Source organism: Bacillus sp. S/N-304-OC-R1, assembly GCF_019749375.1.
Lineage (GTDB): Bacteria > Bacillota > Bacilli > Bacillales > Cytobacillaceae > Cytobacillus.
In genome coordinates this window covers 1-57,671 of the sequence record NZ_JACWFE010000003.1, presented here as the reverse complement: position 1 = coordinate 57,671, position 57,671 = coordinate 1, and the positions used below count along the sequence as shown (strand labels likewise).

General features: G+C 37.8%; 57 protein-coding genes, 11 tRNA genes, 1 pseudogene and 1 riboswitch (1 of these 70 running past the window's edge). Of the genes and pseudogenes, 54 read left to right on the top strand and 15 right to left on the bottom strand.

The window, feature by feature from the left end; all coding sequences use genetic code 11:
• From H0173_RS04570 to H0173_RS04555, 4 genes are all read left to right on the top strand, one after another.
• Positions 1 to 803, top strand: the 3' portion of a protein-coding gene (locus tag H0173_RS04570) for a C40 family peptidase (protein WP_260631026.1). It extends 127 nt beyond the left edge of the window; only the last 803 of its 930 coding nucleotides appear in the window; its start codon lies beyond the left edge, outside the window; the stop codon is at positions 801 to 803.
• Between the two features lie 2 nt (positions 804 to 805).
• A complete protein-coding gene (locus tag H0173_RS04565) occupies positions 806 to 1,828 on the top strand; it encodes an ABC transporter ATP-binding protein (RefSeq protein WP_221845076.1) in 1,023 nt (340 codons plus the stop codon).
• 1 nt (position 1,829) lies between these two features.
• The gene (locus H0173_RS04560; RefSeq protein ID WP_221845074.1) at positions 1,830 to 2,612 is read left to right on the top strand and encodes a serine hydrolase; all 783 of its coding nucleotides are present in this window, start codon (positions 1,830 to 1,832) and stop codon (positions 2,610 to 2,612) included.
• 92 nt (positions 2,613 to 2,704) lie between these two features.
• Positions 2,705 to 3,121, top strand: a complete 417-nt coding sequence (locus tag H0173_RS04555) for a hypothetical protein (protein ID WP_221845072.1) — start codon at positions 2,705 to 2,707, stop codon at positions 3,119 to 3,121.
• A 108-nt stretch (positions 3,122 to 3,229) separates the two neighbouring features.
• Here H0173_RS04555 and H0173_RS04550 read toward each other — a convergent pair whose 3' ends face one another.
• The gene (locus H0173_RS04550; RefSeq protein WP_221845070.1) at positions 3,230 to 4,552 is read right to left on the bottom strand and encodes a TrkH family potassium uptake protein; all 1,323 of its coding nucleotides are present in this window, start codon (positions 4,550 to 4,552) and stop codon (positions 3,230 to 3,232) included.
• Between the two features lie 349 nt (positions 4,553 to 4,901).
• On the opposite strand from H0173_RS04550, the gene H0173_RS04545 reads away from it, so the two are divergent.
• The 4 genes and pseudogenes from H0173_RS04545 (at position 4,902) to H0173_RS04535 (ending at position 12,607) form a co-directional block, all read left to right on the top strand.
• The gene (locus tag H0173_RS04545; protein ID WP_221845068.1) at positions 4,902 to 7,274 is read left to right on the top strand and encodes a helix-turn-helix transcriptional regulator; all 2,373 of its coding nucleotides are present in this window, start codon (positions 4,902 to 4,904) and stop codon (positions 7,272 to 7,274) included.
• A 262-nt stretch (positions 7,275 to 7,536) separates the two neighbouring features.
• Positions 7,537 to 8,541 (top strand): annotated as a pseudogene (locus H0173_RS22635) (HAMP domain-containing protein); the annotation flags it as partial.
• 21 nt (positions 8,542 to 8,562) lie between these two features.
• Positions 8,563 to 9,504 (top strand): methyl-accepting chemotaxis protein, encoded by a 942-nt coding sequence (locus tag H0173_RS22630; protein WP_396021181.1) that lies wholly within the window; start codon positions 8,563 to 8,565, stop codon positions 9,502 to 9,504.
• A 796-nt stretch (positions 9,505 to 10,300) separates the two neighbouring features.
• The gene (locus tag H0173_RS04535) at positions 10,301 to 12,607 is read left to right on the top strand and encodes an EAL domain-containing protein (RefSeq protein WP_221845064.1); all 2,307 of its coding nucleotides are present in this window, start codon (positions 10,301 to 10,303) and stop codon (positions 12,605 to 12,607) included.
• Between the two features lie 27 nt (positions 12,608 to 12,634).
• On the opposite strand, the gene H0173_RS04530 is transcribed toward H0173_RS04535, so the two are convergent.
• From H0173_RS04530 to H0173_RS04510, 5 genes are all read right to left on the bottom strand, one after another.
• Complete coding sequence (locus tag H0173_RS04530; RefSeq protein ID WP_221845062.1) at positions 12,635 to 12,778, bottom strand: hypothetical protein; 144 nt, start codon at positions 12,776 to 12,778, stop codon at positions 12,635 to 12,637.
• Between the two features lie 169 nt (positions 12,779 to 12,947).
• Positions 12,948 to 13,574 carry a pyridoxamine 5'-phosphate oxidase family protein gene (locus H0173_RS04525; protein WP_221845060.1) on the bottom strand — a complete coding sequence of 209 codons (627 nt, stop codon included), beginning with the start codon at positions 13,572 to 13,574 and terminating at the stop codon, positions 12,948 to 12,950.
• 61 nt (positions 13,575 to 13,635) lie between these two features.
• Positions 13,636 to 14,529, bottom strand: a complete 894-nt coding sequence (locus tag H0173_RS04520) for an EamA family transporter (RefSeq protein ID WP_221845058.1) — start codon at positions 14,527 to 14,529, stop codon at positions 13,636 to 13,638.
• A gap of 71 nt (positions 14,530 to 14,600) precedes the next feature.
• The gene (locus H0173_RS04515; protein WP_221845050.1) at positions 14,601 to 15,251 is read right to left on the bottom strand and encodes a VC0807 family protein; all 651 of its coding nucleotides are present in this window, start codon (positions 15,249 to 15,251) and stop codon (positions 14,601 to 14,603) included.
• Positions 15,252 to 15,458: 207 nt separating this feature from the next.
• The gene (locus tag H0173_RS04510; protein ID WP_221845048.1) at positions 15,459 to 16,037 is read right to left on the bottom strand and encodes a YqaA family protein; all 579 of its coding nucleotides are present in this window, start codon (positions 16,035 to 16,037) and stop codon (positions 15,459 to 15,461) included.
• A 147-nt stretch (positions 16,038 to 16,184) separates the two neighbouring features.
• On the opposite strand from H0173_RS04510, the gene H0173_RS04505 reads away from it, so the two are divergent.
• On the top strand, positions 16,185 to 17,057 hold the full coding sequence (locus tag H0173_RS04505; RefSeq protein ID WP_221845046.1) for a sulfite exporter TauE/SafE family protein: 873 nt from the start codon (positions 16,185 to 16,187) through the stop codon (positions 17,055 to 17,057).
• Between the two features lie 34 nt (positions 17,058 to 17,091).
• On the opposite strand, the gene H0173_RS04500 is transcribed toward H0173_RS04505, so the two are convergent.
• Positions 17,092 to 18,285: an FtsW/RodA/SpoVE family cell cycle protein gene (locus H0173_RS04500; protein ID WP_221845044.1), complete on the bottom strand. Its 1,194-nt coding sequence runs from the start codon at positions 18,283 to 18,285 to the stop codon at positions 17,092 to 17,094.
• Positions 18,286 to 18,430: 145 nt separating this feature from the next.
• Positions 18,431 to 19,789: a magnesium transporter gene (gene mgtE / locus H0173_RS04495; RefSeq protein ID WP_221845042.1), complete on the bottom strand. Its 1,359-nt coding sequence runs from the start codon at positions 19,787 to 19,789 to the stop codon at positions 18,431 to 18,433.
• Between the two features lie 265 nt (positions 19,790 to 20,054).
• On the opposite strand from mgtE, the gene H0173_RS04490 reads away from it, so the two are divergent.
• The 19 genes from H0173_RS04490 to H0173_RS04400 all read left to right on the top strand — a co-directional run bounded on the left by H0173_RS04490 (position 20,055) and on the right by H0173_RS04400 (position 36,483).
• Positions 20,055 to 20,831, top strand: a complete 777-nt coding sequence (locus H0173_RS04490) for a hypothetical protein (RefSeq protein ID WP_221845040.1) — start codon at positions 20,055 to 20,057, stop codon at positions 20,829 to 20,831.
• 127 nt (positions 20,832 to 20,958) lie between these two features.
• A riboswitch (cobalamin riboswitch) is annotated at positions 20,959 to 21,143 on the top strand.
• A 131-nt stretch (positions 21,144 to 21,274) separates the two neighbouring features.
• Positions 21,275 to 22,249 carry an ABC transporter substrate-binding protein gene (locus H0173_RS04485; protein WP_221845039.1) on the top strand — a complete coding sequence of 325 codons (975 nt, stop codon included), beginning with the start codon at positions 21,275 to 21,277 and terminating at the stop codon, positions 22,247 to 22,249.
• Positions 22,215 to 23,273: a FecCD family ABC transporter permease gene (locus H0173_RS04480; RefSeq protein WP_221845037.1), complete on the top strand. Its 1,059-nt coding sequence runs from the start codon at positions 22,215 to 22,217 to the stop codon at positions 23,271 to 23,273. Before H0173_RS04485 ends, H0173_RS04480 begins: the two co-directional genes overlap by 35 nt.
• 2 nt (positions 23,274 to 23,275) lie before the next feature.
• Complete coding sequence (locus tag H0173_RS04475) at positions 23,276 to 24,745, top strand: adenosylcobinamide amidohydrolase (protein WP_221845035.1); 1,470 nt, start codon at positions 23,276 to 23,278, stop codon at positions 24,743 to 24,745.
• Complete coding sequence (gene cbiB, locus H0173_RS04470; RefSeq protein WP_221845028.1) at positions 24,742 to 25,707, top strand: adenosylcobinamide-phosphate synthase CbiB; 966 nt, start codon at positions 24,742 to 24,744, stop codon at positions 25,705 to 25,707. Before H0173_RS04475 ends, cbiB begins: the two co-directional genes overlap by 4 nt.
• Positions 25,682 to 26,758, top strand: a complete 1,077-nt coding sequence (gene cobD / locus H0173_RS04465) for a threonine-phosphate decarboxylase CobD (RefSeq protein WP_221845012.1) — start codon at positions 25,682 to 25,684, stop codon at positions 26,756 to 26,758. Before cbiB ends, cobD begins: the two co-directional genes overlap by 26 nt.
• On the top strand, positions 26,740 to 27,318 hold the full coding sequence (locus H0173_RS04460) for a bifunctional adenosylcobinamide kinase/adenosylcobinamide-phosphate guanylyltransferase (protein WP_221845004.1): 579 nt from the start codon (positions 26,740 to 26,742) through the stop codon (positions 27,316 to 27,318). Before cobD ends, H0173_RS04460 begins: the two co-directional genes overlap by 19 nt.
• Before the next feature lie 8 nt (positions 27,319 to 27,326).
• Positions 27,327 to 28,181, top strand: coding sequence for a cobyric acid synthase (locus tag H0173_RS04455; RefSeq protein WP_313770604.1), 855 nt, complete (start codon positions 27,327 to 27,329; stop codon positions 28,179 to 28,181).
• Positions 28,168 to 28,959, top strand: coding sequence for an adenosylcobinamide-GDP ribazoletransferase (gene cobS / locus H0173_RS04450; protein WP_221845000.1), 792 nt, complete (start codon positions 28,168 to 28,170; stop codon positions 28,957 to 28,959). The genes H0173_RS04455 and cobS overlap by 14 nt, the downstream gene beginning before the upstream one ends.
• Positions 28,917 to 29,522 carry a histidine phosphatase family protein gene (locus tag H0173_RS04445; protein WP_221844998.1) on the top strand — a complete coding sequence of 202 codons (606 nt, stop codon included), beginning with the start codon at positions 28,917 to 28,919 and terminating at the stop codon, positions 29,520 to 29,522. Before cobS ends, H0173_RS04445 begins: the two co-directional genes overlap by 43 nt.
• On the top strand, positions 29,474 to 29,905 hold the full coding sequence (locus H0173_RS04440) for a bifunctional adenosylcobinamide kinase/adenosylcobinamide-phosphate guanylyltransferase (protein WP_221844995.1): 432 nt from the start codon (positions 29,474 to 29,476) through the stop codon (positions 29,903 to 29,905). The genes H0173_RS04445 and H0173_RS04440 overlap by 49 nt, the downstream gene beginning before the upstream one ends.
• Before the next feature lie 33 nt (positions 29,906 to 29,938).
• Positions 29,939 to 30,523, top strand: a complete 585-nt coding sequence (locus H0173_RS04435) for a cob(I)yrinic acid a,c-diamide adenosyltransferase (protein ID WP_221844993.1) — start codon at positions 29,939 to 29,941, stop codon at positions 30,521 to 30,523.
• Positions 30,524 to 31,018 (top strand): ECF transporter S component, encoded by a 495-nt coding sequence (locus tag H0173_RS04430; protein WP_221844983.1) that lies wholly within the window; start codon positions 30,524 to 30,526, stop codon positions 31,016 to 31,018.
• Complete coding sequence (locus H0173_RS04425; protein ID WP_221844982.1) at positions 31,015 to 31,737, top strand: ATP-binding protein; 723 nt, start codon at positions 31,015 to 31,017, stop codon at positions 31,735 to 31,737. Before H0173_RS04430 ends, H0173_RS04425 begins: the two co-directional genes overlap by 4 nt.
• Positions 31,731 to 32,339: a histidine phosphatase family protein gene (locus H0173_RS04420; protein ID WP_221844979.1), complete on the top strand. Its 609-nt coding sequence runs from the start codon at positions 31,731 to 31,733 to the stop codon at positions 32,337 to 32,339. The genes H0173_RS04425 and H0173_RS04420 overlap by 7 nt, the downstream gene beginning before the upstream one ends.
• Positions 32,340 to 32,437: 98 nt before the next feature.
• Positions 32,438 to 32,821 (top strand): VOC family protein, encoded by a 384-nt coding sequence (locus tag H0173_RS04415; RefSeq protein ID WP_221844978.1) that lies wholly within the window; start codon positions 32,438 to 32,440, stop codon positions 32,819 to 32,821.
• Positions 32,822 to 32,960: 139 nt separating this feature from the next.
• Positions 32,961 to 33,419: an SAM-dependent methyltransferase gene (locus H0173_RS04410; protein WP_221844976.1), complete on the top strand. Its 459-nt coding sequence runs from the start codon at positions 32,961 to 32,963 to the stop codon at positions 33,417 to 33,419.
• A 478-nt stretch (positions 33,420 to 33,897) separates the two neighbouring features.
• Positions 33,898 to 34,980 carry a D-alanine--D-alanine ligase gene (locus H0173_RS04405; RefSeq protein WP_221844974.1) on the top strand — a complete coding sequence of 361 codons (1,083 nt, stop codon included), beginning with the start codon at positions 33,898 to 33,900 and terminating at the stop codon, positions 34,978 to 34,980.
• 129 nt (positions 34,981 to 35,109) lie between these two features.
• Positions 35,110 to 36,483, top strand: a complete 1,374-nt coding sequence (locus tag H0173_RS04400) for a UDP-N-acetylmuramoyl-tripeptide--D-alanyl-D-alanine ligase (protein ID WP_221844973.1) — start codon at positions 35,110 to 35,112, stop codon at positions 36,481 to 36,483.
• Between the two features lie 219 nt (positions 36,484 to 36,702).
• Here H0173_RS04400 and H0173_RS04395 read toward each other — a convergent pair whose 3' ends face one another.
• Genes H0173_RS04395 through H0173_RS04385 form a run of 3 tightly spaced genes read right to left on the bottom strand, consistent with a single transcriptional unit; the run spans position 36,703 to position 37,862 of the window.
• Positions 36,703 to 36,966: a hypothetical protein gene (locus H0173_RS04395; protein ID WP_221844971.1), complete on the bottom strand. Its 264-nt coding sequence runs from the start codon at positions 36,964 to 36,966 to the stop codon at positions 36,703 to 36,705.
• Positions 36,944 to 37,504: an RNA polymerase sigma factor gene (locus H0173_RS04390; protein WP_396021179.1), complete on the bottom strand. Its 561-nt coding sequence runs from the start codon at positions 37,502 to 37,504 to the stop codon at positions 36,944 to 36,946. The genes H0173_RS04395 and H0173_RS04390 overlap by 23 nt, the downstream gene beginning before the upstream one ends.
• Positions 37,494 to 37,862 carry a group-specific protein gene (locus tag H0173_RS04385; protein WP_221844969.1) on the bottom strand — a complete coding sequence of 123 codons (369 nt, stop codon included), beginning with the start codon at positions 37,860 to 37,862 and terminating at the stop codon, positions 37,494 to 37,496. The genes H0173_RS04390 and H0173_RS04385 overlap by 11 nt, the downstream gene beginning before the upstream one ends.
• Positions 37,863 to 38,059: 197 nt before the next feature.
• On the opposite strand from H0173_RS04385, the gene H0173_RS04380 reads away from it, so the two are divergent.
• Complete coding sequence (locus H0173_RS04380) at positions 38,060 to 39,424, top strand: globin-coupled sensor protein (protein ID WP_221844967.1); 1,365 nt, start codon at positions 38,060 to 38,062, stop codon at positions 39,422 to 39,424.
• A gap of 234 nt (positions 39,425 to 39,658) precedes the next feature.
• On the opposite strand, the gene H0173_RS04375 is transcribed toward H0173_RS04380, so the two are convergent.
• Entirely contained in the window at positions 39,659 to 41,350 is a 1,692-nt protein-coding gene (locus H0173_RS04375; RefSeq protein WP_221844965.1) for a methyl-accepting chemotaxis protein, read from the bottom strand.
• A gap of 216 nt (positions 41,351 to 41,566) precedes the next feature.
• Between H0173_RS04375 and H0173_RS04370 the strand changes: the two genes are divergently transcribed.
• Together H0173_RS04370 and cshA are read left to right on the top strand one after the other, a co-directional pair.
• The gene (locus H0173_RS04370) at positions 41,567 to 42,271 is read left to right on the top strand and encodes an alpha/beta hydrolase (RefSeq protein ID WP_221844963.1); all 705 of its coding nucleotides are present in this window, start codon (positions 41,567 to 41,569) and stop codon (positions 42,269 to 42,271) included.
• 398 nt (positions 42,272 to 42,669) lie between these two features.
• Positions 42,670 to 44,148 (top strand): degradosome RNA helicase CshA, encoded by a 1,479-nt coding sequence (gene cshA, locus H0173_RS04365; RefSeq protein WP_221844956.1) that lies wholly within the window; start codon positions 42,670 to 42,672, stop codon positions 44,146 to 44,148.
• Between the two features lie 28 nt (positions 44,149 to 44,176).
• On the opposite strand, the gene H0173_RS04360 is transcribed toward cshA, so the two are convergent.
• Positions 44,177 to 44,584, bottom strand: a complete 408-nt coding sequence (locus tag H0173_RS04360) for a VOC family protein (protein WP_221844954.1) — start codon at positions 44,582 to 44,584, stop codon at positions 44,177 to 44,179.
• Between the two features lie 244 nt (positions 44,585 to 44,828).
• On the opposite strand from H0173_RS04360, the gene H0173_RS04355 reads away from it, so the two are divergent.
• Positions 44,829 to 45,308: a PH domain-containing protein gene (locus H0173_RS04355; RefSeq protein WP_221844952.1), complete on the top strand. Its 480-nt coding sequence runs from the start codon at positions 44,829 to 44,831 to the stop codon at positions 45,306 to 45,308.
• On the top strand, positions 45,301 to 46,731 hold the full coding sequence (locus H0173_RS04350; protein WP_221844950.1) for a PH domain-containing protein: 1,431 nt from the start codon (positions 45,301 to 45,303) through the stop codon (positions 46,729 to 46,731). Before H0173_RS04355 ends, H0173_RS04350 begins: the two co-directional genes overlap by 8 nt.
• Positions 46,732 to 46,762: 31 nt before the next feature.
• On the opposite strand, the gene H0173_RS04345 is transcribed toward H0173_RS04350, so the two are convergent.
• Complete coding sequence (locus H0173_RS04345; protein ID WP_221844948.1) at positions 46,763 to 47,350, bottom strand: rhomboid family intramembrane serine protease; 588 nt, start codon at positions 47,348 to 47,350, stop codon at positions 46,763 to 46,765.
• Between the two features lie 146 nt (positions 47,351 to 47,496).
• Here H0173_RS04345 and acpS point away from each other — a divergent pair, with 146 nt between their 5' ends.
• The 9 genes from acpS to H0173_RS04300 all read left to right on the top strand — a co-directional run bounded on the left by acpS (position 47,497) and on the right by H0173_RS04300 (position 55,480).
• Positions 47,497 to 47,850 (top strand): holo-ACP synthase, encoded by a 354-nt coding sequence (acpS, locus tag H0173_RS04340; protein ID WP_221845261.1) that lies wholly within the window; start codon positions 47,497 to 47,499, stop codon positions 47,848 to 47,850.
• A 243-nt stretch (positions 47,851 to 48,093) separates the two neighbouring features.
• Positions 48,094 to 49,101 (top strand): LolA family protein, encoded by a 1,008-nt coding sequence (locus H0173_RS04335; protein ID WP_221844946.1) that lies wholly within the window; start codon positions 48,094 to 48,096, stop codon positions 49,099 to 49,101.
• A 164-nt stretch (positions 49,102 to 49,265) separates the two neighbouring features.
• On the top strand, positions 49,266 to 50,435 hold the full coding sequence (gene alr / locus H0173_RS04330) for an alanine racemase (RefSeq protein WP_221844944.1): 1,170 nt from the start codon (positions 49,266 to 49,268) through the stop codon (positions 50,433 to 50,435).
• A 215-nt stretch (positions 50,436 to 50,650) separates the two neighbouring features.
• Positions 50,651 to 50,932: a CopG family ribbon-helix-helix protein gene (locus tag H0173_RS04325; RefSeq protein WP_151537474.1), complete on the top strand. Its 282-nt coding sequence runs from the start codon at positions 50,651 to 50,653 to the stop codon at positions 50,930 to 50,932.
• Between the two features lie 4 nt (positions 50,933 to 50,936).
• Positions 50,937 to 51,287 carry a type II toxin-antitoxin system endoribonuclease NdoA gene (ndoA, locus tag H0173_RS04320; protein WP_066301680.1) on the top strand — a complete coding sequence of 117 codons (351 nt, stop codon included), beginning with the start codon at positions 50,937 to 50,939 and terminating at the stop codon, positions 51,285 to 51,287.
• A 297-nt stretch (positions 51,288 to 51,584) separates the two neighbouring features.
• On the top strand, positions 51,585 to 51,929 hold the full coding sequence (locus H0173_RS04315; RefSeq protein WP_221844942.1) for an STAS domain-containing protein: 345 nt from the start codon (positions 51,585 to 51,587) through the stop codon (positions 51,927 to 51,929).
• On the top strand, positions 51,913 to 52,386 hold the full coding sequence (gene rsbW, locus H0173_RS04310; protein WP_221844941.1) for an anti-sigma B factor RsbW: 474 nt from the start codon (positions 51,913 to 51,915) through the stop codon (positions 52,384 to 52,386). The genes H0173_RS04315 and rsbW overlap by 17 nt, the downstream gene beginning before the upstream one ends.
• Positions 52,364 to 53,161 (top strand): RNA polymerase sigma factor SigB, encoded by a 798-nt coding sequence (gene sigB / locus H0173_RS04305; protein ID WP_221844939.1) that lies wholly within the window; start codon positions 52,364 to 52,366, stop codon positions 53,159 to 53,161. The genes rsbW and sigB overlap by 23 nt, the downstream gene beginning before the upstream one ends.
• Positions 53,162 to 53,302: 141 nt before the next feature.
• The gene (locus tag H0173_RS04300; RefSeq protein WP_221844936.1) at positions 53,303 to 55,480 is read left to right on the top strand and encodes a Tex family protein; all 2,178 of its coding nucleotides are present in this window, start codon (positions 53,303 to 53,305) and stop codon (positions 55,478 to 55,480) included.
• A gap of 46 nt (positions 55,481 to 55,526) precedes the next feature.
• Here the strand turns inward: H0173_RS04300 and cmpA are convergent, their stop codons facing one another.
• Positions 55,527 to 55,640 (bottom strand): cortex morphogenetic protein CmpA, encoded by a 114-nt coding sequence (gene cmpA, locus H0173_RS04295; RefSeq protein WP_221844935.1) that lies wholly within the window; start codon positions 55,638 to 55,640, stop codon positions 55,527 to 55,529.
• A 126-nt stretch (positions 55,641 to 55,766) separates the two neighbouring features.
• Here cmpA and H0173_RS04290 point away from each other — a divergent pair, with 126 nt between their 5' ends.
• From H0173_RS04290 to H0173_RS04235, 12 genes are all read left to right on the top strand, one after another.
• Entirely contained in the window at positions 55,767 to 56,240 is a 474-nt protein-coding gene (locus H0173_RS04290) for a SprT family protein (RefSeq protein WP_221844933.1), read from the top strand.
• A gap of 157 nt (positions 56,241 to 56,397) precedes the next feature.
• Positions 56,398 to 56,472 (top strand) — tRNA-Asn (locus tag H0173_RS04285).
• A 4-nt stretch (positions 56,473 to 56,476) separates the two neighbouring features.
• Positions 56,477 to 56,567 (top strand) — tRNA-Ser (locus tag H0173_RS04280).
• Positions 56,568 to 56,580: 13 nt separating this feature from the next.
• Positions 56,581 to 56,652, top strand: a tRNA-Glu gene (locus tag H0173_RS04275).
• 30 nt (positions 56,653 to 56,682) lie between these two features.
• Positions 56,683 to 56,759 (top strand) — tRNA-Asp (locus tag H0173_RS04270).
• An 11-nt stretch (positions 56,760 to 56,770) separates the two neighbouring features.
• A tRNA-Gln gene (locus H0173_RS04265) sits at positions 56,771 to 56,845 on the top strand.
• Between the two features lie 19 nt (positions 56,846 to 56,864).
• A tRNA-Lys gene (locus H0173_RS04260) sits at positions 56,865 to 56,940 on the top strand.
• 62 nt (positions 56,941 to 57,002) lie between these two features.
• Positions 57,003 to 57,087 (top strand) — tRNA-Leu (locus H0173_RS04255).
• Between the two features lie 62 nt (positions 57,088 to 57,149).
• Positions 57,150 to 57,235, top strand: a tRNA-Leu gene (locus H0173_RS04250).
• Between the two features lie 60 nt (positions 57,236 to 57,295).
• Positions 57,296 to 57,372 (top strand) — tRNA-Arg (locus tag H0173_RS04245).
• A 4-nt stretch (positions 57,373 to 57,376) separates the two neighbouring features.
• Positions 57,377 to 57,453, top strand: a tRNA-Pro gene (locus tag H0173_RS04240).
• A gap of 20 nt (positions 57,454 to 57,473) precedes the next feature.
• Positions 57,474 to 57,547 (top strand) — tRNA-Gly (locus tag H0173_RS04235).
• Positions 57,548 to 57,671 lie beyond the last annotated feature (124 nt).

Sequence of the window (57,671 nt, the reverse complement as noted above, 5' to 3'; positions counted from 1 at the left end):
GATTAAATTATGAAACTAGGCTAGAACTCTGTAATCGAAATCTAGTTCAAACTCAAGTGTTATATGGGCAAGAGGTTCTCGTTATAGAGGAAAAAGCCGGTTGGGCCCATATTATCGTCCCTGATCAAGCATCTTCAAAAAATAGCGAAGGTTATCCAGGCTGGATCCCAAAAGCTCAGCTTGTTAATAAACAGGACTGGAAGCTTGAAGAGAGTTCTGTTGCTGTAGTCAATCAAAAAAAGGGAACTCTTTACGGGAATGACTATGCCCCTATGATTTCACTAAGCTATCAAACAGTCCTGCCGGTTTTAAGTGCAGAAGGCGAATGGCTGCGGGTCCAAACACCTGAGGGAGAAGGGTTTTTAAGAACGGATGGGGTTATTCAATATAATTCCGTTCATGATCAGACTAAAGGCGACGGAAACAGTATTGTAAAAGCGGGTGAACAATTTCTGCATTTGCCTTATTTATGGGGCGGAATGAGCAGCTTCGGTTATGATTGTTCAGGCTTTAGCTACTCCATGTGTAAGGCAAATGGGTATATAATCCCGCGTGATGCCCATGATCAGGCAGCATCAGGAAAAGAGATAGAGTTGGATCAGATAGAGCCTGGCGATCTGCTGTTCTTTGCCTATGAAGAAGGTAAAGGGAGTATTCATCATGTAGGAATTTATTATGGAGAAGGTAAATTACTCCACTCGCCAAATACAGGCAAGAGCATTGAAATAATCAATTTAGAAAACACCATTTATGAAAAGGAATTATGTGCAGCTAGACGCTATTGGCAAGAGACGGGGGAATAGATATGGCTAATGAAACATTGTTAGAAGTGAAGAATCTTAAAAAACATTTTTCTTTAGGAAAAGGACAAATCTTAAAAGCGGTAGACGATGTTTCATTCTATATAAAAAAGGGAGAAACGTTTGGAATAGTAGGTGAATCCGGCTGCGGAAAATCAACAGCTGGACGCACGATTATTGGATTATATGATCGGACTGACGGTGAAGTTATTTTTGAAGGAAAAAATGTCCATAAGATGAACGAGAAAGAACGATTTGCTTTTCATAGGAAGATGCAAATGATTTTTCAGGACCCATATGCTTCGTTGAATCCGCGTTCGACAGTTAGAGAGATCATCTCAGAGCCGATGGAAGTCCACGGGTTATATCGAGATAAAAATGAGCGTTTAGAAAGGGTATACCAATTATTAGAGGATGTTGGACTTAACAGAGATCACGCGAACCGATATCCGCATGAATTTAGCGGCGGACAAAGACAAAGAATTGGCATCGCCCGAGCGCTGTCATTAGATCCTGATTTCATAATCGCAGATGAGCCAATTTCAGCTCTCGATGTTTCTGTTCAAGCTCAAGTTGTGAACCTGCTGAAAAATCTGCAAAAGAAAAAGGGGTTAACTTATTTATTTATAGCTCACGATTTATCGATGGTTAAGCATATCAGTGATCGGATAGGGGTCATGTATTTAGGAAATCTTGTGGAATTAACGGCGAGTGCTAATCTATACAAAAATCCCCTTCATCCCTATACTTCTGCTCTATTATCAGCTATCCCTATTCCGGATCCGGATGTAGAGGACAGGCGTGAACGTATTATTTTGCAGGGAGAGCTGCCAAGCCCGATTAATCCGCCTAGTGGTTGCGTTTTTAGAACCCGCTGTCCATATGCGATGGGGGCTTGTGCAGAGTTAAAGCCTGAGTGGCAAGAGGTTGAAGAGAATCATTTTGTAGCCTGCCACTTATATAACAAAAATGTAGTGGGTGATTCTAACGGCTCTCAAGTAGCTGTTACGATCAGGGCAAGAGAGTAAGATGGATATTGAAAAGGTAAAAAAGAAGGTTTCAGAGATTGCTGCTCAATGCGATGGAAGAGTTGGTTTGGTTATTGAAACAGGTGAGGATCGGATAGAAATAAATCCTCATGATCGATTTTCGTCAGCAAGCCTCATTAAAATACCTATTTTGCTAGAGGGATTTCGTCAATATGATAGGGGGGCGCTTGACCTTCAGGAGTATTTACCTGTTCAGGCTGCTCATAGAGTAGGAGGAGCTGGGGTTCTACAGGCGTTATCGGATGATTTGAAATTGAAAATAGTCGATCTACTGGCACTAATGATCATTGTTTCAGATAATACCGCAACCAATATGTTAATCGACCGTATTGGGATGAATAAGATTAATCAGTGTATAAAGGATCATACTCTTGAGGGCACAGAGCTCAACCGAAAGATGATGGATCTTGATGCAGCTCAAAAAGGAATGGACAATCACACAACAGCTAGTGATATAGTGTGGTGTTTAAGAGCCATAGATGAACAGAATTTTTTAACGAAAGAAAGCTCCATACAAGCTTTTAATATTTTGGAAAAACAGCAATTTAAGAATAAGCTTTGTGATTCGCTAGATTCGGAGGCAATCCAGATTGCCAGCAAAACAGGTGAACTGCCAGGGGTTGAGCATGATTGTGTAATCATGAAATATGGCGGTAACACTTTATATGCTGCTGTCTTAATAGATGGACTGCCGAACCGGGAAGCAGGAAGAAAAACGTTTACTCAAATTGGCATTGTGCTTTCCCAATTTATAATGACATAACTAGAACGTTCTATCTTGGGGGATAGAGCGTTTTTTCTTTTTACAAGGTTGAGATTGGCAGCGTCGGTTTGTTTGGCAAGCAAGAATAATTCTTGTGGCGAATGACGGTCATCTTGCTCAGTTTAGTAGTAGAAGCTGTCCGTCATAGAGAGAATGACGTCCATCTTGCTCGGATTAGTAACGAAGCTGTCCGTCATAGAGAGAATGACGGCCATCTTGTTCGGATTAATAATGAAGTTGTCCGTCATGAAGAGGATGACGGTCATCTTGCTCGGATTAATAACGAAGCTGTCCGTCATAGAGTGGATGACGGCCATCTTGTTGGATTAATAACGAAGTTGTCCGTCACAGAGAGAATGACGGTCATCTTGTTCGGATTATTAACAAAGTTGTCCGTCATAGAGAGAATGACGTCCATCTTGCTCGGATTAGTAACGAAGCTGTCCGTCATAGAGTGGATGACGTCCATCTTGTTCGGATTAATAACGAAGTTGTCCGTCATAAAGTAAATGACGGTCATCTTGCTCAGTTTAGTAACAAAGTTGTCCGTCATATACGGCAGGCGTTTCGGATCAATAAAAAAAGCCTGCAGAAAAGTATTCTGTAAGCTTCATTAATCAGCCAGTTAATATATCTTCTTTAGGATAACGGACTTTTTGTTCGCCTTGATTGCGGGCAAACGAGAATACTAATGTTAAAGGTCCTAATTTTCCGAGGAACATGATAAAAATAATGATCTCTTTCCCGATTTCAGATAAATCACCTGTTAATCCCATTGTCAGACCAACAGTACCAAACGCAGACAGGACTTCAAAGGTAATTTTTATAAAAGGCTGCTTTTCTGTAATGGTTAAAAGGAAGATCGCAATGCTAATAAACAGTAGACTAATCATCGCGATTGCGAGTGCTTTAAACACAAAGGAATCGCTAATTGTTTTACGAAAAACGACAAGGTCTTTCTTGCCGCGAATAAAGGCAGTGACAGCAAGAATAAAGATGATAAAGGTTGTGAGTTTAATCCCGCCGCCAGTAGAAGCGCTTCCTGCCCCAATAAACATGAGGAAGGTCATAAAAAAAGCCGTTGGATCCTCAATTCCGCTTAAATCAACGGTATTAAACCCTGCTGTTCTCGGGGAAACTGCCTGAAAGTAAGAAGCCCAGAACTTTTCCCAGCCTGTTAATGGCCCTAAAGTATTTGGATTGTTTCTTTCTAACAAAAAGATTACTACCATGGAAACAAGGTTGATAGCAACCGTGCTAATAATCATTAGCTTTGAATGTAGAGATAACTCTCGAAAGGTTTTGGCCCGTTTTAAATCAATTAAAACTGTAAAACCAATTCCCCCAATAATAAATAATAACGAAATCACTAAATTTACAACAGGATCACCGACAAATTGGGTAAGGTTATCACTCCATAAAGCAAATCCAGCATTGTTAAAAGCAGAAACAGAGTGAAACAAGCTGTAGTATAACCCTTTGGCCAAGCCGTATTCGGGAACCCAGCGAATGGCAAGCAAAACTAAAGCGCAGCCCTCAATAATAAAGGAAAAAATAAATAGGTTGCGGACGAGACTAATGACTCCACCTAACGAAGTTTGATTAAGAGCATGCTGCATTAATAGACGCTCCTTAAAGCCAATTTTTCTACCGAGCATTAAGTAAATTAATACGGCAAATGACATAATCCCTAAGCCGCCCAATTGGATCAGGCACATGATGACGATTTGGCCAAAAACCGTAAAGGTCGTTACCGTATCCACCACATTAAGTCCTGTTACTGTCATGGCAGAAGTAGTGGTGAAAAGTGCGTCTATCCAAGAAATGGAATGCTTTGTTGAAAAGGGGAGTTTTAATAAAACTGTGCCCACTCCAATAAAGAAAGCAAATACAAGTACAAGAAGCTGAGGTGGACTAATTTTTATCGTCTTATTTATCATTGCCACACCTGCCGTTATTCTCAATTAATACAACACGCTTCCTCAAGAATATACCCCCATTAATTTCATTCTGGTATAGATTTCCCTTAAATAATGTGTTTAATAAAATACTCCTGAAACGGGGGGATGTCAATAAGATTTTTTCCTGAAAAGGGGGAATAAAAAAAGAATGGCTTGCTCTAAACCATTCTTGTGATTTGGACAGAGCTACCAACCTTAATTATCAGGGGTTTTTTATATCGGCAGGGAATAAATTAATAGAAATACAGGCACATTTCATTGAAATTATTTTACAAAAAGGAATGAATTTAATGTAAAATAATGATAACTTGCTAATAAGGTGACTACGATGAAATTCTTACAATTATCTAAAGTTCATAGACTACAAATAATATTAATAATTATCTTCTTAATTACTATACCTTCAACTATTTTAGGTATTTCGACCTATAGGTATATGAAAGATATATTAATAAAAGATGCCCAAAAGGATATGATGTCCATATATGCAAATGCAAATGATACTTTAAAAATGCTCAGCAAACTTGTAGACAATGGTACTCTTACAAGAGAACAAGCCATTGAAGAAGCTCGGGAAACAATAGTTGGCCCCAAAGATTTTAGGGGAATGCGAGATTTTAGGAGCAGTTCCTTTAAATACGGAAAATATGGAAATCTATATGGATTTTATATTGATACAACTACATGGACCCCTAAATTTCTATTTAACCCTAGTGACACCAATATGGAAGATATGCCTCAAGCCTTCTATAAAATTCCTACAAGAGAGAGCTTATTAAATAGTAGTGAATTTCCAAAAAATATAATAAAACAATATGATTACATATTAAGTGAGAACGGGTACTACAACTATGCAGGTAAACAAATTTGGGAATTAATTAATCAAAAAATTACTGAAAATAATGGATTTTTTGAAAAGAATATGGACCCATTACCTGGTGTCAATCCTAATCCAAATGATAAAGACTACTTCTCTAAAGTTCATAAAAAAACCTCCTATGTAAACTATGTTCCTTCTTGGAGCCGTAACGAAAACTTTTTCGGAAAAGATACTATTATTGTATTAGTTGTAACTGGTTTTGATTTTGAAATGATAGATCCTATTAATCGATTAGCAATCCTTACTGCCTTGGTAATATTCTCAACCTCAATCATTTGCATTACGCTCAGTTATTTATTTATTCGCAGAAAAAAGGAATCGAAAATGGCCAAGCAGGAATCTGTAAAGATTCTGCTTAAGATACATGAGTCGATTGATCAAATTAGAAAAGAGTTCCCAAACTTTTCCGAGGAGATAGAAGTAAATATTAAAGGAAATGACAGCGAAACCTATTTATACGATAAAATTGATCAGCTATTGAAAGAAAATAAGGAACAATTCAAGCTCATTCAAGAAAAAAACCTAATTTTAGAGCAATATTCAAATAAAATTGAGGAATTAACCATTCATGAGGAGCGGAATCGGATAAATAGAGAGCTTCACGACACCATTGGATATACATTTACTGCAATTGTATTAGGGTTGGAGAATATTAAAAATATATTGGAGCATAATCCTGAAGAGGCAAAAAAGAAGATAGATTCTCTTGAAAGCCTTTCTAGAGAAACCCTGAATAATACCAGAAATACCATTCATCAATCAGGCATTCTAACTGAATACGAAGGGTTATCATCTAAAATGCTGCAAATTACGGAAGACTTTTCTTCGCAAACTAATGTAGGCATCCAATTTAATGTGTATGGGGAAGAAATACAGTTGTCTAATTCCTTTAACTTATGCCTGATTCGCTGCTTACAGGAATCATTAGCAAATGCTGTTAAACACGGAAATACAAGAGAAATTAGAGTTACACTTAATTACCAGGAGGAAAGTGTGGCATTAAGCATTCAAGATAATGGAAAGGGTAATGAAAAACTGTCATTCGGATATGGTCTATCTACAATGAAGGATCGGATAGATGCATTAAGAGGTCGCCTTGTCGTTTCTTCGACTTCAAATGGTACAAAGATTGATTGTGAATTGCCTATTGAAAAAGTAAAAAAATTAAGTAAGGGAGTTCGAGTGCTACTCGCTGATGATCAAGAGTTAATTCGAGAAAGCCTTGCTGTACTTCTACATGATGAGGATGATATTGAGATTGTAGGAACATGTCAAAATGGATTAGAAGCCGTACAAATGTGCTCCCTTTATGAGCCTAATATTATATTAATGGATATTCACATGCCCGAAATGGACGGAATAGAGGCTACAAAAGCTATAAAAGAAAAATATCCAAATGTAAAAATTATTATTTTAACCACATTCCAAGATATTGGTTATGCTATTGATGCGATAAAATATGGAGCGGAAGGATATTTAATAAAATCAATTCGCCCTAAACAGCTTGTTGACTCCATACGACTTGTTTCGACTGGTAATACACTTATATCTAAAGATATAGCTACTTTAATAATTAATCAGGTAACTGATAATCCATCTTCATTATCTAATAAAGAAGAGATTAATTTAAAAGTGGAATATGGTTTAACCGATCGCGAAATTGATCTTCTCTATTATTTGGCTGAAGGATACAAGTACAAAATCATTGCCGAAAAGATGGATTTATCTGAAAATACTATTAAAAATTATATTTCAACTATCTATTCAAAACTAAATGTAAAAAATAGAATGCAAGCAGTAAAATTATTAAATCATAAATAGATCTTACTTTTCACAAGAATTGTACTTAGGTATAAAACGAGGCCGATCCGAAAGTTCTGTATTTCAAAAAGACAGTTGAAAGTTCAACCTATGAACTTTCAACTGTCTTTTTATATGGCCGTATTTCCTTCCAGAATTATGGCGTTTTTTGTGGATTCCCATAGATTTATGCGGAAAAATATCAAAAAGTAGTTTCCTACTATACAAAAAGACCTATACAAAAATTCGGTATTTTGTACTATAAAACTATAGTTATAAGGAAATGAGGAGGGGAAAAAGTATGGAGAATAAATTATCCTTTTTAAAAACATTTCGTTTTAAAATGTTATTCTTAATGTTCATATGCGTTCTTGTTCCTTCGTTAATTATCGGAATTAGTACATACGGATACACAAAGAGTGTATTAGTAAAAGATGCAAGAAATGATCTAATAGCCGTTAATAACCATGCAGAACAAATAATGAATATGCTTGCAAAACAAGTAGAGGATGGAACTCTTACAAAGGAACAGGCGATTGAACAAGCAAGGATAACTATTAATGGTCCAAAAAATGCAGATGGGACACGTGATTTATCCCAAAACACTTTAAAGTATGGGAAGTATGGAAACTTGTTTGGATTTTATATTGATAAGAATACATGGATCCCAAAATTTTTATTTATGCCTACTGATCCAAAAATGGAGGATCAACCTCAGGGAATGACTATAGTATTTGATAAAGAAGAGTTATTTGCCAATAAAGATTTACCAGAAAATGTGAAGAAGCATATTGATTATATATTAGGTGAAAATGACTATTATCAGTATGCTGGAGAACCATTGTGGAAAGTGATTTATGAAAGGATTCAAAGCGCTAAGGATGGTTTTCACTTTGAAAAAAATATGGATCCACTCCCAGGTGTAGATATAGATCCAAACGGGAGTGAAAAAGAGTATTTTTCAAAAGTACTAAAAAAGCTTTCTATTACAAATGAGGTAGAATCATGGAGCAATAATACTGCCTTATTTGGAAAGGATACTATTGTTGTCCTGGCAGGGGCAGGATTTGATTTTGAATTCTATGAGCCTATTAAAAAAATGGCTTTATTGATTTCTATCATTACAGGAATTACAGTCGTACTGGTCGTGATTATTGCTTTCTTAGCATTAAGAAGAAGCTCTAAATCCATTGAGATTGTCAGTCATGTAATGAGTAAAGTAGGATTAGGGAACCTAACTGTCAGAGCAGAAATAAAAGGAAATGACGAATTTGCTGAATTGGCGAAAAATATTAATAACGCCAATAGTATGATGAGTGGGATGCTAAACGATGTTCAAATGGCTACAAGCGAAATAAGCATGTTAACCTCGCAACTAAGTGAGGGAGCAACTCAAACTGGGACTGCCTCAGATCAAGTCGCTGCAACTATTTCATCCATTGCTGAAGAAATGAATGCCATGAAAGAAAATGTGGAGTCTGCTACAGAAATTATTAATGGGCTTCAAACAGAGATATTAAATATAACGAATCGCTTAGAAGGGGCATCCTCTACAGCAGAACAAGCATCTACTTCTGCTATGATCGGTCAAAAGACAAGCCAAAGTGTTCAAGAAGAAATGAACCGTGTGAATCAAACTCTGCAAAATTCCTCAGTTGCTGTTGAAGAGTTAGGAGAACGCATGGATAAGATCGGGAAAATAACTCAATTAATTACATCGATTGCTAGTCAAACTAACTTACTTGCTTTAAATGCAGCTATTGAGGCCGCAAGAGCAGGAGAGCACGGAAAAGGGTTTGCCGTTGTTGCAGATGAAGTGCGTAAGCTAGCGGAGGAAACAAGTAAAGCTGGTGCTGATATTATTACGATGCTTGCTGAGATTCAAATTCGTACTGAACATGCGATCGAACTGATGAAGAATGGTTCGTCCTCGTTTAGCGAGGTTGAATTGTTAGTTAACCAAAGTTTAGATTCATTCCAAAGCATTTCTGGAGCGATCGAAACAATTTCTGTTCAAGTAGAGGATATTTATCGAACATCCACTATTGTGAATAAACAAGCCGACATTGCTTCAGAACAAATTGATAAAATAAATAATTCCAGTGTACAAATGTCAGAGGGTATGACCACCATTGCGGCAGCTGCAGAAGAACAGGTCGCTACTTTAGAGGAAAACTTAGCATCAACCAATAATGTGTCTAATCTAGTAGAAAGTCTTAAAGAGAAAGTAAATCAATTTAAAGTTGAATAATTTTAGTTTTTAGGAGCTATTAGAGAGGTTTTAGGGGAGGCGGCGGTTCTGTTTGCTATGAATCGCCCCTGCCTTAAACTAAGGGATATGTTACCTCATTCCGCTTAATGTTCTTATCCAAAGTTTTCGACAATCAATATAACAATACGATTCAAATTCAATATTATTTAATCATTGGGTTATAGATACGCTTTTTGACAGGAGTAATGTGTAATGCATAATTCAATAGGAGGAGTATCACGTTACGATTTTCTGTTAAGTCAATTTCAATATGAAAATAAACGAATCACGGAAGATATTCAACATTCGTTAGATAGACTCTGCCTATTTCTGTATAACCATACTAACATTCACTATTTTTCGTTTGTAAATGAAAAAATTTTGATCGCTTATATAAATTATCATCGATCAATAAATTTTGAAATTATTCCCTTTTTTCAAACGGTCAAGGATGTTAATAATTTCTTACTTTTTTTAAAGGGGAATGGGAATAATGTTCCAAATATGGATTTATCAATTGGAAATTCTAATCTTTGGATTAGATTGTAGCAAAGTTGATGTACTTATTATTTTTAAAAAAAGTACTTATCTCATTAGAAAGATTAACATCGGAAATAGATACTAAGTTTAATAAGAAAAGGCTTTGTTAAGGGATGAACTTTCTACTAAGTCTTTATCTAATGATGCCCTTTGAAATAAATTAAAGAGATCTCACATTTTATGTAGACATATATTAATTAATGAATAAATCCAAAACTCTTTGGATAAGTCCAGTTTCTGAGGAGAGCGATATGAAATGGAAATGAGTCTATCCAATCAAATCAGACATAAAAATGAAATGTTAGAACTTGAAAAAAATCTTCGAAATGCAATCGAACGAGATGAATTATTTATACATTATCAGCCCAAACTTAGCCTAACTTCAGGGGGGATTGTCGGAATAGAGGCATTGATTCGCTGGAATCATCCAAAGAAAGGGGTCATTTCACCCGCAGAATTTATTCCCCTTGCTGAAGAGACAGGGCTTATTAATCCTATTGGAGAATGGGTTTTGCGGTCTGCTTGTCTACAAAATAAGACTTGGCAGGAATCAGGTCTTACCCCCATGATAATTTCGGTAAATCTTTCAGTTCGTCAGCTTTATCAACCTAATTTTATTGAAATCGTTATAGGGATTCTTCAAGAAACGAAGCTCGCTCCTGAGTTTCTTGAATTTGAGATAACCGAAAGCATGTTAATGGATATCGAACATGGGATAAAAATTTTGAAGGAATTAAAAAGCATAGGAGTTCAGCTTAGTTTGGATGATTTCGGAACAGGATACAGTTCACTTCAACACTTAAAAAGGCTCCCAATCAATAAACTTAAAATTGATCAATCATTTATACGAAATTGTATAGAAGACACAAATGATTCAGCCATTGTAAAAACAATTATTGCCATGGCTCATCAATTAAAACTTACAGTGGTAGCTGAAGGTGTTGAGTCAAGAGACCATTTAATTTTTCTCCAGAGAAACTTATGCGATGAGGCCCAAGGATATTTATTTAGCAAGCCCATACCCCCGGATAAAATTTTTCGAAGATTTGGAGAAATAGAACAAATCATTACGAAAAAAGGGATACCGAAAGAGCTATCCAATCGAAAATGGTCAGAAGAAGCAATACAGCTTGCCCGTCAAGAATTAGTGGAAACGGTTAGACAACAACAGGGTATGATATTCAAATTTAAAAAAAAGGATGGAAAATTCATTCATACTTTATGTGATGGTGAATTACTCTATCGAATGGGTTTACTGCCAGAACAAATTATTGATCGGGAGCTTAATGACTTCCTGCCTGCTGACATCGCTAAAATAAAAGGTCAATACTATCAGAGTGCTTGGTATGGTAAGGATTATGTCACTTATGAGTGTAAAGTAAACAATGTTGAATGCATTGTCTCATTACGCCCTATTCAAAGAGAAGGGCAAGTAGTTGAAGTCATAGGCTCATGTGTTGATATTACAGAAATGAAGCAGTTCAAGGAGGCCTTAATTCAGAGTGAGTCCAATTATCGTCTCATTGCAGAAAACATGACGGACTTGGTGACAGTTTGTGATGTAAAGGGAAGGATTACATATGCATCTCCATCCCTTCAAAAAGTATTAGGATTTTTACCGAAACCTGAAGCTCCAAATCAAGAGAATAGTTGGGTTCACCCCGATGATATCCCTTTGATTGAACAGCAGTTTAATCAAATAGTATCAACTAAAACGCCAAGTCAAATAGAGTTTCGTGTTAGGCATCAAAATGGTCAATGGCTTTATGTAGAGACTCAATTTAACCCTGTCATCGGAGCTAATGGCGTAATAGAACATATTATTGTATTTGGACGAGATATATCAGAGAGAAAGAGAATAGATGAATTTATGTGTAAAACGCAAACATTATCAGTAGCCGGGCATTTGGCTGCAGGTATTGCACACGAAATTAGGAACCCACTTACTTCCATAAAAGGATTCCTTCAAATGTTGCAACAGGAATTTAATAAATCTAATTATATCGATATTGCGTTATCTGAAATAAATAATATCGAGAAAATAATCAAAGAGTTCTTAACGCTTGCTAAGCCACAAGCAAGTCAAACGTTGGAAACGGATATTATGGCCCTATTACAAAAGGTTATAACATTAATTAATACACAAGCTATTCTCAATAATATTGAAATTGTTCCTATCATTGATCCCGACTTACCGCAAATTTATTGCGACAATTATCAAATTAAAAAAGTATTAATTAAAATTCTTCAAAATTCTATTCAGGCGATGCACGATGGCGGACAAATTACTATTCGAGCAACAAGGGATGGTTCAAGGCATATTAAGATCCATGTTGTTGATCAGGGGTGTGGCATTTCAAAGGATCGAATGAAAAGAATCTATGAACCCTTTTACAGTATAAAAGAAAAAGGAACTGGAATCGGGTTAATGATTTGTCATAAGATTATTCAGGACCACGGAGGAACGATCCAATTTAATAGTGAGATCAATCAAGGGACAACAATTGATATTGTTCTGCCTATTAAAATAGAAATAAATAGTGGAAATATGAACCTGGAATGAGGGGTCTTTTCCACTGTTCATCATGAATTAAGGTTGGAAGCTGTTCTGATAGGATGTCTTCTGTATCGTTATTAATCGACGAATAATAAACGAATTAATAAGGGATACAGTTAATGTTAAAACGATAATGATCCCAAAGCTTAGGAGCAGTTTGAGCCGAAGACTTTTCATAGGATATTTCCCCCTGATAATTGAATTAAAAAATAAGGCTCTGTTAAACGTAGCCGTTGATTTCCGCTGCAATCAACAAGTGCATAATTTAACACAACCAAAAATAAAAAAACTGTCGAATGTATAAAACATCGACAGTTTTTTACTTTTTTCATCTTTTCCCTTTTGTTTAATAAAGTCTTTTTGTATAGCTTTCTTGAAGTGATGCAAGGATCGATTCTTCTGTTATTTCCGGCAAGTTAATATGGGCAGCTAGTATATGAGAGGGGGATGGCAGCTCATCTTTTGTCAGCCAAGTTTCAGCATGCCAAAGTTTCGAACGTTTAAAGGCTTTTGCACAATGAATATAGCATTCTTCAACTTGGACACCGATGCCAAGCAAAGGAGGCTTTCCGTTAACAGCCATTTTATTTAGAATCTCAGTGTCTCTAATCACACAAGCTTTCCCATTAATCCTCAGTGTTTCTTCAAGGCCTGGAATGATAAAAATTAAACCTATATGGGGATTGGCAAGAATATTTCTTAGTGAATCCATTCGCTTGTTTCCGGGCCTTTCTGGAATCACGAAATGCTGATGATCAATAATATGGACAAAGCCAGGAGCATCCCCTCTAGGAGAAGTATCACAATATCCATTTGCATCAGCAGTAGAAACAAATATTATAGGTGATTTTGAAATGAAGTCGCAGCAATGATGGTCAAGATGATTTATCGTTTTATTTTCGACATTTTTGCTTGGTGTTCCTAATAATGTCCGAAGCTCCTCATCGGATACAATCGTTTCTTTGAAGATCATGTTCTTCCCTCCATTTTTCATAATATATAAGAAAAGGAGGGAAGACCCTCCTATAAAGCTATTATGTTCCTAATCTATTTCGTGATATTTTAATAAATCGCAGCTGGGGAATAGAAATGCCAATTAAAATAAGCGTAATCCCGATCATTTGGGCACTTGAGATTTTCTCGCCCAATATTAGCATGGCTGCAACAATGGCTGCAGGCAGCTCTACTGAGCCAACAATTGTAGCCAACCCTGCATCAATTTTCGGGGTTCCAATTGCAAATAGAACAATAGGAAAAATTGCTCCAAAAAAGGCCATTGATAGGCTATACTTCCACAATCCGTCTAAATGAATACCATTTTTAAGCAGTACTGGTCCAGCAACAAACAGAAGAACGAGAAGCCCGCCAAGTGTGATAAAAATACTGCGCTGAATGCTAGGGACACCTGCAGCCACTTTCCCGCTGGCAAATATAAATACTGCATAAGTTACGGCAGACAATAAACCGTAAATAAAACCATCAATCTGAAGGGTCTGTCCTGTACTTGTAATTAAATTACTAGCAAAAATGGTACCAATAATTAGAAAGATAACAGAGATAATTTTATTTCTGCTTGGAAGCTTTCTTTCATAAATCGCTTCAATCAATATGCCTATCCAAGTAAATTGAAATAAGAGGACAATGGCTAAAGAAGCGGAGACTCTTTCAAGGCTTAATCCATAAAAAATTCCTGTTAGGCTTAAAGCAGTACCGGTTAACATGAGAGAACCTGCCTGCTTAAACGTAACTTTAACCTTTTTTATAAAAGGAATAGTGAGCAGAAGAAGGACTAAGCCAAAAAGGTACTGACTTCCGGTTAGTTCGTAGACGGTATGACCGGCTGTTAGACCTGTTTTAACGATGGAAGCTAATATTCCATAGCTGCAGGCACCTATGAAAATAAAGATTGAATACTTGATGTTGTTCATAGACAATGGCTCCTTGAAAAATGTTCAATAGAAATATCTTATCATCTTTTTCGGTAGCCTTGGTGATTATTTTAAATAGGGCTCTCCTCTTTATTCGTTTCATTTTGGTTGAAAGGGGAGGAATTTCCCAGCTCCTTATTGATAAAATAAAAGCCGCTCAACGAAACAATCGTAAATCCCCAATTTAATATTTGTCTTAAGATAATTCCTTTATCAAAAGCTTCTACACCATATTCCTGAATAAGCCAGGTTTTTATTCCAGCAAGAATGATGAACTTTAAAGCAAAGCCAGCCGTAATCCAACTAAAGATGGATCGTATCCTTTTGCTAAAAAAGAGAGATTTCATCTCGGAACGATCTTGCCCCTGCATTTCTATTAAATCAAGCGCCATATATAAGAAAATAGGCCGCTTGGCAATAATAGTTCCAAAGAAAATCAGCCCTAAAATATAAGAATAAATGACGTTATTCCATAGGAGCTGAATGGCTGAGCCAGCGAGTACATCGATAAGAAAGGTAATGAGCAAATTTGTTAGTAAATAAATTCCGAAGAAATTTACTTTCTTAAGCTCAAAGAAGCGGTACAAGCTGTAGAGAATCCCAGGCACTGTTGAAAGAATCATTGCTAAATAGTCTCCGATAAAGCCTCTGCCCAAGTTCCAAACGGCCAAAGGAAATACAACGTAAAAAAGGATATCCAACAGAACTATATATTTTTTCAAATTACCACATCCTACAAAATAGTTATTGTATTAGTTCACTATTTAGAAGTTATTTCCTTCTTTTAAAGAGAAAAAGCCAGTGAGAAAACTCACTGACGGTTTTGAAAAAAGTATTCTATTCTTCCTAAGTCAATATTAAACAATAAGTATTATAAAAAAATACGCCATAATAAAACTAAGTGTGTTTTAACTGAATGGAAGAGCTGATTAGTTTTTCTTCTTCTTTCGTATTAGAAGGTAAATAACATACGCAACTACAATAAGTATGGATCCAATAATAGTGATTAAAGAGAAGTTTTCTTCGATAAAGGGCTTTGCCTTTGCACCAAGAACGATAATAAAGGCAGCTTCTAAAAAGAAGCGTGCTCCACGTCCGATAATAGACCAAATGACTAAAACACGTAATGGAACCTTAGAAATCCCTGCAAAAATAGTAAACACTTTATACGGAATGGGCGTAAAAGCTGAGACGAGGATCGCCATAGGACCGTATTTAGAAAAATAGTGTTCTACTTTTTGAATTTTTTCCTCTGAAATAATTAATCTAAGGACGGGGCGCCCTAACTTTTTACCGATAAACCAGCCGAATATAGCGCCTAGTACAGAAGCTACAGTTGTAATAAACGCATACCTAATGACACTGTCAGGATTTGAAATTCCCATTGGAATCAATAAAACATCAGGAGGAATTGGAAAAAAGGAGGAATCTGCAAAGGATACAAAAAACAATCCCCATACTCCATATTCCATTAACCATCCTTCGATTGCGTGTATCATCTCAGACATAAAATATATTCTCCTTTAATAAACTAAATGAAAGTATAGCATTTCCCAACTTGTTCGTCATGCGCCCACCATGTGAAAAAATTTAGCATAATGTGGATAAATCATCTACAATATAAGAAAGATCACATTCAGTGAGGAGTTTTTTCATTGCTAATCTTATTGTTTTTTTTATTAGGTGCTTGTATTAGCGTATTATCTGGCTTCTTTGGAGTAGGAGGCGGATTTATCTTAACGCCTTTACTAATGCTTTTTGGCTACTCTCCGATTGAAGCGGTGACGACAAGTCTGTTGTTCACACTTGGGACATCCTTTTCAGGTATTACTACACATATTAAACTTAAGAATATCCTGTGGAAAAATGGGATTATTCTCGGAATAAGCGGAATTGCGTCCACTCAGCTTGCAAGGCCGTTCGTTATGTTCTTAGAAAACAGAGGCTTAGATGAATGGGTTATCCCTATTTTCTATATTATTTTACTATCCTATTTTGCGATGAAGATGTTTAAGCAGGGCAAGAAGTCAGCCGAGAATGAAAATAAACAACCTATTTCACCATCCATCATAAAAATGATCTTCATAGGTGCTTTTGCTGGCTTTGTTTCCACTACATTAGGTGTAGGCGGCGGCTTTATCATCGTTCCACTTTCTGTTGCCTTCTTAGGGTTCGAACCAAAGAAAGCCATTGGAACAAGCCTCTTTACCATTTTTTTAATTGTTCCTGTCGCTTTTTTATCATACGCGTTCACGGTTTCAATTAATTATAAAGTAAGCTTATTGCTTGTTGCAGGCGGACTTATCGGTTCTTCATTTGGCGCTAAGCTGACGAGATACTATGAGAATAAAGAAATAAGTCTCCTTCTTAGTGGAATTTATATTGCTACCCTAACAAGTGTTATCTTAAAACTTGTAAATTTAAGCATTGTCGGGCTTGTCTTATTAGGATGTTTTATTCTATATTTCTTTGTTCATTCCATCCTAAAGGTTCAAAGATATAAAGCAAATCTAAAAGGTTCAGCATAATAAAAATCGGGCGGCTTGCCCGATTTTTATTATTTTAATTAGCTTTCTTAGCTACATACTTTGAATCATTAGCAAACATGTACGATTTATGATGATAACGAATGCTGAAGACTAGCCCCATTGCCATCATATTCCCCATCAAGGAACTACCCCCATAACTAATAAAAGGAAGCGGAATTCCTGTAATCGGCAAGACCTGAATGGTCATTCCGATGTTTTGAAACACATGGAAGGTAATCATGCAAATAATCCCTACACAAATGTAAGTATTAAACGGGTCCTGAGTTTCGAGAGCTGTTTTTGTTAAATGGTAAATAAGTAAGAAAAATAAGCTGATGACGATACTTCCGCCTATAAATCCATATTCTTCTCCAATCACACTAAAAATGAAATCGGTATGGCTATCCGGAATATACACTTGCCTTTCGCTAAAGCCTTTTCCTGTTAATAGACCGGAGCCGATTGCCTGTAAGGATTTATAAAGCTGAAGACCAGCTCCTTGTTTGTGGCCAGCTGGATCTAACCAGGAATAAATACGGAAAAATTGATAGGTTTCTACTTTCAAGTATTTTTGCAGTATATCAGGTGCCCAAATAACGAGGTATAAAACAATACCTGCAAAAATACCGCCAAGCCCATAAATAGGGACAATAATTTTCCATGAAATTCCGGAAACTAATATAATTCCGGTTAGAATGGCAATAATGACAAGTGCAGTACCTAAATCGTCAATGATAATAAGTCCTAATGGAACAGATGTTACTGCTCCTAATTTTAATAAAAGAAAAAAATCAGTTTTTAGAGTTTTCACTACATACTTTTCGTAATGAGTTACGATTACTCGGCTTAATGTAATGATGAGGAACACCTTAACAAATTCTGATGGCTGGAAAGAACCAAGAAATGGAATTCGGTACCAGAGTCTTGCGCCCTTTATGTTTGGTACTAAATCAAGAGGGGCAACAAAAAGGCCGATAAGCAGCACAACACCAATTCCATATAAGATCCACGAAAGCTTCTTAATTTGTTCACTGTCGAAATACATGACAACTCCAATTATCGCAATGCCAACAGCATAGTTCTTAATTTGGCTTAAAACGAAATTGCCCTCATATTGACCTGACCCTTGTCCGCTATAGATAGCAAAACAACTAATTATAAAAAATATGAACAATAGCAGACATAAGGTCCAATCAAATCGTTCTGCTACTTTTATTGATTTATTCATAACAAACACCTTTTTCCATTCATTCTCCATTCATCCTAACAAAGAAGAAATACCCTTTCAATGTATTTCCAACTATCTTAATATATGACGAATAAATAGACGTAAGGGTTTCGAAAAAAATAAAAGCACGGACATAATCCGCGCTTTACATTAGGTGTTTGATAAACATCGTAGCAATTCCAAAATACGTAACAAGTGAGAAAATATCATTTAATGTAGTAATTAATGGGCCCGAGGCAACAGCAGGATCGATCTTAAGCTTATATAAAATAAGCGGAATAATAGTACCTGCTAACGTTCCGATAATTAAAGTCAGGAATAAGGAACAGCCTACAACAGCTCCTAAAATGGCATTTGATTGCCAAACGAAAGCAATGATGTAAATTAGAATGCCGCAAATAGTCCCGATTATTAAGCTAACACCAAATTCCCTCATAATCAGTTTAGTGACAACTTTTTTATCAATATCGTTGGAAACAAGTCCTCTAACAACTACTGCAAGGGATTGTGTTCCGGTATTTCCAGTCATTCCTGCAATCATTGGCATGAAAAAGGCGAGAGCAACAACCTTTTGTAGTGTTTCTTCAAAACCACTAATGATACTGCCTGATAAAATTCCGATAAATAAGAGCAAAATAAGCCATGGGAGCCTGCGGTAGGCGGCTACAAAAGCTTTTGTTTCAAAATCAATCGATTTCCCAGTAGCAGAAAGTTTTTCAAAATCCTCATTAGCTTCCTGAATGACGACGTCAATGATATCGTCGACAGTAGCGATTCCCATAAGTACATTGTCTTCGTTGACGACAGGGATGGCTAGAAAGTCATATCTTTCAATGAGCCTTGCGACTTCCTCTTGGTCAGTGGTGACAGTAACGGATATGACTCGCTCATACATGATATTCTTGATAAGTTCTCCAGGCTCGGCAATAAGCAGATCACGGTAAGATACAACGCCAACAAGCTTTCGATCCTGATCGATAACATATAAATAATTTATCGTTTCAGCAAATTCTACAAAAGATTTTAGCTTTCCAACTGCATCTATTACAGTATAATAATCGCGGATCCAAACGAAGCGGTTGGTCATCAATCTTCCAGCTGTTTCTGGAGGATAGTTCATGATATCTTGAACTATTTGGGATTCGCTTTTTTTCATTCCGGAAAGAAGCGAAGCTATTTTTTCAGGGGATAAATCATCCAAGAGAAGGGCTAAGTCATCATTATCCATTAAATCTAATACTTTACCCGATTTCTCTATCCCTAATTTATTTAAAACCTCAAGCTGATCTTCTTTGCTAAGCTCCTGAATAAGATCAGCAAGACGGTCAACATTCATAAAGATCAAAAATCTTGTTTTATGCTTTTCGGGAAGATCTTCATATATTTGGGCAATATCATAAGGCTGCAATTCATCGAGAATGGTTTCAAACTCTTTTTTCTTATTTTCTTTTAATGATTTAATAATGTGAAGAGTGATTTGGTTTTCAGTCATATTCTGAATCATTCGTCTCACACTCCTTTCTCCGAAATGATGTTATATATGAATTGAATGGAGCATATATTAATACTTTCCATGCCTATTATAAAAAATTTTGCTATTGAAAGAAATGGCGTTATGATAAATATAATTGAAACTTTATTTGCGAAATTTTAAAATAAGCTATACTTTATATAATTATTATTGATAAGATCATTTTGTTTATATATATTTCATGCAAATTATCTCTTCGTGATGGAGAGCAGTTATCATATGTTCGGAGGTTTCACCATTGAAAAAAAGGAACCATAATATTCGGGATATCATCTATATTCATCTAAATGAACGAGAGCAGTATGTCTTGACGTACGGAATAGAGTTTGGTGAGTTTTCACAGGCTTTGTATCATTCGTTGAACAATTTGCTCTTATTAAAGCATCGCTACGATGATGCTGACTTTAATATGCACACCTTACATGAATATGTATCAAAAGACAAGCTGAAAAAGTTAATGGATAAAGATGTACACACCTATGGTGATTTCTGCTGGATTGATTTCGAAGAGGAAGAGGATTTAAATGAACTCTCTGGCCAGGCAATTGCAGAGCTTTTATACCTCGGGCATTTGAAAGAACATTTAAAACCGCCATTTTACAATAATTTAAGTAATCGCTATGTCTACTTAGCTCATGATGACGGCTGGTTTAATAAAACATATTATCGAGATTTTAATGACTTTTACCGAATGCTTGGAGAGGTTATCCCGGAAAAGATGGTTCAAACGAAGGTTGAAAAGTCTCTGCTCGGACTGAAGAAAAAGAAAACATATCCACCTATTGCTAATGACATTCTGCGAGCATTGAAGCCTCTAATGAGGGAAGGGGCAGTCTTGTCTATTAAAGACATTGACCAGAGCCGGGCAAAAATTGAGATTCCGATCTGGCCAATCGGTGATTTTGCAGATATGGACGAAATGTACGAGGAATATGAATATATCGTCAAGACGCCTTGTGCTGCAAAGCTCGTTTTTGATAAAAAATCGAGGGAATGGAAAATGTATGGCCAATAGCAGTTATTGGCCTTTTTATTATTCACGTCTTAATTCTGGACACTTTAAGTTATAGAAAACAAAAATTGACAAAAATCTGCTCCATTTTCAGAAATATAGTGTATAATCAATATTGCGGAAAAATTTCATATGTATTTTGAGAATAGGTGTCTTCTTCCAAGGAAGACTTAAAAGGGAAGTTGGTGTAAATCCAACGCGGTCCCGCCACTGTAAATGGGAGCTTACTGCAATATGCCACTGTACAAAAGTATGGGAAGGTGCAGAAAAGCAATGACCATGAGCCAGGAGACCTGCCTAATCTTTGCGCACCACAACCCTACGAGGATAGGAGGTGTTTGGACAGGTACTTGCCTTATATTCTCGTATACCTATGCAAACATCTCCATATCAAATGTGGAGATGTTTTTTTATTTTATAAGATGAAAAAATTGGAGGAATCTAGAATGAAGAAGCTGTATTCATTAATGTTTGCACTCCTTTTAGCAATTGGCGTTCTTGCTGGTTGCGGAGAAAGTGCGGATAAAACGAAGGAAAATGCTGCAGAAAAAGAAACTCAGGTCACGCAAGAGGAAAAAGCTGATTTTCCTGTTACAATAAAGGACGCAATAGGGAAAGAGGTTGTTATCCAATCTCGCCCAGAAAAAATCGTTTCTCTAATCCCTAGTAATACAGAAATTGCATTTGGATTAGGTTTAGGCAATGAAGTAGTTGGTGTTTCTGATTATGACAACTACCCTGCTGAAACGGCAGACATAGAAAAAATTGGCGGCATGGAATTTAATGTTGAAAAGATTATTTCATTAAGCCCTGATATAGTATTAGCACATGCATCAAGTGCTCATAATTCTGAAGCAGGACTTCAGCAGTTAAGAGATGCTGGTATTGCTGTTTTAGTTGTAAATGACGCAAAGAATTTTGATCAAGTATTTGACTCTATTAATATGATTGGTACTGCTTCAGGAAATAAGGAAGAAGCAGAAAAACTTGTCACAGATATGAAGGCAAAGCTTGAAGATATTAAGGAAAAGGCTAAAGCCATTAAGGATAAAGATCGTAAAAAAGTATTTGTAGAAGTATCGCCAGCTCCAGATATTTATGCAGTTGGTGCTAACACGTTTATGGACGAAATGCTTAAGATGATTCATGCTGATAATGTGGTTAAAGAAGAAGGCTGGCCAAAAATGGATCCAGAGGCTGTAATTGAGAGAAATCCGGATGTTATTATTACAACTCACGGATACTATACAGAAGACCCTGTAGGAAACGTATTAGGACGTGATGGCTGGCAGGACATTAATGCTGTTAAAAATAAACAAGTGATAGATGTCGATTCAGATACAGTTACCCGTTCAGGCCCAAGGATTGTTGAAGGAGTAGAGCTACTTGCAAAAGCAATTTATCCGGACATATTTAAATAATAAAGTTTTAGCGTATCTATTAGCAGCAGGATTTTTATTTATTGCTATGCTGCTCGGCATCTCGATTGGAACTGTATCTGTTCCAGCGATGGATATTTTGAACATAATTGGTGCTGAAATTTTCCGCTATACACCTAATGAACTAATTGAGTCCATGTATGCAAATATCGTCATGAATATCCGGCTTCCTCGGGTTATTCTTGCCGGCTTGGTTGGCGCGTCTCTCGCAATTGCGGGAGCCGCTTTCCAAGGTTTACTAAGAAATCCTCTTGCAGATCCCTATACACTTGGCGTTTCTTCAGGCGCCTCAGTGGGAGCTGTTATTACTTTATTCTTCGGTATCTCAATTCCATATGTGGGCTTATTTACATTGCCATTATTAAGTATTCTATCTTCTTTTATTACCATTTTCTTTGTGCTATTGTTTGCTCGCCAAGTGGAGCGTTCCATGAAGGTAGAGACCATAATTTTAACAGGAATTATTTTTAGCTCATTTTTAGGAGCGTTCATTTCACTCATGATTGCACTTACAGGCGAAGAATTAAGGCAAATTATTGGCTGGCTTTTAGGCAGTGTGTCGATGAGGGGCTGGGCCTATATTAAAATTATTTTGCCATTTTTTATCATTGGGTCAGCTATACTTTTATTAAATAGTCATGAATTAAATGCTATGTCTTTTGGGGAAGAGCGAGCACAGCATATTGGGGTAAATGTGCAGAGAAGAAAAATGATGATCCTCCTTGCTGGATCGATGTTAACCGGGGCAGCCGTCGCTGTATCAGGGACGATTGGTTTTGTAGGGCTTGTTATACCTCACTTAACAAGATTACTATGGGGCCCGGATCATAAACATTTATTGCCCTTGTCGATTTTAACTGGGAGTGGATTTTTAATTCTTGCTGATCTGATTGCTAGAACGATCATCTCTCCAACAGAGCTTCCCATTGGCGTGATTACAGCACTCATTGGAGCACCTGTATTTGCGATTATATTAATGAATAGACGAACGGAAAGAAGAGGATAGACATGCTTAACGTCTTAAGTGTAAGCGGGGGATATACAGGAGCTTCCGTTATCAAAAATGTCTCCTTCGAACTGGAGAAAGGGGAGCTGTTTGGAATATTAGGTCCGAATGGGAGCGGGAAAACAACCTTGCTGAAAATGCTTAGCGGTATTCTGCCTTTTAGCAGTGGAGAAATCGTTTTAAAAGGAAAATCATTAAAGGATTACCCGCCTAAAGAGTTAGCAAAAATTATTGCTGTCCTGCCCCAGCATTCGATGCAAAGCTTCTCTTATACAGTAAAGGAAACAGTTTCATTAGGAAGGTATGCACATCAGAAGGGCTGGTTTCATTCCTGGTCACAAGAGGATGAACGGGTCGTTAGACAAGCGATGGAACAAACAGGTGTTGATCATTTTGCAGATCACTATATTCACGAGCTTTCCGGAGGGGAAAGACAGCGTGTTTTCTTAGCACAGGCATTGGCTCAAGAACCAGAAATATTGCTGCTGGATGAGCCAACAAACCATCTCGATCTTTCTTTTCAAAAGGACTTACTTGATTTGTTGAAGGACTGGACTAAAAATCGCGGACTGACCGTTATTTCTATTTTTCATGACTTGAATCTAGCAGGTCTATATTGTGACAGGCTGTTACTGCTTGAAAATGGCGTAATTAATATAAATGATTCACCAAATGAAGTGCTGCGTGAAGACCGGATTCGGAAAGTCTATAATACAAAAATTGAAAAGCAGCCCCACCCGAAAGTGCCTGCTCCTCAAATGGTATTGCTTCCTGAGGAACTGACAGGTGAAAGGGAAGCGTGTTATTTAGATGAGAGGTTTCTAGAACTTTCAGGTGAACATATTGTGTTCAGGTCTCCTATCCCTCTCCGTACGATGTCGTCTGGGGTCATTGGTTCAGGAACTGGCTGGCATCAGCTATTTGTCAATCGCCATGTCGATAAGGATTACGATTGCAGTGATCATCGCAAAGAGATGGCAGATTATTTGAAAATACACGGTTTTGAACCAGGGGAAACAGTTGGAATGATGACGGCTGTCATGCTGGAGGATGTGAAATATCAGGTGTATGACGAGGAAGGTTTTTCTGTTTTTATCATAGTAACTGCTGGTGTTGGAAATGCCATTGATGCCTCAAGAGGAAGCGAGCATGTTTTTCAAATGCAGCCAGGAACGATTAATACGTGGATTTTTGTGAGCGGAGATATGACAGAGGAAGCCATTATTCAAAGCATCATGACTGCCACTGAAGCAAAAGTAAAAGCTATGCATGATTTAGAAGTGAGAGACGCTGTTACCGGTACATTGGCTACAGGCACATCGACTGACAGTATATTAATTGCTTCCACACAAAGAGGGAGGAAGCTGGAATATGCCGGAACAATTACACCGCTTGGAAAGATCATCGGTAAAGGTGTTTATGAATGTACACGTGAAGCCATTCAAAAGAGCAGAAGAAGGGTGAAAAAATGATCATTCATCATCTTTTTGCACTATCCATTGCGGTTCTGATCGATCTTGTTGTTGGGGACCCGCCAAACTGGCCGCATCCAGTGAAATGGATGGGTTCCTTTATTTATAAATTGGACAAGGCCTTAAATCATGGCCGTTCAAGAAAAGTAAAAGGGGCTGTCATGCTTCTCGTCGTTTTAGCTGTGGCAGGAGGCATTTCCTTTCTCATTGTCAGCTTTCTATATAAGCTTCATCTTATTGCAGGTATTCTAGGAGAGGCGATACTCATTTCGACAGCCATTGCCCAAAAAAGTTTAAAAGAGGCAGCGCTAACAGTGTATGACCCACTTAACAGAGGAGATTTAAACGAGGCGAGACATAAGCTTTCCTATATTGTCGGGAGAGATACAGATCAGCTGGATGAGCCTGAAATTGTCAGAGCAGCAGTTGAAACAGTAGCGGAAAATACAAGTGATGGAATTACAGCTCCGCTTTTTTGGGCGCTTATTGGAGGCGCCCCTATAGCTATCATATATCGAGCAATTAACACTTGTGATTCTATGGTAGGCTACCGGAATGATAAATATGGGGAATTTGGCTGGGCATCTGCCCGGTTGGACGATGTCGTCAATTGGATTCCAAGCAGATTAACTTCTTTTTGCAAGCTTGTTGTAAACAGGCCGGTGCATATCAGTTCAAAACAGGCGTGGAGAACTGTATTCCGTGACGCGAAAAAACACCCAAGCCCAAATTCAGGCTGGGGAGAAGCTGCTGTTGCTGCCATTTTAGGGATTCAGCTTGGCGGGATTAACACTTACAAAGGAATGGTATCCAATCGGGCGACAATGGGAGATCCGCTAGTGACACTCGAAAAGAATCATATCCTTCAAACCAACAGAATTGTTACACGGACAATTCCAATCTTTTTATGCTTGCTTTGGATAGGAGGGATTCTCATTGAAATGGCCTTCACATGGTTCTAATCCTCAATATTTATTTTCGAGTCTTCAAATGAAAATGCCTAAAGAAAGAATTGATTTTAGCGCGAATATTAATCCTTTAGGACCTCCTGAAATATTGAAGGAAAAGTGGGGGGAGCTATTTACAGCAATATCAGATTACCCGGATCCAAAAGGATGTAAGCTGAAGAAAAGCCTAGCGGAAAAGGAGCATCTGAAGGAAGAACAAATATTAATTGGCAACGGAGGCGCCGAACTGATTTCATTAATTGGAAGAATGCTTTCGGGAAAAAGGGTTTTAATAGTTCAGCCTGCTTTTTCTGAATATGAAGAAGCTTGCCGAATAAACGGCTGTTCTATTCATTATCATCAGCTAAATCCTGATAAATGGGAATTAAGGCTAGAAGAAATAGCCGAGAAACTATTAGATATCGATGCAATATTTTTATGTAACCCATGTAATCCAACTGGAATGTATTACTCTAAAAAATTATTAACTGAGTTACTGAAAGAATGTCAGAAACAAAATTGCCTTCTTATCGTAGATGAGGCTTTTTATGATTTTCTTTCCGAATATGAATCGATAACGTCTTACATAAATGAATACTCGAATTTGCTCATTATTCGCTCGATGACAAAAATGTTTGCAATCCCGGGACTGCGTTTAGGCTATCTAATGGCAAATGAGCAGATGGTAGAGGAGCTGGCGAGCCTTCAGCCGCAGTGGAGCATGAATGCCCTTGCTTTACAGGCAGGGGAGTGGTGCATAGTTAGTGAAGTCTATGTCGAGGAAACGAGACGGCTAATTGATCAGGAAAGGGAGAGGCTGTTTCAGTTTTATCAACAAAGGGAATTTTTATTTTCTCCTTCACGAGTTAATTTTTATTTATTAAAGGATCCTGCTCTTCATGATCAGCTGCCCTTTTTCGAGTTTTTACTTTTAAAAGGAATTATCCCTAGACATACGATGAACTTTCCAGGATTAGAGGGTGGCTGGCTCCGGTTTGCGATCAAGGGGCAAGAGTATAATGACGTATTAATGGGGGCGATAGAGGAATGGCAGAATCGTCCTTAATTTTTATTAGCGGCGGAGTTCGAAGCGGGAAAAGCCGGTTTGCAGAAAAGCTTGCAGCGGAAATAGCAGCAAAGACTGGCGGCCATCTTCATTACATTGCAGCCGGCGAGGCAAGTGATGCGGAGATGAAGGAACGAATTCTTAGGCACCAGCGTGATCGGGAAGAAAGTGGCTTGAATTGGAAAACATGGGAAAAGCCTACTCGGCTACAGGAGCTTGCTAGTTCATTTACCGAATCAGATATCATTTTGCTGGATTGCTTAACGACCCTTTTGAATAATGAGTTTTTCAGTAAGGATGAGCAATGGATGGATTATTCATTCCAGCAAAAGGTGATGAAAAGCATTATAGGCGGAATTGAACAAATCGCAGTAAAATGTCATAGGCTTATCGTGGTCAGTAACGAGGTATTGCATGATCCACCATTCGATAATGACCTCGTTTTCATTTATGGAAAAATGCTCGGACAGCTTCATCAGCAAATCGTTGCTAAAGCTAACCAGGCTTTTCTGGTTGAAGCGGGCATTCCAATCCTGATGAAAGGAACAAAACTTGTATGAAGGGAATTATGATTCAAGGAACGGCATCGGACGTAGGGAAAAGCATCATTGTAACAGCTCTATGTCGGGCATTTGCGAATAAAGGATATAAAGTGGCACCATTTAAATCACAAAACATGTGCAATTACTCTTATATAACTAGTGATGATAAAGAAATCGGCCGTTCACAGGGGCTTCAGGCGGAAGCTGCCAAGACGGAAGCGACAGAATGGATGAACCCGATACTTTTAAAGCCAAAATCGAATCTGCGTTCTGAAGTGATTTTGCTCGGAGAGACTCTGGAGACAATTGAAGGAAAAAGCTATCGAGACTTGTTCTACGAAAAGGGTTTGAAGACGATTGGATTGGCTTTGGAAAAATTATCAGCAGACTATGAACTGCTCATTATGGAAGGTGCCGGCAGCCCTGTTGAAATGAATTTAAAGGATAAAGAGCTTGTGAATATGAAGGTGGCCGAAATGGCTGATGTTCCGGTTATTCTTGTTGCAGATATAGAAAGAGGCGGCATCTTTGCGAGCATTGTTGGAACATTAGAATTGCTTGCTCCTCATGAAAGGGAAAGAGTGAAAGGGCTTATTATTAATAAGTTTCACGGAAACCATTCGTTATTCGAGGATGGAGTAACATGGCTGGAGGAAAGGACAGGGATTCCTGTTTTAGGAGTGCTTCCTTTTGTTGCGAATCACATGATTGCAGAAGAAGACTCACTCTCGGCTGTAAATCCTGGTAGTGAAATTTCTCATCCAAATGAAATGGACGATGAGAAATATGATGATCTTGCAGCTAGATTATTAGAATATTTTCATTGGGATAAGCTTGAGGAAATTATATATCACTGGGGTATAACGAATGAAGTGGATTAGAGGAATATTAATAAACCTGCAATTCTTTACTTCAATTCCAATCCCAATTGAATTGCCAATGGATAAGGCTCATCTTGAAAGATCCATTAAAACCTTTCCATTGCTTGGACTTATACAGGGAACTATTTATGCGCTTGTTCTTTATGCCTTTCTCCACTGGACGCCTTTTTCTTCTTTAACAGCTGCATTTGCAGTCTGGCTGGCAGGAATCATTTTAACAGGCGGGATTCACCTTGATGGGTGGATGGATGCAAGCGATGCCTTTTTTTCTTACAGTGAACGGGAGAAAAGGCTGGAAATTATGAGTGATCCTCGTACAGGTGCCTTTGGTGTGCTGTCTGTTATTGTTTTATTATGCTCACGTTTTCTTTTTATTTACGAAATCGTCGTGATGATTCATCCCATTTCCTATATCCTGATTGGGTTGCTCCCGTTTTTTAGCAAAATGGTCATGGGTGTACTGCTTTTAAAGGTTCGAGCAGCGAAAAAAGAAGGGCTAGGCACGCTGTTTAAACAAGCAGCTGGGAAGAGAACTTTGCTTAGCTATCCGATTTACATCCTCATTTTGTTTCTTGTCTCTGCCATTCTTTTAAAAGAAATTATTTTGGGGATTTTCGTTTTTATTGTAGTATCTGCCATAACTTTACTTACTTTAAGAAGAAAAATCATTAGCTGGTTTGGCGGGATGACAGGGGATATTCTTGGAGCTAGTGTTGAGGGGACGGAGGTTCTGTTATGGATGACGCTGTGGTTATTGCATTATTTCGCCATGGGCTGACAGAGGCAAACAGGCGCCGTGAGTATTTAGGGTGGACTGATTCCCCTTTGTGCGAGGATATTGAGAGGGTTTCTGAAGAATATGAAGTTCTCTTTTCAAGTGATTTAGGCAGATGCTTGGAGACAGCGGGAAGGATGTTTCCAGATCAGCAGCTTCAACCACTCTTTGAATTCCGCGAAATGAATTTTGGGGAATGGGAAGGAAAGACTTACAAAGAACTTCAGCATGAACCTGAATATCGCAGCTGGATTTCTTCTCCATTATCGGCTAACCCCTTAGGCGGAGAATCCTTTAAGGAGTACTCTGAACGAGTGGATAAAGGCTGGGACATCGTGAAGGAGAAGATGATGAACACTTCCTTGAGTAGAGCAGCCATTATCACTCATGGCGGTGTAATTAGGACATTATTGATGAAATGGGCATCAGTGGAGAAGGATTTCTGGGAATGGAAAGTACCGCACGGACAGGGCTATGAGCTTGTCTGGAACCGGCAGGATTTAAGGAGGGGAGCCCGATGCACTTTGTTACGGGAGGTGCCTTTAACGGCAAATCAAAATGGGTAACTGAATATTATAAGTTAAAGGAAACTCCTCACTTGTGGATTTCTGGCTATAGAAATGAAAGTGTTGAAATAGACTTTCATCCTCAGCTGTTCGTCATACTGGAAGGGATAGAAATATTCTTAAAAGGTTTAGCCGCTCAGCACGAGATTAATATAGCACGGGAGAAATGGCAGATGCTGCTCACAGAGTGGAGTAAATGGGAGAATGAAGCCCAGGGGAGACAAATAATATTAATTGGAACGGATATGAATAAAGGAATTGTTCCTATTCGTGCAGAAGATCGTAAATGGCGTGATTTTACAGGCTGGGCATATCAGGATACAGCTAGATTATCAGAGAGAACAGATGTGATCTGGTATGGGATCAGTCGGCGTATTAAATAGATTCGTTCAAAAAAACAAAAAGGAGCAGTGACAATGAGAATTTACACACGTACAGGTGATAAAGGGAAAACGAGCATTATCGGTGGAAGAGTGGATAAGGATGATATTCGAGTAGAGGCGTATGGAACTGTGGATGAAGTTAATTGCTTCGTTGGTCAGGCGATGACACAGCTCGACTCAGAAAAATTCAAGGATATTTTAGACGATCTGGAAAAAATCCAGCATGAATTATTTGATTGCGGCGGTGACTTAGCCAATGTTATGAAGGATCGTGAACTAAAGCTGCAAAAAGAATCAGTTGATTATTTAGAGAAAAAAATAGACGAGTTTATTCAAGAAGCTCCTAAACTAGAGAGGTTTATTTTACCGGGAGGCACACCTGCAGCTGCTTCTATTCATATTGCCCGTACAGTCACAAGAAGAGCAGAAAGATTAGTCGTTTCGCTTAAAAAAGCAGATCCAGAGATTTCAGAAGCATCTCAGCAGTATTTAAATAGACTCTCAGATTATTTCTTTGCATTAGCGAGAGTGATTAATTTCCGGATGAATGAGAAGGATGTGGAATATATCCGAAGTGCCAAGGTCTTTCGTGAAGGGAAACGCAAGGAGGATAAATAAATGAAAAGCACGAAAATGGCGCTGATAGCATTATTAGTTGCATTAACTGCCATTGGTGCAGCTATTAAAATCCCTGCTGTGATCGGCAGTGTCGCATTGGATGCCTTTCCTGCATTGCTTGCAGCAGCCCTTTTGGGTGGTCCTTCCGGCGCAGTCGTTGGTGCGATGGGACATCTGCTATCGGCATTAATTGGCGGTATGCCAATGGGACCTTTTCATGGAATTGTTGCCATTGAAATGGCTATCTTAGCCTTTATGTTTGCTGCTTTTTACCAAAAGGGGCTAAAGTGGCAGGCAGGTGTATTATTTGTAATAGGAAATGCATTTGTTGCACCGCTGCCCTTCCTGTTTTTAATGAGTAAGGAATTTTATTTGTCTATCGTCCCGTCTCTTTTTATTGGATCGACTATGAATACAGTGCTTGCATTCATTATTACTCCGAGATTAGCAAAGCTCATTGAGCCGATTCTTTCTAAAGCAAGGGCTCAACAATGAGAGATGTCTTAATTATTCCCTTTAATGGGAAAGAATCAATTGTTGTGGCGTGCGACAATAGCGGAGGAATTGGGTTAAAGGAATTGGATGCTGTCCAAGTTCCGTACGACACGGTTGCCTATTATAGCTTTCGGGTAGCGGTCATGGAGTGTTTAGCTGCTGGGGGTAATCCTTTTGCTGTAACCTTACAGAACTTTTGTGGAGAAGCTTCGTGGAACGAGCTGCTTCTTGGAATTAATCGGGGAGTAGCCGAATTAGGTCTCAAATACCTGCAGATTACTGGCAGTACGGAAAGTAATTTTCCTCTCGTTCAGTCGGCAGTTGGGTTAACGGTTCTTGGGAAAAAGAAAACTAGTCATAAAGATTTGCTTCCTCATTTTACAGACGGTACGAGGATTGCTGTTATTGGCAAACCATTAGTTGGCGATGAAGTGATAGAGAATGAAACAGAAGTTGTCCCTTTATCGATATTTAAACTGCTTTGTGTCTTAGAGGACGCTATTCTTTTGCCTGTAGGTTCAAAGGGAATATTCCATGAGCTGAATGGATTATTTTCAAACCGAACATTTATAGATACAGAAATCATTTCTGATCTAGATATTTATAAATCCTCAGGACCGTCCACTTGCGTTTTAGCTGTCTCTAACAAAAAGAAAATGAGGGATATAATGAGGGTTGCTGGATCTTATTATTACGAAATAGACGTGATAGAATGCTAAAATTATATGTGATTAGACATGGTGAAACGGAATGGAATACGCAAAAAAGATCGCAGGGAAGATTGGATTCCGCTTTAACAGAAAAGGGCAAAGAAGATGCCCGATTATTGGGAGAAAGACTTAAAGAAACGGATTTTCAGCGAATTATAAGTTCACCGAGTACTCGAACAATGGAAACGGCTATGCTTGTTGCAGGAAACCATCGAACTTACATTGAAACTGATGAACGTCTAATGGAAATCCATTTAGGTGCTTGGCAAGGGAAAGTAGAAGCTGACATTGAGAGAGAATATCCGGAGCAGTTTCATGCTTATTGGAATCAGCCTGAATCGTACGTAGGTGTTGGCGGGGAAACCTTTCTTGACGTTAAGAAGCGGATTCATAAGTTTTTGTTAGAGTTAGAGAAAACGACTCCGAATGGAAATGTCCTTGTTGTGACACATGGAGTAGTCATTAAGGCACTTTATCTTTTATGCAGAAATGCACCGATTGAAGAAATTTGGGCCCCTCCCTTTATTCACGGGACTTGTCTTACAGTAATTAACGTGCAAAATGGGAAGATGGAACTGCTTTTAGAAGGGTGTACAGCACATTGTAGCTAGACTTGCTTTGAAAGTGGGTCTAGTTTTTTTGTTTTTAGGAAAGGATTTTTATTGTGAAATAGAGAATTAATGGGAAAAAAGCTGAAAAAGGTGAAATTATGAATCTAAAATTAGGCTATGTTATTTTGTACGTTGAAAATATTGAAAAAACAAAGCATTTTTATAAAACATTATTAGGACTAGAGCTAAGGAACGAATTTGGTACATATATAGAATTTAACACTGGAAATACGATTCTTTCTTTTAATACGAGAGAAGGAGCACGTGAGGTGACAGGACTTCCGATTCCAGACGGCATAAAAAAAGAACACACCTTTGAACTCGGATTTGTCACTGAGGAAGTAGAAGTCGTTATTGAAAGATTAAGAGGAGAAGGTGTTTCGATTTTAGTGGAGCCTATAGAGAAGCCTTGGGGTCAAAAGGTAGCATATGTTGAAGATCCAGATGGTCACTATATTGAAATATGTTCCCCTATGGAATAACTAGTGGAGGCTGAAAGTCGTCTATTTGAGTAGTAATAAAGCCTTAATCAAACGTTTGATTGAAACTAAACAAACGTTTGATTGAATTTAAACAAACGTTTGTATGAAATTTTTAGGACAGTAAATAGGGGTGAAAAAAGTGATAACATTAGTGCCAATTGGCTATGCCTATAATAATAGGACTGAAATTGAAGATGATTACTGGGGAAAAATCGTTTCGAAGATTGTCATTTGTGATACTCTTCCTGAAGAATCCTTATATGAAATAGAATCCTTTTCCCATTTAGAGATCATTTATTATTTTCATAAGGTTAGTGAGAAGAAGATTATCACTGGAGCGAGGCATCCAAGAAATAATCCAGACTATCCGAGAGCAGGGATATTTGCGCAAAGAGGAAAGAATCGGCCCAACCAATTAGGGTTAACCACTGTCCAGTTCATTAGAAGAGAAGGAAGGGAGCTATATGTGCAAGGTCTTGACTGTATAAATGGGACCCCGATTCTCGATATCAAACCAGTCATGAAGGAGTTCTTACCCAAAGAAACAGTTAAGCAGCCGGACTGGTCAAAGGAATTGATGAAGAATTATTGGAGCTAATATGTATCAATTATATCCTTGTTGAAAGGGTATTTTTTTTGGAGAAAAAGGTTATTTAGGTTAAACATTCTATTAATCAAACGTTTGTTTAAATTCAATCAAACGTTTGATTAGTATAAAAATTGCTCTGAAGGACAGATCATGCTTCTTCTTTTACATAAATTTTAAATTTCTATTAAGAATTCACAAAAAAGTAATGGCCAATGGTTAAATTACATTAAAATAAAATGGCTGACAGGGCACCGGCACTGATTGCTAAACAGCAGAGTTTGTCTAGTTTTTTGTTTGTGAGTTTTAAATTCTTTTGGAATGCCAAAGATAAAATTAGTTTCCATATCCATGTTTTATACATACACATAATGTAATGGGCGGAGTTTTGTAAAAAATTCCTCAAGAAAACACACCTTAATCACTCCCTTTCTTAATTCACTAAGTGGTAAAATAGGAAAGTGATTGAGAATGGAGGTTCATATTATTTATGAAAACGAAAGTTGGATTATTATATGGCGGTAAATCCGCAGAACATGAAGTGTCTATGCAAACAGCTATGGCTGTTATTAAGGCGTTAGATTTAGAGAAATTTGAAATTTATCCTATTTATATATCAAAGGACGGAGAGTGGAACAAAGGTCCTCAGCTTACGGGTCCTGTTTCGAGTGTAAAGGAACTGGCATATTCAAACCATGAAGCACTGCCTCCAACTGCTCTTGCTCCTGCATTGTTTAAAGCGACAGAAGCGGAAAAGAGCTCATTTGATGTTATTTTCCCGCTTTTGCACGGACCGAATGGGGAAGATGGAACTGTTCAGGGACTCCTTGAGCTTCTGAATCTTCCGTATGTGGGAAATGGTGTTCTATCCTCTTCCGCTGGAATGGATAAAGTCATCATGAAAAATATTTTTGCTCAGGCTGGACTTCCTCAGGTGAAATATGTTTGGTTTATCCGCAGTGAGTGGGAAAAGTCGAACGACGATGCATATGACAAGGTTGAAAAGGAATTAGGCTATCCTTGCTTTGTTAAGCCAGCGAACCTAGGGTCAAGTGTCGGTATTAGTAAATGTACAAACAGAGCTGAATTAGAAAGAGCCTTCATAGAAGCTTTTCAATTTGACCGCAAGATTATTATTGAAGAAGGGGTTTCTGCTAGAGAAATAGAGGCAGGCGTCCTTGGAAATGATAATCCTGAATGCTCTGTAGCTGGTGAAATAGTGCCGAAAAAGGAATTTTATGATTATAAAGCTAAATATGAAGATGGAAATACAGCATTGATTATTCCAGCAGAAATTACTGAGTCTGAGTACAATGAACTGAAGGAAATGGCCATTCGTGCGTTTAAAGCATTAGATTGTTCAGGGCTTGTAAGAGCAGATTTCTTTTTAACAAGAGAAGGAAAATGGTTTATCAATGAGGTAAATACAATGCCTGGCTTTACTCCATTTAGTATGTTCCCGCTTCTGTGGAAGCATAGTGGAGTTGAATATCCTCAGCTTATTGAGCGGCTTGTGAATTTAGCTATTGAAAGATATGAGGAAAAGCAGCATATTAAATATACAATGGAATAAATGCAAAAAAGAATTTTATCATGTATAGTAGACACGGCGTATTAGCCGTGTTTCTTCTATACATAAAGCATAACTAATATTTATATTGTAGATAGCTGAGTTTATTCGCTAGTCTATGAGGAGGTACCCATGATAAGAAAAACGCTTAAAGAGATTACCGAGATGATTCAGGTGGAAAATGATCTCTCTGTTTTTCACGATAATGAAATAAACGGTGTAAGTATCGATTCTAGAAAAATCCAGCCTGGACATTTATTTGTCCCATTTAAGGGTGAAAATTTCGATGGTCATCAATTTGTTGAGGCGGCCATAAAGCAGGGAGCCGGAGCAGCCCTGTGGCAAAAGGATATCCCGAATCCTCCCATTCATTTACCAATATTAATTGTTGAAGATACATTGATAGCTTTACAAGAACTGGCTAGAAGTTATAGACATATGTTAGGCGTACGAATTGTTGGAGTTACAGGAAGCAATGGAAAAACAACAACAAAGGATATGACAGCAAATCTGCTTTCTGTTCAATATAAGGTTCAAAAAACAGAAGGTAATTTTAATAATGAAATTGGTTTGCCTTTGACTATTCTTGATCTTGATAAGGATACAGAGATTGCGGTCCTTGAGATGGGGATGAGCAGCAGGGGAGAAATTGATTTTCTAACTCGTTTGGCCGAGCCAGAGGCAGCGATTATTACAAACATTGGGGAGTCACATCTTCTTGATCTTGGCTCAAGAGAGGGAATTGCTGAAGCGAAATTAGAAATAATTCATGGTCTTAAGGAAAAAGGGGTAATTACTTATTATGGTGATGAACCTTTGCTACATGATAGGCTATCGGATTATGAAGGGAATATCCAAATCAAAACATTTGGCAGAAGCGGAAAAAACGATATTTTTCCTGTTGATATTAAACAGAATGACACTGGAAGTACTTTTAAAACAAATGTTACGGATATAGAGTTTAAGCTTCCGGTTCTTGGAACTCATAATGTATTAAATGCTTTAGCAGCCATGACAGTAGCCAGTCATTTTGGAGTTCCATTTGAACGGATGAATGAAGGTTTTTCTGAGCTGAAGCTAACCAATATGAGAACCGAGCTTTTACAAGGAAAAAAAGGAGAAAAAATCATTAATGATGCTTATAATGCAAGTCCCACATCTATGCATGCGGCGATAGAGCTTCTTTCACATCTACCGGGATATAAAAATAAAATTCTTGTTCTTGGGGATATGCTTGAGTTAGGGCCGCAAGAAGAGGAATTTCATTTAAAAATGGGTGAATCAATCGATCCTCAAAAAATTGATTTTGTTTTTACGTTTGGAAAACTAGGAGAATTAATTGCTGAAGGTGCAAAAACGAAATTGCCTTCTGATCGGGTCTTTGCCTTTACTGAAAAGCAAGCACTTATAGAGAAGCTTGAAAAGATTGTCAATGAGGAAACGATTGTTTTAGTGAAGGCGTCAAGGGGTATGAAGCTTGAAGAAGTTGTGACAGCACTTCAATAAAAAACTGTTACAATGAAAATTAATGAAATTATTAAACAGCATAAAATGATGAATAATATTTTATGCTTTTGTTATTTCGGATGAAGTTGTGATAATAAGAGGGAGAAGTGGTTCTCTTGTTAAATGCAATTTTTGAAAATCCTTTTGTGAAATAATAATTAACGGAAGTTGTATTATGTAGAAATAAATCCCTGTTCCATGTGGAACAGGGATTTATTTCTACAAGCTAACTTTAATAAATTGTAAGAGAAAGAAGATGAATCCTAAAAGAATCGGAGAAATTGCAAGAACAGTTAGATTGCCAGCATGATTAATATAGCGCTCAAACGGATTATTAGCTGGAGAACCAAGGTATCTAAAAAAGCGGTCTATTTTATTCTTTTTCAGCGGAATATCCGGAACATCGAACTGGTCAGAGTCTAAATGCCATTTTAAAAAAGGGTCTACTTTTACCGAATCGTTATTTTGTTTTTCTTTGTCCATCTGCTTCCACCTCCAAATATGTGCGTAATGTTTTTAACGAATGATGAAGTCTTGATTTTACGGTACCGATTGGAATATTGATAATTTCTGAAATTTCGGCATGGGACATGTCATGATAGTAGCTTAGAATGATAACAGCTCTTTGACTTTCCGGTAATTTCATTATAGCTTCCCTAATGGTTACTCTGTCAGTGCTTTTTATTGCGGAATCAGCATGTGGCTGAGGCACTAAAAAGGGAAGAATCTTCGTCCAACGATTTCTTCTCTGTATTTTATTTATCATTAAAGTATAGGCTATTCGAAATAAATAAGTTTTAACACTGCCTTTATCCGGATGAAAGCGATCTTTATTCCTATGCAATTTCATAAAGGCATCTTGAACAAGATCTGCACTAAGCTGTTCATCCCTCGTATAGCGAAAAAGGAAAGAGTATAACGAAGGTTTTAATAAGGTATAGAGCTTATTAAATGCTTCTTCATTTGTATTCTGCTGAATCTTTAGCATAAGAAGATTCGCCTGATGTAACTCATCCTTCATCTTTAGATATCTCCTTAAGCCCCTTTAATACAAGGGATATTCGGCTAATTAGATATAATGAGCCAACAATAACCCATGCCTGCCCCTGATTCGTAAAAAACTGGACATATGGATTTTCAATTGTTTCTCCGCCAGATATTAAGAAGTTTAAGATTTGTATGCAAATAATCGCGTAGATCGCGATAGACACCGATATCGTATCAAAAACATTCCAGCGAAAAAGAATCTTAGACTTTTGAAAATTAATTTTCCGATTTTCTCTAACAATATATTTTCTGTCCATCGGAATTACAATAAGCATAATGACAGTAATGAAAACACCAGAAACAATTAAAGAAATGATAAAACCGATACCCATATTTAACTCCCCTTTATTTTGCTTTTATCTCTTATACAAATGACAAAGGAAAATGGTTCAAATCTATTTTAATAATTTTTCACACAAATGCATTCACTTTTAATCAAGTAATAACTGATCAGTGACAAAAGTCATATCCAATTGTATTTTTTTCTATATATAGTTGTGATGGGGAATTTTATTAATAGGGTGATTATATGTATACAAACTCCTTCAAGTCTTTACTATTTAATGAAACGGGAGCCATTGGCTTGTTTAGAAAAAGAAATTTGAAAGAAGAAATTAAAAAAATACCACCGCAAGCAGAGAAAATTATCGCTAGTAACTACAGGGAATTAAAGGGCACCAAAGAATATCCTCAGCTATTATTTACTGGCTTAACTGAAAATGATCTTGCTAATCTTGTAGAGATGCGCTCTCTTATTGAGAAAAATGCCATGGACATCGTTGAGCATTTTTACACTAAAGTTCAAGTAATGCCAAATTTGTTGGAAATTATTCAAAAGCATTCTTCTATTGACCGATTAAAACAAACGTTTGTACAGTATCTTCTTGAAATGGTTACAGGTGAAATTGGAGAAAAATATGTAAGCAGGCGGAAAATGGTTGGCCATGTCCATAATCGGATTGGTTTATTACCCCAATGGTATATCGGAGCGTACACAATTCTACAAAATGAAATTCTGTCAGTTTTAATGAAAGAAATTGATTCTAGTGAGAGAATACATGATTATTTTACATCTTTCCAGCGTCTTTGTTCCTTTGATATGCAAATAGGAATTGAAACGTATATAGATTCCTATACATCATCGATGATGAGGATGGAAGAAATAAAGGCGTTTCAATCAGATTTAAAGGATTCAGCTGTTACACTTGCTGCAAGTGTTGAAGAGACAACTTCTGCGATCGCTGACAAGGGACATGTGGTAAAGCAAATGTTCGAAGAAATACTTGAGATGCGAGTATCATCCAAAACTTTAATGGATGAGGCAGAGGAAGGAAAGGAAGAAGTATCAAGTACATTATCAAAAATAGATAAGGTTGTTGAATTAATCTCAACAACAAATGCATTGACCTTAGAACTAAGCGAAAGTTCTGCGCATATTGGTCACGTCGTGAATTCCATTCGGGGGATTTCAAAGCAGACTAACATTTTATCTTTAAATGCAGCTATTGAAGCAGCGAGGGCAGGAGAGCATGGGAAAGGTTTCTCGATTGTTGCACAGGAAGTTAGGCAGTTGGCACGTCAAACTGAAGTAGCTCTTGATCATATTCAAGGACAAATCAGAACTGTTCAAACAACAATTGAAAAGTTTGAACAAAGCTTTCAGCAAATTGTGGGAGAAATCGATACGTACAGATTTACAAACCAAAATATGATTCGCATTTTTGAAAAGTCTATTGATGGTGTTCAAATAACTGAAAATAAAATTTCTGCATTTAGTACTTACTTAGAAGATTTCAAGAAAGCTTTTGAGGACATTTCTGTGGCATCCCAAGAAATTTCTGAAATGGCTGAGCATTTAAGTGAAATGAACAACCAATTAGCTGACAAGTTTTAGACCCACTAGGTCTTTCATAATCTCTACTCCAAAGAATCTAAAAAAACAGGACCTGATGATCCTGTTTTTTAAAAGATAAGAAAGTATAACTCTTTGACTCTGAGAAATGTCTAGCTCCAGCGCCTACCCCCTCGAGGTCACAAGCCGTTCCTCCCAGAAAGGTAAAGAACACCTTTCCGAGAGGCCCGTCTTGTGCTTGTCGGGGGTGAGCAAGGCGCTTGCACTTTTCTTATTTTATAGCTTGAATTGTTTAATTTTGTCCCTTAATCCTTCTGCCATGCTTGCTAAGTTTGATGCGGAAGCTGAAACTTCCTCAAGTGTAGCTAGCTGTTCTTCTGATGCAGAAGCAATTTCAGCTGTACTGTATGAAGAGGATTTGGCTAATTCTGTAACCTCTTCGATAGAAGTATTGACCTGCTCTGCGCTTGCGGATATTTCCTCAGATATAGCCGAAAGCTCTTGAGCTTGAGAGCTGACGGATTCAATAGAAAGTAATATTTGGTTAAATGAATTTCCGGTTTCATCAACTAGGGTTAAACCGCTCTTTACCTCATCATTTCCTTTATTGGTCATGTCTACAGCTTTAATTGTATCGGATTGAATTAATTTAATAATTTCTCCAATTTGGTTTGCAGAATTTCTGGATTGCTCTGCCAGCTTTCTAACCTCATCGGCAACAACAGCAAAACCTTTCCCGTGTTCACCCGCTCTTGCTGACTCAATAGCTGCATTAAGAGCTAGAAGATTAGTTTGTTCTGCGATATTTGTAATAACCTCAATAATGTTACCGATCTCTTTTGACCGTGCCTCTAACTTATCCATAACTTGTTTCGTTTCAGAACTTGCTTCAAAAATAAAACTCATTTGCCCGGCAACTTTTTGAAGATAATCATTTCCAATATTCGCTTGTCTAGTTGTTTCATTTACCGATTTTGCGACGGATGAGGATGATTCAGCGATTCGCTGGATGCCAACTGCAATATCACTAATTGATCGTGCACTTTCTTCTGTATTCTTTTCTTGGCGTTCAATTTTAGCAGCCACTGCTTGAAGAGATTCGACTACTTGATTTGTTGCAGAGGTCGTTTGTTCTGTGCTGGCCATTAATTCCTCCGATGATGCAGCCACCTGCTCGGATGTCAGATTCACATGCTGAATAAGCGTTTTTAAGTTATTTACCATATGGTTAAATGACTTGGCTAAATATCCTACTTCATCTTTAGAACGAATCTTCAATTCATTAATGGTCAGGTCACCGCCAGCAATGTGTTTAACATTTTCAGCGACCTTATCTAATGGCTTGATCTTAAAATAGATTAATATAAGAGTAATAATAATCGATAACATTAACAGTATTGTAGAAATGATAAGTATTGTTTGACTCCATTTTGCTGCAGCTGCAGCTTCCTCTGCCTGCTCTTTTGTGTATAATGAAAGCTCTTTGCTGAAGTCTTGTAATGGCTTTACTACTTTTTCTTTGCCGGTGTTATATGCAGGACCAAACACAATAGACCTTGCATGGTCGAAATTTCCCTCTTTAACAGAGTTCATTGCATCTTCTTCAAGAGGAACAAGCTTTTCTAAGTTATCTTGAGCTTGAATCACATATTGGAGTAAATGATCAGGTATTCGCAGCTCTTTCAGTCTAGCGATTATCTTTCCACCCGTTTTTGTCTCATTGATCTCTTTCCAATAATTGTCATAATATACCTTGCCGCCAAATTGAGTATATGACCTTACCTCGTTTGTTAAATAACTTGATGCTTCCTGTATTTGAAATGCGAGAAGCGTTAATTCTTTTTCGTTATTTAAGGTTTGAGTTTGTACCTTCATATTTTCTGAGAATGAATAAATGCTCCAGCCTGTCAAACCAATCAAAATAAAGGTTACAATGGAAATTACTTTTATTAGTGTCTTAATCTTCATGTTTTTCCTCTCCTTAAATGAAAAAGCATAGATTAGAATATATTAGCATATTATTGTAAAATAATACATTTTCCTTGTAATATCGACAGAATGTATTCATTATTTGCAAAAAAAAACGCATATATTGAATTTCATTATCTAATCTTAAAACCAGCATGCTTCCGGGAAAAAGGTGTAAAATATGAATGTTCCTAAAAAAAGCTGGTGGTGATTTTCGTGATTGGATGTTTATGTATTCATGGTTTTACAGGAGCTCCCTTCGAAGTTGAGCCGCTAGTAGCCTATTTAAAGAAACGGACAAACTGGGAAATTGCCGTTCCTACACTTCCGGGACATGGAGATATATTAAGCTTAAAAGGAATCCAATATCACAATTGGATTGAACATGCAGAACAGGAATTACAGGAGTTAATCGAAAAGTGTGAAACGGTATACGTTATTGGTTTTTCAATGGGAGGACTTATTGCCAGTTATTTGGCTGTCCATTATCCTGTAACAAAGCTTGTACTTTTAAGTGCAGCTGCTTATTACGTCAACCCTAAGCAACTGCTAATCGATATTGGCGAAATGGCAAGAGATGCTTTTCGGGGCCGTTTATCAGAAAATGAAATGTTTATGAGGTATAAGCGTAAAATCATGGCTACCCCGATTACAGCTACATTACAGTTCCGAAGACTTGTAGGGGCTGTAAGACCTATACTGAATAAAATTGAGATCCCTACCATTATTGCCCAAGGGGAATGTGATGGGGTAGTGCCGCCAAAAAGTGCACAATATTTATACCAAAGTATTGGAGCTTCAGCAAAAAAGCTCGTTTATTTAAAAGAATCAAAACATCTCATTTGTCATTGTGAGGAAAGAGAAAACCTCTTTTCTGAAATTTACCACTTTTTAATCACAAGGGAACAAGTTTCAAAATAGTTCCCTTTTTGCATGAATTGCAAACACGCTCTTATAGTGGTAGAATTATCAACAAAGTGCCAAGAGGAACTTCTTTTGAAATCCGGACATACTCCTGTTGGAGAATGTCTTTTTTCACTTTCAAGTAAGGTTAATTGGATGTGAATTTTATTTTTTTGAAACTTTTTATAGACAAATAGAAAAGGTTTTTTTAACATCTAATAAATGGCTTACACACATTCATATTATGAATAATACATAGGAGATTATCTTTGGTGGGGTCTCTGTGCATTAAATGCAGTTTAATGTTTACTTGTTTTTGTGAAAAAGTGCACTCATTGGTCAACCTCATGAGAGGACAATCTCTCATGTTAAATAAAAGAACTTAGGATTAGTGATAGTTAGAAGGAGAGAATACAGTGACAAAGTTTCAAGATTTGGGTATCAGCCCAGCAACGATGAAGTCCCTGAAACGAATGGGATTTGAAGAAGCAACACCAATTCAGGCGCAAACCATTCCGTTAAGCTTAGAAAGTAAAGATTTAATTGGACAGGCTCAAACGGGTACCGGAAAAACAGCAGCATTTGGAATACCGATGATTGATAAAATTGATCATGAAAAAGATGTAATTCAAGGAATTGTTATTGCACCGACACGTGAGTTAGCGATTCAAGTATCCGAGGAATTATACAAAATAGGCTATGGAAAAAGAGCAAGAGTCCTTGCTATTTATGGGGGACAAGATATTAACCGTCAAATCCGCGCATTGAAAAATCGCCCACATATTATTGTAGGGACACCTGGACGTATTTTGGACCACATTAACCGTAAAACATTACGCCTAGAGAATGTTCATACAGCTATTCTGGATGAAGCTGATGAGATGCTGAATATGGGCTTTATTGAGGATATTGAAGCGATTCTTGCACAAATTCCTGAAGAGCGACAAACATTGTTATTCTCAGCAACAATGCCGCCTCCAATCCAAAGAATGGCAGAGCGATTCATGAGGGATCCTCAAATCGTACGGGTTAAGACAAAGGAAGTTACAGTTCCTTTAATTGAGCAATATTATCTGGAAGTACAAGAGAGAAGCAAATTTGATATCTTAACAAGACTTCTTGACATTCAATCACCAGAGCTTGCGATTGTTTTTGGACGGACAAAGCGTCGTGTGGATGAGCTAGCAGAGGCATTAAACCTTAGAGGCTACAATGCTGAAGGCATTCATGGAGATCTAAGCCAAGCTAAACGAATTTCTGTATTACGCAAATTTAAGGAAGGCTCTATTGATGTTCTTGTTGCAACCGATGTGGCTGCGCGAGGTTTGGACATTTCAGGGGTAACGCATGTGTATAACTTTGACATCCCTCAGGACCCTGAAAGCTATGTGCACCGTATTGGACGTACGGGACGCGCCGGTAAGACAGGGGTAGCGATGACATTCATTACTCCAAGAGAAAAATCTTACCTGCAGGTTGTTGAACGAACAACGAAGAGAAAAATGGACAGAATGAAGCCTCCTACTTTAGATGAAGCACTGGAAGGACAGCAAAAGGCAGTAATCGAACGCATCCTTCAATCTGTAGAATCAAATAATCTTCAATATTATAAGCAGGCAGCTGAAGAATTATTAGAACAGCAAGATGCAACAATCATTGTTCAAGCTGTGCTAAAAATGCTAACAAAGGAGCCGGACACAACTCCAGTTAAGCTTACGGAAGAAAAACCTCTGCCTAATAAACGTGAACGAAGAAATGATGACCGCGGAAAGTCATACAGCGGGCAAAGTGGGAGACAAAAAGCACCAGTTCGATCTCGCCAAGGTTCTTCAGGAAAACGTTATAGCAACAATAATAATAACAATAATCGCAGCAATTCAAATAATTATCGTTAAGTTTGAAGAGAGCAAAGCTCTCTTCTTTTTATTTCTTTGTCATATTCAAATCCCATACTACTCCAAAAGGGTCCTGTACCTTTGCATATTTTGCTCCCCAAAAAGTATCTTGGAGCTCCATAAGTATTTTCCCTTCCCTAATTAATCGACTATAAATTGTTTGGATTTCATCTTCTGATTCAAACTCAACAACTAAGGAAATATGGTTGCCAGTTTGTACAGATCCATCTGTAAATGAATCAGATACCATTATAAGGAAGTCATCCTTTTTAAATTGTGCATGCATGATTCTTTGATCTGCATGAGGAGGAGTTGGATAATCTGCGTCACCAAAGGTTTGCAAATTCATAATTTCGCCTTCAAACACTTCTTTATAAAATTGTAATGCTTCTCTAGCGGTGCCATTGAATGTTAAATATGGTGTTGCCTGCTTCATACGATCACTCCAAACATTTTATTATTACTATTATGACCATTATATATTCTAAACAATCAAAAATAAAGAACGTATGTTCCTTGGTTGTGCAGAATTTTTTTATTAAGGAGAGTTTAGATTTTGGGTCTTATATAGTACTATTTACGTAAAATGTTTTATAACTTTATTCATTGTAAGTCACTTATGCTTATGATAATTGTTTTTATTAGTAATAATGTGTGACATGATGCATAGGAGGTTACTCATGGTTTTGGAGCCGCAGAAGAGGATATCGGAAAAAGGGCTAACGGTTTGGAGGATTTCCGGTAGCATTCAATCATTCATTACTCTTTTAATTATTGGAGGGATCATAGCCCTTACAATTATATTTAATTGGCCCTTATGGATTATAGCTGCTGCGCTATTAATCTTTGTTATTAATGTTTATTTAGTCGTAATCCTTATTCCTGCTTTAAGGTGGAAGCGCTGGCGATATGAGGTAAGGGAAAATGAAATTGAACTTCAGTATGGTGTGTTCATTATAAAAAGAACCCTTGTACCAATGATTCGAGTCCAGCATGTTGATACACGGCAAGGGCCCATATTACGTAAATATCAATTAGCTACTGTCACTGTATCAACGGCTGCAACCGTGCATGAAATACCAGCTTTAGATATGGAAGAAGCAGAAGAGCTTAGATACTTTATCTCGAAGCTAGTAAGGGTGGCTGATGATGATGTCTGAGCCAAAAAGACTTCACCCTATTTCAGCGGTTGTAAATTTTTTAAAGCAATTAAAGGAACTGATTATCCCTTTCTTTGTTTTTGTTGTTTTTGGAAGCAAGAATGGAAGTTTTCAATTCATTATGTCAATCGTTGTTATTATCATCATTTTAATTCTCGGTATTATTTCATGGCTGAGATTTACGTATCGTTTAGAAGAAGGAGAACTTAGAATTGAATATGGTGTTTTTATTCGAAAGAAAAGGTATATCCCTTTTGAACGCATTCAAAGCCTTGATTTATCGGAAGGGATTTTACAGCGTCCCTTTGGCTTAGTTAAGGTGAAAGTGGAAACGGCAGGGTCAAGTAAGGGAGAGGCTGAGGCTGTTTTGACGGCCATCACGAAGGAAGAGGCAAATTTTATTCAGCATACTCTTTTTTCGGCCAAGAATAAGATAGACGAACAGAGTACGGAACTGTTTGAAAAAAGCAGCCAGGAAGAAGACATTCTCTATAAAATTACACCTAGAGAACTATTGCTGCTTGCCTCGACTTCAGGGGGAGCGGGCGTTGTTTTTTCAGCATTTTTTGCGTTTGTATTTCAATTTGAAGAAATTATCCCCTATGAAAGATTATTTAGAGGTTTAGAGGATATCATCTCGAGTGGAGTCATTCTTGTTAGCATCCTTGTATTTATTGGTTTTTTATTTGCTTGGGTGGTTGCGTTAATAGGAACAATGATTAAGTACGCGGAATTTACTGTGAAAAAATTGGGAGAGGATCTGATCATAACGAGAGGTCTTTTGGAAAAGCGTCAGCTTACAATCCCTTTACATCGAATTCAGGCGATTCGAATAACAGAAAATGTAATTAGACAGCCCCTTGGGTTTGGAACCGTTTATCTAGAAAGTGCAGGAGGATCGGCGATCGATCAAGACAGTGCCCGAGTGATGCTATTACCGATCATAAAAAAAGACAGGGTTGCTGAAATACTTTCTCCATATTTAAAGCAATATGTCTTTGAAGCGAATATGAATCGAGCGCCGGGAAGGGCATTGAAAAGATATCTATTACGAGGAATATTATTCAGTTTACCAGCTGCGGCAATTCCAATTATTTTTTTCAGACCATGGGGGTATTTCGGACTAATGTTTGTTTTGATTTCGATGGTTTGGGCCGTTTTAAGGTTTAAAGATACCGGCTGGTCGATTGCAGATTTACAGTTAACTTTAAGATATCGGACGGTTAATAAAACGACAGTGTATATGAATCGAAATCGGATACAGTCTTTGCGCATACAAGAGAGTTACTTTCAGAGAAGAAAAGAGCTAGGCACAATTTCTGCTGTTGTCATGTCAGGGACAGGCGGCACTGGGGGCACAGTTGTTGACTTAGACAAAATGGATATACAAGAAATATATAAATGGTATTCCTATACAAAATGAAATCGTTAGGTGAAGCAGTGAAAACAAACTTTCACTGCTTTTTTAATAGTAAGAACCCTAATAAAAAACCTGCAAATATCCCGAATAAATGTGCTGTCACATTGATATTTGGCTGTAAAAACGTCATAATCAATGCGATAATGGTGATCGTTAGAATAAGCTGAGAATTGGCTTTGGACATAAGGTCCTTCCTAAATAGGTTGACAGCAGCATAAAAACCAAACAGTCCAAAAATGGCGCCGCTCGAGCCTACATGAATATAAGTTAACGGCTCTAACATAAGCGTAGCGATGTTTGCTGCAATTCCAGCTGTAAAATATACAAAGATAAATTTTCCTTTTCCTAGCATTCGCTCCAAAGCAGGACCGAAAAGAACGAGGGAAAAGCTATTGAAAAGCATATGCGGAAAATCACCATGCAAAAGAATCGGTGTAACAAGACGCCAATATTCCCCATCTGTAATATAAAGGTTAACTCCGGCAAAATTTTCATATAGCCATAAATTCGGTAATAATGGAAAAACTGAAATGATATATAGAAGAAAATGAATCAAAATAATCGTTGAAACAACAGGATAATATCGTAAAAATTCTCTAAAGGTTTCTGTTCGTGTAAACATAAGGCTCCTCATTTCTCTCCTTAATATTTCCATCATAGCCTAAAATGGATCATAACATGAAGCAAAAAAAGTCTATTAAAACTTTGGACTTGCTTTCTTATAATATTGATTATGCAAAATATAAACGAAATAGAAGGATGATCATAATGATTACTGGAATTGGAATAGATATTGTAGAGCTAAGCCGAATAAAAAAAATATACGAAAGACAAGAAAAGTTTGCTGAAAGAATATTGACTAAAAAAGAAATGGATAAATTTCAGCAATTAACACCTGAAAGAAAGACTGAATATTTAGCGGGAAGATTTGCAGCGAAAGAAGCTTTCTCAAAAGCAGTCGGGACTGGTATTGGCAAAAGCCTTTCTTTTTTAGATATTGAAATAGAAAAAGATGAAAAAGGCAAACCGTTTGTGTCCAAGCCTGTTCATCAGGGGGTCCATCTTTCTATATCACACAGCAAGGAATACGCTGTGGCACAGGTAGTGATTGAAAAAGTTTAGTGTAAAAAAGAAAAAGCTTGTCATTCAACCTAGCATATTTCGTATGGTTGTCTCATATATTCATAGTGCAATAGGAGAGACAAGGGTAGACAAGGAACTTAGTTATCTTGTTGAGCTTTAACCTCCTCCACGATTAGCGCAAAGCGGGTCAGTTTTTTAACTGGAGATATCTATACCAGTTGAAGCAGGGCTTCGTGCTGTCGCTGGACAATACACTGAATAGAGGCAAAAGGGGTTGAAGGAATGAGAAGAAAGTGGTTAATGCTGCTAATCGGGATATTGGCAGTGATAGCATTGTCTGCTTGTGGAACGAAATCCAAGGACGATGTGGTGAAGGATCTTGCTGGGAAGGCCGAGGAAATGAAGGGCTATAAGGCAAGTGCAAAGATGACATTGGAGATGGGAACGGAACCACAAGTGTATGAGATTGAAGTATGGCATAAGGCTAAATCCTATTACCGAGTCAATCTGAAAAATGCGCAGAAGGATCAAAGCCAAATGATCCTCCGCAATGATGATGGAGTATTCGTTCTTACTCCGGCTTTGAACAAAAGCTTCCGATTCCAAAGTGATTGGCCAAAAAACAGCAGTCAAGCATATCTTTATGAATCTCTGGTGAAGGATATCGTCGAGGATAAAGAGGCTAAATTTACAGCAACTAAAAACCATTATGTTTTTGAAACAAAAACAAGATACCAAAATAATCAAATGCTTCCAACACAAGAAATTACTCTGAATAAATCTGACCTATCGCCTGTTAGTGTTAAAGTTATGGATACTGATAAAAATGCTCTTGTAAAAGTGGAGTTCACAGAAGTTAAATTTAATGCGTCTTTTGATAAGAAAGACTTTGATATGCAAAAGAATATGACAGGTGCTCAGCTTTATGTTCCTGTTTTAGCTGAAGTGGGTAATGAAGAGTTTTCTGTAAAATATCCATCAGAGTTCCCAGGAGCTAACTTGATTGAGGAAAAAGAGATCGCGACAGAAAACGGGAAAAGAGTTGTTTTAACATATGATGGGGAAAAATCATTCACCATTGTACAAGAAAAAGCGGTTGTGATGCCAGTTTCCTCGTTCACAACTGTAAAAGGGGAGCCGGTAGATTTAGGCTTCACAATCGGAGCCCTATCCAATCATACAATCAAGTGGACATACCAAGGGGTTGACTATGTGATTGCCTCCAATAATTTAACCGAAGAGGAACTAGTTGAGGTTGCACGTTCGGTGCAAGAAAGTACAGTGAAATAAATCATTTTGTAAGGCTCTAATCAGAGCCTTTTTTTATGTTTTTTACAAAAAGGAACTTTCATAACATTTTGGAAATGTTTCTAAAAATTCGGGGATTTAATTGACAAATATGTCGAAGGGAGTCGATAATCGTACTTATAAAATAGAAAAAGGGTGTTCAATAAATGGTGAAAATTGCAGATTGTCAAACTGCTTTTTATCGGGATACATGGGCGGAGATTAATTTAGATCATATATTTTACAATATTGAAGGATTGAAAAAGCATATCCAAGATGATGTTAAGATTTTTGCCGTTGTAAAAGCAAATGGCTATGGACATGGGGATGCAGAAGTAGCTAAGGTGGCATTAGAGGCAGGTGCATCTTATATTGCTGTCGCAATTCTAGATGAGGCACTTTCTCTCCGAAAGAAAGGAATCACAGCACCAATTCTTGTTCTGGGAGCGAGCCGTCCGGAAGATGTTGGACTCGCATCAGAACAAAATATTACATTAACCATTTTTCAAGCTGAATGGCTTGAAAAGGCAAAACATTATATCGAAGCCTCACAAAAATTAAAGATTCATTTAAAGCTCGATACTGGAATGGGACGAATTGGCATTCGCAGCCGTGAGGAGCTTGAAATCATTGAAGACCTAGCGGCAAAAAACCCTAGTATTACGATAGAGGGTGTATTTACACATTTTGCTACAGCCGATGAACTTGATTGTTCTTATTTTAATAGGCAATTAGAGCGGTTTAAGGAAATGGTTTCATGGTTAAGGAACAAGCCTGAAATTATTCATACAAGTAACAGTGCTGCATCACTAAGATTTCCTGAAGCACATTTAAATGCAGTCAGAATGGGAATAGCTATGTATGGCCTAATGCCTTCTGTTGAAATGGAGCCAACCCTTCCTTATCCTTTAAAGCCAGCCTTTACGCTGCATACAAAGGTTGTGAATGTTAAAAAGGTAAAAAAAGGCGAGAAGATTAGTTACGGTGCGACATATGAAGCACAGGAAGATGAATGGATTGGAACATTGCCAATTGGGTATGCTGATGGATGGACAAGAAAACTCCAGGGACAGCATGTTCTTGTTAATGGGCAAAAGGCTCCGATTGTGGGCAGGATTTGTATGGATCAATGTATGATCAAGCTTCCTTATGAATTACCAGTTGGTACGGAGGTTACTCTTATTGGGCAACAAGGAGAAGAAGAAATAACGGCAGATGATATCGCCAAAACACTTGGAACCATTAATTATGAAATCACTTGTATGATGGGGTTGAGAATTCCTCGGGTATACAAGAAAAATGGGCAAGTCACAAAGATCATAAACAGCCTTCTCTAAGTTATATATAGACCATATTACATGGCCTCTTGCTAAAGGAAGCAAAAAATAATGAATGCCTAAATATTAAAGTAGGACTTTATGCATAAATGTTTTATTTTAAGGCCGATAATAGAGAAGAATTGATAAATACCCTTTGCACGGGGTCAGTTTGATGATAATATTAAAAATGGTAGATATAATATGGTGTGTAGTGATGGTGGAGGTGTTTGTTTGTGTCTGAGTCCAGCGCAACAACAGAGATTATGGTGAAATTACCGCAACATCTTGTAACCGAGTTAGATGGCTTTGTAAAGCAGGAAAACGTAAATCGGAGTGAATTCATTTATCAAGCAACCAAAATGTATTTGCGCGAACGGAAAAAGAGACAAATTCGTGAGTCCATGAGACGTGGTTATATGGAGATGGCGAAAATAAACTTGACGATTGCATCTGAAGCATTTCTAGCAGAATTCGAGGCAGAACACACAGTTGAACGTCTTGTAAGCGGAGGGTAATCCCTTGATTGTCAAACGTGGTGACGTTTATTTTGCAGACCTATCCCCAGTTGTTGGTTCAGAACAAGGTGGCGTCCGTCCAGTGCTGATCATCCAAAACGACATCGGGAATCGGTTTAGTCCCACAGTAATTGTTGCTGCAATCACTGCTCAAATTCAGAAAGCTAAGCTGCCTACTCATGTTGAAATTGATGCAAAGCGCTATGGCTTTGAACGGGATTCGGTCATCTTATTAGAACAGATACGAACAATTGATAAACAGCGCTTAACCGATAAAATAACCCATCTCGATGACGAAATGATGGAAAAAGTGGATGAAGCCGTGCAAATTAGCTTAGGTCTCATCGAATTTTAATACTAAATACGCTCTTTTCCATAAGATAAGGGCGTTTTTATTTGTGTCTATGATTTAGCAATTATTTTTAATTAAAAATAGCATTATAACATCTACCCATGGCAAGCATTCAATGCTTGCTTTTTTTTATATTCATTTATTTAAAATAGCGCTTGTACAACTTTTGGTTTTCTTTACCCGGCCAAGATTTCTGTTAAACTTATTAATATTAAATAAAAAATTTACATAAATAGGTTTATGGATACGCCAAACAGGGAAGTAAATATCCAATTGACATGCAAAAAAGGTGGGTCAGGAATGAATATATCAGTGAAAATTCAAGAGCAGGATCTTAAATTTAATGTAATGGTACAAGGTGAGATTGATGCGTTTACCGCACCGAAGCTTCGCGAACGGCTTTTTCCTTTATCTGAAAAAGCGGGTGCAGACATTACAATTGATTTATCCGGTGTTACCTACCTGGACAGCACAGGTTTAGGTGTTTTTGTAGGTGTTTTTAAAAACATACGGGCTAATGACGGCAATCTGCAGATTGTAGGGCTGTCTCAGCGTTTGATGAAGCTATTCAAGATGACAGGTCTTGCTAATATTATGAATATCTCCAGCCGGAATGAAGGTGAAGAAAATGAATCAAACGTTTGATTATATTGAACTTAAGATCCCAGCTAAAGCTGAGTTTGTGAATGTGATTCGGTTAACTCTTTCTGGAATTGCAAGCCGTATGGGTTTTTTATATGACGATATCGAGGATTTGAAGATTGCTGTTAGTGAGGCTTGCACAAATGCTGTTCAGCACGCATATAAAGAGGATGAACAAGGAGAGGTTATAGTTGGGTTTGGTTTATATGGCAACCGTTTAGAGGTAATGGTTGCTGACAATGGAAAAAGCTTTGATTTTCTTTCTGCAAGGCAAAGCATTGGGCGCTATAAACAGACTGATTCCGTAGAATATTTGCGTGAAGGAGGTTTAGGGCTATATTTAATCGAGTCTTTAATGGATGAAGTCAGAATCCATAATAAAGAGGGTGTGACGGTATTCATGATCAAATACCTAGAAGGAGAGCGGGTGGAGATGGATGCTAAAACACTCTCAACCTAATCGCAAATCAAAGGAAGAAATAAACGGGCTGATTAAAGATTATCAGCTGAACCAAAATGAAGAAGCTCTAAATACTCTTGTACTCAATTATAAAAGTCTTGTTGAATCCATTGCTCGAAAATATTCTAGGGGAAAAGTCTTTCACGAGGACATTACTCAAGTGGGCCTCATTGGGTTATTAGGTGCCGTTCGCAGATATGATGAATCCTTTGGGAAAAATTTTGAGGCATTTGCCATACCGACAATCGTGGGAGAAATTAAGCGTTTCTTACGTGATAAAACATGGAGTGTGCACGTACCCCGCCGAATAAAAGAACTTGGCCCAAAAATAAAAACAACGATCGAAGAATTAACAGTCAAGCTGCAAAGATCGCCTAAGATGAATGAAATTGCCGAGGTCTTGGATATATCAGAAGAAGAGGTTTTAGAAGCACTGGAAATAGGAAAAAGCTATCAAGCTCTCTCTGTTGATCATTCCATCGATGCAGACTCTGAAGGTGGAACGGTTACTTTGCATGATATTGTCGGACATGTTGATAAAGGGTATGAAAAGATTAATCAAATGCTTGTGTTAGAGAAAGCTCTGCACGTATTAACAGAAAGAGAAAAACAGATAATTCAATATACGTATTTAGAAAATCTGAGTCAAAAGGAAACAGGAGAAAAACTGCAAATATCCCAGATGCATGTATCCCGACTCCAAAGACGGGCAATAAAGAAACTGCAGGAAGCTATAGATAAAGATACAACCAATGAGGAAACCTTATCGAATTAAAATATTTTAGTACTTAATCTGAAGCTGCCTAATGGCTAGGTAAGCTTCTTTTTACTATTGTTGCAGAATTGGCGAGCTGTACAATCTTACGAAGGAATTTGGTAAAATGGATAACAGGACATAAAGGCTGGGGGTAAAATTTTGGAGACAACGAAAGTAAATAAGGATCAAGTTTTAGAAAAAATTGCAGCAGAACAAGCGCTATCTATTAAACAAGTTCGAAATACAATTGGCCTTCTGGAAGAGGGAAATACAGTCCCCTTTATTGCACGATATCGCAAGGAGCAAACAGGTGCTTTAGATGAGGTTCAAATTCGTGATATTATGGAGCGCTGGCAATACATACAAAGTCTTGAGCAGAGAAAAGAAGAAGTCATCCGTCTAATTGATGAACAAGGAAAATTAACGGATGAGTTGAGCATCCAAATCCAAGCTGCTGAAAAACTTCAGGAGATAGAAGATTTATATCGTCCTTATAAACAAAAACGCCGTACAAAAGCAACAATTGCAAAGGAAAAAGGGCTAGAACCTTTTGCAGAATGGGTGCTGACATTTTCATTAGCAGAATCACCTGAGGAAAAGGCGAAGGAATTCCTTTCTGAAGAGAAGGAAGTAAATACTGTTGAAGATGCTATTACCGGTGCTAAGGATATCATTGCAGAATGGGTTTCGGATGACGCAGACAGCCGGAAATGGATTCGTCAGGAAACTGCCAAAAATGGCACCATCGAGTCAGTTGTAAAGGATGAGGAAAAGGACGAGAAAAAGGTTTTTGAAATGTACTATGAATACGAAGAGCCGATTTCAAAAATTGTTCCTCACCGTATTTTGGCATTAAACCGCGGAGAAAAGGAAGAAATTTTGCGAATTAGCATCAAACCAAATACTGATTTTATCCTGAAGTACTTACATAAAAAGTGGATTAAAAATGAGAAGTCACCAGTATTGCCAATTGTTAAAGAAGCTTATGAGGATGGATATAAACGATTAATCCAGCCTTCTATTGAAAGGGAAATTCGCAATGAATTAACAGAGAGAGCTGAAGAACAGGCAATCATGATCTTCTCTGAAAATTTACGAAAACTACTGCTTCAGCCACCGTTAAAAGGAAAAGTAGTACTAGCGGTCGACCCTGCGTATCGGACAGGCTGTAAGCTGGCGGTTGTAGACGAAACAGGAAAAGTCCTAAAAATAGCAGTTATCTACCCGCATCCGCCCGTTTCCAAAGCAAAAGAGGCAAAAGCACAAATTATTGATATCATACATGCGTTCCAGGTGAAGATGATTGCGATCGGAAACGGAACAGCTTCTAGAGAGACTGAACAATTTATTGCAGATATATTAAAAGAATTAAAGGAAGAAGTGTATTACCTGATTGTTAATGAGGCTGGAGCGAGTGTGTATTCAGCATCGGATTTAGCAAGAGAAGAATTCCCAAATTTACAAGTAGAGGAAAGAAGCGCTGTTTCAATTGCACGCCGTCTTCAGGATCCATTAGCCGAGCTAGTAAAGATAGATCCGAAATCAGTTGGAGTTGGACAATATCAGCATGATGTTTCTCAGAAGAGATTATCTGAATCCCTTGCATTTGTGGTTGAAACGGCCGTTAACCAAGTCGGTGTAAATGTGAATACAGCTTCGTCTTCATTACTTCAATATGTATCAGGGCTTTCAAAAACAGTTGCCAATAATATCGTTAAGAAGCGTGAGGAAGAAGGGAAATTTTCAACTCGCAATCAGCTAAAGAAAATCCCACGACTTGGAGCGAAAACATACGAGCAAGCGATTGGATTTCTAAGAATTATTGACGGTACCGAACCGCTTGACCGAACTGGGATCCATCCGGAAAGTTATCCTGAGGTACATAAACTTCTCGATAAATTTGGGTTTACAACAGGTGATTTAGGTTCTCCGGCCCTCAAGGATTCACTAGCTCAATTGAATGTAGGTGAAACTGCTGCAGAATTAGGAATAGGTGAATTGACATTAAAGGATATTATTGAAGCACTAGTAAGACCGGAGAGAGACCCGCGGGATGATCTGCCGAAACCGCTATTAAAGAAGGATGTTCTTCAGCTTGAAGATTTACAGTCTGGAATGGAGCTTCAGGGAACTGTCCGGAATGTTGTAGACTTTGGCGCATTCGTTGATATTGGCGTAAAACAGGATGGGCTTGTGCATATATCTAAGCTAAGCAGGCAATTTGTTAAGCATCCATTAGATATTGTTTCAGTAGGAGATGTTGTAACTGTGTGGGTTGACTCTGTTGATAAAAATAAAGGAAGAGTTTCTTTAACGATGCTGAATCCTGCTGAATAAAAAGAGATTCTAAACTACTGCGCTAGGTATATGCCTAGCGCTTTATTTAAGAACAATGTTTCTTTCTGTAGAAAAACCAGCATTGATTTAATAATTTTATTGTATAACGATCCTTTTCTAAAAAAGCTCGCTGCATTTGATTTTGAAACCAAACAGGCATTTGTGTACCTCCTAGGTGTAATCTATATTCTAAATGAGGATTACAGTTTCCTTAAGTATTAAAAGGTATATATAACCTATGCTATAATAGGTTGTCATGTTCACTATTATTTGGGGAGAAATTGAAATGGATGATTTAGGTCTGCAGAAATTAGTTGAGGAGATTTCACTTCAAAGCTTTGGAAAAGCATTTAGGCATAAAGCATATTTTAATGCAAAGCTTCGGTCAACAGGCGGGCGTTATATGCTGGATACTCATAATATCGAGATAAATAGAAAATACTTAGAACAGCTTGGACATGAAGAATTAACCGGTATTATCAAACATGAGCTTTGCCATTACCATCTTCATATAGAAGGGAAAGGGTATAAGCACAGAGATTCAGATTTTAGAACTCTAATGAAGGAAGTAGGAGCTCCGAGGTTTTGTTCTCCACTCCCTGAGCGGACAAAAAATAATGTTAATGGAAAAACAATTATTTATGTTTGTTTAAACTGCGGTCAATTATTTGAGAGAAGAAGAAAAATAAATATACAAAAGTATGTTTGTGGAAAATGTAAGGGGAAATTAAAGAAAGTTAAAGAAGTAAAACATGAGTAATATCTTGAAAAATATATCTTTAAAATAAGAAAAGATTTTTTTGAAAAACTTTCTTGACTTTTAATATCTAGGTTTTTATAATAGTAAGAGTCGACAAGATGACAAGTGATGAAAACACATTGATTCCTTAAGATATCGTCGGCTCAACAATAATTATTCCGCAGTAGCTCAGTGGTAGAGCATTCGGCTGTTAACCGAACGGTCGTAGGTTCGAATCCTACCTGCGGAGCCATTATGGGGAAGTACTCAAGAGGCTGAAGAGGCGCCCCTGCTAAGGGTGTAGGTCGCGTAAGCGGCGCGAGGGTTCAAATCCCTCCTTCTCCGCCATAAATTTTGATTTGGCCCATTGGTCAAGCGGTTAAGACACCGCCCTTTCACGGCGGTAACACGGGTTCGAATCCCGTATGGGTCATTTTTAATAATATTTCTTAGAAATACATATGGTCCGGTAGTTCAGTTGGTTAGAATGCCTGCCTGTCACGCAGGAGGTCGCGGGTTCGAGTCCCGTCCGGACCGCCATGCAATTTTATTGGGCTATAGCCAAGCGGTAAGGCATCGCACTTTGACTGCGACATGCGTTGGTTCGAATCCAGCTAGCCCAGCCAATTTTTTAAAAAATATAACGAGCCATTAGCTCAGTCGGTAGAGCATCTGACTTTTAATCAGAGGGTCGAAGGTTCGAGTCCTTCATGGCTCACCACCTTAAGCAAAAAGTCGGATAGATTTATTTCTTTTTTTCTTTTTGGTTTTGGTTAAAAATATGCGGGTGTGGCGGAATTGGCAGACGCACCAGACTTAGGATCTGGCGCCGCAAGGCGTGGGGGTTCGACTCCCTTCACCCGCACCATTAAATACCAATTGAATTTTCTTTACATTCATGGTATTATAGTCTTTGTCACTTCTTGTTAAGCGGTCGTGGCGGAATGGCAGACGCGCTAGGTTGAGGGCCTAGTGGGGGCAACCCCGTGGAGGTTCAAGTCCTCTCGGCCGCACCAAAAAAGTTGTTGACAAATGATTTTAAAAAAGATATACTGTAAAAGTTACTTTTAAATAATGCGCCCGTAGCTCAATTGGATAGAGCGTCTGACTACGGATCAGAAGGTTATGGGTTCGACTCCTTTCGGGCGCGCCATATACGGGAAGTAGCTCAGCTTGGTAGAGCACTTGGTTTGGGACCAAGGGGTCGCAGGTTCGAATCCTGTCTTCCCGACCATTCAATCTTGAATAAGATTTGCGGGTGTAGTTTAGTGGTAAAACTACAGCCTTCCAAGCTGTTGTCGTGGGTTCGATTCCCATCACCCGCTCCAAAAGATAGTTCTTTGAAAACTGAACGAACAAAAACGTCAACGTTTTAGTCTTTTTATCAAAAAGACATTATGAGCTAATCAACTCACAATTCATTGGAGAGTTTGATCCTGGCTCAGGACGAAC

Bases quoted from the DNA above. Each gene is read 5' to 3' on its own strand.
- H0173_RS04565 (WP_221845076.1), top strand. From the start codon at position 806: ATGGCTAATGAAACATTGTTAGAAGTGAAGAATCTTAAAAAACATTTT.
- H0173_RS04560 (WP_221845074.1), top strand. From the start codon at position 1,830: ATGGATATTGAAAAGGTAAAAAAGAAGGTTTCAGAGATTGCTGCTCAA.
- H0173_RS04550 (WP_221845070.1), bottom strand. From the start codon at position 4,552: ATGATAAATAAGACGATAAAAATTAGTCCACCTCAGCTTCTTGTACTT.
- H0173_RS04545 (WP_221845068.1), top strand. From the start codon at position 4,902: ATGAAATTCTTACAATTATCTAAAGTTCATAGACTACAAATAATATTA.
- H0173_RS22630 (WP_396021181.1), top strand. From the start codon at position 8,563: ATGATGAGTGGGATGCTAAACGATGTTCAAATGGCTACAAGCGAAATA.
- H0173_RS04535 (WP_221845064.1), top strand. From the start codon at position 10,301: ATGGAAATGAGTCTATCCAATCAAATCAGACATAAAAATGAAATGTTA.
- H0173_RS04530 (WP_221845062.1), bottom strand. From the start codon at position 12,778: ATGAAAAGTCTTCGGCTCAAACTGCTCCTAAGCTTTGGGATCATTATC.
- H0173_RS04525 (WP_221845060.1), bottom strand. From the start codon at position 13,574: ATGATCTTCAAAGAAACGATTGTATCCGATGAGGAGCTTCGGACATTA.
- H0173_RS04520 (WP_221845058.1), bottom strand. From the start codon at position 14,529: ATGAACAACATCAAGTATTCAATCTTTATTTTCATAGGTGCCTGCAGC.
- H0173_RS04510 (WP_221845048.1), bottom strand. From the start codon at position 16,037: ATGTCTGAGATGATACACGCAATCGAAGGATGGTTAATGGAATATGGA.
- H0173_RS04500 (WP_221845044.1), bottom strand. From the start codon at position 18,285: ATGAATAAATCAATAAAAGTAGCAGAACGATTTGATTGGACCTTATGT.
- mgtE (WP_221845042.1), bottom strand. From the start codon at position 19,789: ATGATTCAGAATATGACTGAAAACCAAATCACTCTTCACATTATTAAA.
- H0173_RS04485 (WP_221845039.1), top strand. From the start codon at position 21,275: ATGAAGAAGCTGTATTCATTAATGTTTGCACTCCTTTTAGCAATTGGC.
- H0173_RS04475 (WP_221845035.1), top strand. From the start codon at position 23,276: ATGCTTAACGTCTTAAGTGTAAGCGGGGGATATACAGGAGCTTCCGTT.
- cbiB (WP_221845028.1), top strand. From the start codon at position 24,742: ATGATCATTCATCATCTTTTTGCACTATCCATTGCGGTTCTGATCGAT.
- H0173_RS04460 (WP_221845004.1), top strand. From the start codon at position 26,740: ATGGCAGAATCGTCCTTAATTTTTATTAGCGGCGGAGTTCGAAGCGGG.
- H0173_RS04455 (WP_313770604.1), top strand. From the start codon at position 27,327: ATGATTCAAGGAACGGCATCGGACGTAGGGAAAAGCATCATTGTAACA.
- cobS (WP_221845000.1), top strand. From the start codon at position 28,168: ATGAAGTGGATTAGAGGAATATTAATAAACCTGCAATTCTTTACTTCA.
- H0173_RS04445 (WP_221844998.1), top strand. From the start codon at position 28,917: ATGGATGACGCTGTGGTTATTGCATTATTTCGCCATGGGCTGACAGAG.
- H0173_RS04440 (WP_221844995.1), top strand. From the start codon at position 29,474: ATGCACTTTGTTACGGGAGGTGCCTTTAACGGCAAATCAAAATGGGTA.
- H0173_RS04435 (WP_221844993.1), top strand. From the start codon at position 29,939: ATGAGAATTTACACACGTACAGGTGATAAAGGGAAAACGAGCATTATC.
- H0173_RS04430 (WP_221844983.1), top strand. From the start codon at position 30,524: ATGAAAAGCACGAAAATGGCGCTGATAGCATTATTAGTTGCATTAACT.
- H0173_RS04425 (WP_221844982.1), top strand. From the start codon at position 31,015: ATGAGAGATGTCTTAATTATTCCCTTTAATGGGAAAGAATCAATTGTT.
- H0173_RS04420 (WP_221844979.1), top strand. From the start codon at position 31,731: ATGCTAAAATTATATGTGATTAGACATGGTGAAACGGAATGGAATACG.
- H0173_RS04415 (WP_221844978.1), top strand. From the start codon at position 32,438: ATGAATCTAAAATTAGGCTATGTTATTTTGTACGTTGAAAATATTGAA.
- H0173_RS04405 (WP_221844974.1), top strand. From the start codon at position 33,898: ATGAAAACGAAAGTTGGATTATTATATGGCGGTAAATCCGCAGAACAT.
- H0173_RS04400 (WP_221844973.1), top strand. From the start codon at position 35,110: ATGATAAGAAAAACGCTTAAAGAGATTACCGAGATGATTCAGGTGGAA.
- H0173_RS04395 (WP_221844971.1), bottom strand. From the start codon at position 36,966: ATGGACAAAGAAAAACAAAATAACGATTCGGTAAAAGTAGACCCTTTT.
- H0173_RS04390 (WP_396021179.1), bottom strand. From the start codon at position 37,504: ATGAAGGATGAGTTACATCAGGCGAATCTTCTTATGCTAAAGATTCAG.
- H0173_RS04385 (WP_221844969.1), bottom strand. From the start codon at position 37,862: ATGGGTATCGGTTTTATCATTTCTTTAATTGTTTCTGGTGTTTTCATT.
- H0173_RS04380 (WP_221844967.1), top strand. From the start codon at position 38,060: ATGTATACAAACTCCTTCAAGTCTTTACTATTTAATGAAACGGGAGCC.
- H0173_RS04375 (WP_221844965.1), bottom strand. From the start codon at position 41,350: ATGAAGATTAAGACACTAATAAAAGTAATTTCCATTGTAACCTTTATT.
- H0173_RS04360 (WP_221844954.1), bottom strand. From the start codon at position 44,584: ATGAAGCAGGCAACACCATATTTAACATTCAATGGCACCGCTAGAGAA.
- H0173_RS04355 (WP_221844952.1), top strand. From the start codon at position 44,829: ATGGTTTTGGAGCCGCAGAAGAGGATATCGGAAAAAGGGCTAACGGTT.
- H0173_RS04350 (WP_221844950.1), top strand. From the start codon at position 45,301: ATGTCTGAGCCAAAAAGACTTCACCCTATTTCAGCGGTTGTAAATTTT.
- H0173_RS04345 (WP_221844948.1), bottom strand. From the start codon at position 47,350: ATGTTTACACGAACAGAAACCTTTAGAGAATTTTTACGATATTATCCT.
- acpS (WP_221845261.1), top strand. From the start codon at position 47,497: ATGATTACTGGAATTGGAATAGATATTGTAGAGCTAAGCCGAATAAAA.
- H0173_RS04335 (WP_221844946.1), top strand. From the start codon at position 48,094: ATGAGAAGAAAGTGGTTAATGCTGCTAATCGGGATATTGGCAGTGATA.
- alr (WP_221844944.1), top strand. From the start codon at position 49,266: ATGGTGAAAATTGCAGATTGTCAAACTGCTTTTTATCGGGATACATGG.
- H0173_RS04315 (WP_221844942.1), top strand. From the start codon at position 51,585: ATGAATATATCAGTGAAAATTCAAGAGCAGGATCTTAAATTTAATGTA.
- rsbW (WP_221844941.1), top strand. From the start codon at position 51,913: ATGAATCAAACGTTTGATTATATTGAACTTAAGATCCCAGCTAAAGCT.
- sigB (WP_221844939.1), top strand. From the start codon at position 52,364: ATGCTAAAACACTCTCAACCTAATCGCAAATCAAAGGAAGAAATAAAC.
- cmpA (WP_221844935.1), bottom strand. From the start codon at position 55,640: ATGCCTGTTTGGTTTCAAAATCAAATGCAGCGAGCTTTTTTAGAAAAG.
- H0173_RS04290 (WP_221844933.1), top strand. From the start codon at position 55,767: ATGGATGATTTAGGTCTGCAGAAATTAGTTGAGGAGATTTCACTTCAA.